This window comes from candidate division TA06 bacterium (genome assembly GCA_004376575.1).
In the GTDB taxonomy this organism is placed as follows: domain Bacteria; phylum Hydrothermota; class DG-26; order E44-bin18; family E44-bin18; genus E44-bin18.
Window position 1 is genome coordinate 1 of record SOJN01000023.1, and the last position, 48,631, is coordinate 48,631.

Sequence of the window (48,631 nt, forward strand, 5' to 3'; positions counted from 1 at the left end):
AAAACTAACATTTTCACTTAGTAATAAAAGCTATCATTTCGACATAGTAACCACAAATGAACGCCCCGGAGACGTTAGCCTCGAAAGGTCCTCAGAACCTTATCCGCTTCCTTCTTGGACACAATCCTTAGAATCAGCACCACCTGGTTCTGCATCCCATAGAAAATACGAAAGCTGTTTGATGGGGTGTTGACCCGAAGCCGGAACAGGGGATATTTCACCCCTTTAATCTTTTTCTTGATTTTGCCACGGGGGTATGGATTCTGCTCAAGGATCTTGGTTCTTCTTAAAATGATATCTCGCGTTTGTTCCGGTAGTTTCAACAGGTCTTTCCGTGCCCGTGAGATGAACTCAACACGGAACCTATCGGCCACGCCGTACTCCTTTTCCGAGAAGGGCAGCCCTGCTCCTTGTCTTTCCTTTTCTCAGCTCCTCTCGTGCTTTCTCGAACTCCTTCTCAAGTCCGTAATGCTTCGCCAGGATGAAATCCTCTATCTCGTCCTCGCTGATCTCCACGAGGAGATATCTAGGCTTTCCAAACTTGGTGATGATAACTGCATCATTCTTCTCAACCTCTTTGAGCAGTTGCGATGTGCCCAAACTCAATTCTCGAACTGTCGCGAACTTCATGTATGCCTCCTATGAACTGTAGGCTCAAGTGTTCATACAATAATACTACGCTGGGTCGAGTTTGTCAACCCGTCTTCGCCAGTCTACGCTCAGGTAGCTTCCCCACTTCGCCCTCCGTGGCTCCGTCGGGCACGGCCCTGGTGGTCCATCTGCGCCTTAGTGGCTCCGGTGGGCGGCTGCCTTGGCCTCCGAGACTGGTTGTTGGCATTGTGTGGTGGAGAGGCGTAGGGGGCTCCGGAGCGCAGGCATTTCAAACGCAAAAGACCCAGCTTCACGTGTGTCGACATAGTGAGCTGACGGCTGACAGCTTGTCAATTTCCCTTGACAACCCAATGCCTCCTAACTAGAATTCTAGCGTAGACGGGCCCGTAGCTCAGTCGGTTAGAGCAACTGACTCATAATCAGTCGGTCGTCCGTTCGAGTCGGACCGGGCCCACTACGAGGCGCACATCCATGTCAAGATTAGATGGAGTTTTTCCGTCAATAGATGCAGACCCGTATCTCACATGATTGCGGATCTCATCTGCAGCATTCTTGTGGAATTTGTGCACTTGCCAGCAGATTCCTAAAAGGGCCTAACAAAGGAGGCAGAAATGAGGAGCAAAATTGGAATGGTAGTTTTGGTCGTCTGGATTCTAGTCCTATCATCTGAGATTTCCGCTCAGGAGCGGTGGGTTTACAACTACCGTGGACCTGGTATCTGGTCTAACGGCGCCTACTCGGTTGTGATGGGGGCAGATGGTAATGTGTATGCGGCTGGATTCAGTTTCGGAACCGGACTCGATGATGATTTCACCGTTGTGAGCCTGACTTCCTGGGGAGGGGAGCGCTGGGTCTATCGTCATAACGGGCCTGGAAACGGCGATGACGGCGCCCGCTCGGTTGTGATGGGAGCAGACAGTAATCTCTATGCTGCGGGATATAGCAGGGGAATCGGAACTTATAGTGACTTCACTGTAGTGAGCATAACTTCCTGGGGAGGAGAGCGCTGGGTTTACAGGTACAACGGCCCTGCAAATGCCAGTGATATGGCTTACTCGATTCTGATGGGAACAGATGGAAACCTCTATGCGGCAGGAACGAGCGATGGAAGCGGGACGGACAAAGATTTTACATTAGTCAGCCTTGACACCGGAGGGGTAGAACGGTGGGTGTATCGATACGACGGCCCTGACGGTGACTATGATGTAGCTTACTCGATTGTGATGGGAACAGATGGCAACCTGTATGCTGCAGGTCTAAGCTCTGGAAGTGGAACCTCGTGGGATTTCACCGTTGTCAGCGTCACTCCGTCGGGCGGAGAGCGTTGGGTATACAGGAACAGCGGGCCCGGAGGCAACCAGGACAGGGCTTACTCGATTGTGGCCGGGGCTAATGGTGATCTTTATGCAGCAGGACATATCCAGACAAACGGTACTTTTTGGGATCTTAGCGTTATCAGCCTTGATTCTTTGGGGACTGAACGCTGGGTGTACCAGTACGACGGCCCTGGAAATGGCAGTGATGTGGCCTACTCGATTGTGGTGGGAACAGATGGAAACCTCTATGCAGCGGGAGGGAGTGCGGGAAGCGGGACCAACGCTGACTTCATTGTGGCGAGCCTTGATTCTTCTGGGACCGGGCGCTGGGTCTACCGATACAACGGGCCTGGAAACCGCGATGATGAGGCTAAGTCGATTGCTTTGGGCTCGGACGGTAACCTCTATGCCGCAGGATATAGTTATGGAAGCGGGACTGTTCGTGATTTCACGGTGGTGAGCCTGACTCCATCAGGAGACGAGCGCTGGGTACACAACTATGATGGTACCGCAAGCGAAAATGATGAGGCCAACTCGGTTGTAATGGGCACAGACGGCAATATCTATGCTGCAGGAAAGACCGACGGAATCATAGGTAATTGGGGTTTCACCGTCATCAGCCTCAATCCTGATGTGGGAGTTGTTGAGGCTGAGCTTAGACCGTCTCAATCCCCAAAGTTGAAACTATCAGTCTCTCCCGTCCCTGCTATGTCTGGGATGAAGATATACTATTCTCTTCCGAAACCCTATGAAGTCAGACTTTCTGTGTACGACGTCTCAGGAAAACTGGTCAAAGAGCTGGCCAACGCCAAGGAGGAAAGTGGTTCAAAGGTTCTGTTCTGGGAGGGTAAGAATGACACAGGCGAGAGGGTAGCCTCGGGGACATACTTCATCCAGCTCAAAGCAGGTAATTCCTACGCATCTGCAAAAATCATCGTGTTATAGAGCTCGACTACAAACACAGTTCAGTTGGTCGTCCGTTCGAGTCGGACCAGGCCCAACCTATATCTCAGATCTGAGAACTAAGATCTGAGATCGAAGAGACGAAATTACACAAGATTCCAAAACCCGAAAATCGAAGATCGAAGATCGAAAATCGAGAACGAAATAGGTTTGCGCAGTCTTCTGACGGCGTGAGGCATATTGCGTACAGGTGATTTGGGGGCTGAGAGCTGTGGTAGTGTGAACGGGGGGCGATTTAGCAATTTCGAAGGTGTTGGGAAGGGTTGGGAGGAATTTCGCAGTTTCGTGGGTGCAGGGTGGGCAGATGGGAATTTCGGCGGATGGGTGTGGAGTCGAGTGGAATTTGGAAGGCGCAGGGCGGGTAGGTGGGAATTTCGAAGGTGGGGGACGGGACGACGGGAATTTCGTGTTCTCAAGTCAGAGGTGACAGCCGTCTTGTGTCTGTGGAGAGGGATTTCTTGACTATCAGTCAGAGACGCGTTAGAATTCCACTGCAATTTGATCCCGAACAGCCATTTATTTATTGGAAGGAGTTAAGAGGATGTCCGAACTCTCTAAGCAAGTCAATGACCTTGTCAAGAGAATCTGCGAGAACAACAACTGGCGCCAGAACGAATGCATCAACCTCATCCCTTCTGAGACCACACCCAGTCTTCTGGTGAAGATGTGTGAGATCTCTGATCCCGCTGGCAGGTATGCTGAACACAGGACCATGAAAGGAAAGGAGATATATTTCTACCAGGGTGTCGACTTCATAACTGACGTGGAAGAAGAGGCCAGAAAAGAGATCTGTAATTACTTCGGCTGCAGCCGGGCCGAAATCAGAACGATCAGTGGACAGATGGCGAATGAGGTCGTGTTTAAAGGGGTGGTTAAGTTTGTGAATAGGGGCAGAGCAAAGGGGACTCCTTTGAGAAAGCTGCGAGCTGTGATGAACAATGCATTGACTGCCGGTGGACACCTCAGTTCACAGCCCATGGGCGCTCTCTTCAATTATGTGGAGGAAGATAAGGAAGCTGGCGGGGAAAAGGTCCATAACTTCCCGGTGCTAAAGCAGAATCCCTACAAAATTGATACGGACAGGCTGGGGGAGATGCTGGAAGACGTACGACCCGAGCTTGTCATCTTCGGCAAGAGCATGTTTCTATATCCGGAGCCAGTAGGTTTCGTTCATGACCTGATTAAGGATTGGGATGCGAAACCCGTGGTAATGTTCGACATGGCGCATGTCTTAGGCCTCTATGGAGTCTTTCAGGAGCCATTGAGTGAAGGGGCCGATATCATTACCGGAAGCACACACAAGACATTTTTCGGCCCACAACGCGGATTGGTGGTCAGCAATATGGACAAGAGTTCACCATATACGAAGCTCTGGATTGATATCAAGGGAAGAGCATTCCCCGGGTCAACGAGCAACCACCATCTGGGTACTCTTTTGGCTCTCTTGATGGCGGCCTATGAGATGAACCATTTCAGGAAGGACTACCAGGAGCAGGTGAGGAAGAACGCGAAGGCCTGGGCAAAGGCACTCCACGCAGACGGGATGAAGGTAGAAGGAGATGAGTCAGAGGGGTTTACTCAAACCCATCAAGTGCTCATCAGGGTCAAAGAGTATGGTCTGGGCACAGAAATCGCAAGACGACTGGAGGAAAGCAACATAGTCTGCAACTATCAAGCCCTTCCCGATGACGAGACTTTTCTTGAGCCGAGCGGAATCAGAACCGGTGTTCAGGAGATGACAAGATTTGGAATGAAGGAGAAGGCTTTTGAACCACTTGCCGCTCTGTTCGCTGACTGTGTCAGGGACAACAAAAATGTAAAAGGACAAGTCAAGAAACTAAGGGCAGACTTCCTTGAAATGAAATACTGCCTTCCAAAGGAAGAAGCAGTTCCACTGGCTGCAAAAGTCCTTGCCACCATGGTGCCCGGCTCTGAGTACGGGAAGTTCTTTGCAGATGCAATGAGCACGTTGTAAGCCGTACGCTGTAGGTTGAAGACAAAAACCTTTCTGGTGATGCACTTTGATCGCCTAGGCCTTTACACCGAGACTCACAAGGTCTAGCAGTGTTTTTGCGTTCTTCACAGCATACCCTTTCACGTCGTTATTGAAATAGATGTAGACGTCCTTTCCGTCCTTCAGCCATTTAAGTACGTTTTTTGTGTCTCTTCCAAGATGTTTCTTGGTGTAGTTGCCTTCATATAGACCAGAAGGGCCGTGTCTTCTCACGTACACGTAGTCCGCGGTAATGGGCTCGTGGATGTCTTGAGGCGCGTCTGCCAGACAGAGTGAAAAATTGTGTTTGAAGAGAATGTCGTACACCTCATCTGTGAACCATGACTCATTCCTGAACTCGAATGCCTGCCGTTTGCAAATGGTCTTTTCGGCCTGTCTGCAAAACTGATCAAACCTCTTGAGGTCAATCTTCATGCTCGGTGGAAGCTGCCAGAGAACGACAGAGCATTTCTCCTTCAAAAGCTTAAGTCTCTTGGCGAGAGTCTCCAGAGAGTCACCGAGATTGGCGAGCCTCTTGATGTGGGTTATGTATCTGCTCCCCTTTACCGCGAACCTGAATGCATCCGGAGTCTTTTCACACCAACCTGTGAAAACCTTCTCCTGAGGAAGTCTATAGAAGGTTACGTTCAATTCAACCGTTTGAAAGTGTTCAGAGTAGTATTCGAGCCATTTGCTCTTCGGAAGGCGAGGAGGGTAGAAGACACCATTTGACCAATGGTCATAGCTGTAGCCACTCGTGCCTATGAAAACCTCACTCACGTCCTCATTCTAACGACATGAATTCAAGGTGTCAACCAACTATCGCTTTGCGAGCCTACGGCGTACAGCAAGCTCAAGCTGACGTCTGACAGCTGACAGGTATCTTTGATTGTTGACACTCTACATATCATGTGTTACAAGACAGGATGAGGCATGGCGATGAGATACGGATTTCTTGGAATCATACTGGTCGCGGTCGTTGCTACGGGCTGCGGCAGGAAAGGCTATTTGTCAGGGGGCCAGGAACAGGTCTACCTGATTCTCGAAGACAGCACGAGAGCCACGGATGTATCATGGAACCCGGACGGCTCCAAGGTCGCCTACTCCACAGGGAACGAGATAAGGTACTTAACGCTCCCGTCCACGCAAGGCACAAAGGTTGCGGACACTCAGTCGGGCATTCTGACGACACCGAACTGGTCCCCCGTCGATCCGGCAAGAATAGCGTACGTCAAGATTGACTCTGTCGGTACGACCGCTACGATCATCGAATGCGATACCCTGGGACAAGGACTCGAGACCGTTTTCACCTACACCTCGGGTCAACTGGGTATAGGTTTCGTCAGTCCTGAGAGTCTGTGTCTAGATTTTGTCAGACCCAAGTATGGGACCAGGATCTATGTCAGCGCTGTAGGTAGTATTCCAGGGATATGGGCAATAGACACAATCTCGGGCACAATCTCATTTCTGCTGGAGGGCCGCTGGCCCGACGTGGAAGATTCAGAAACTTACCTTGCTTATGCGGCCAAGAATGGTGGAATAAGAATTCGTAACCTTGACTCACTCACCACGGACAGTATTTCTGCATCTGGACTCTATCCCAGTTGGTCTCCTGATGGAGAATACCTGGCTTACTCCCGCGATAATAGAGTTTATGTCTGGCCGCGAAGACAAGGTCAACTCCGGGGATTTCCTATGACCGAGAATATCTCAAATCTCTCCTGGCGAAACCCGCCTAACCAATACCACATTGCGGTCCGGTTCCCCTCCGATGGCACAGTCTGGATCCTGAGCACTCTGTCACCCGGATTTACAGGCAGAGCGTCAGCCAGACAGGTGCCTCTTGAATATACGAAGTAAGCCACACTTTTCTTTGATGTTTGGAAGAAGATATGAAAAAGAACAGAGATCTCCCGCGTCCATTCTATTTCCTGGTGGTTATCGCGATAGTCCTTCTTCTCCTCGGAATGGGGAAGAGGAGGAAGGCTCCCCCACAGCGTGAAGAACGGAAACCCACAGTAGAAAGAGTCATAGACGGTGACACGTTTGTCTTGACGACAGGCGAGAGGGTGCGGCTGATCGGAGTGGATGCTCCTGAGCTTCAAAGAGAAGACATGCCGGTGCAGTACTACGCCGAGGAGGCGCGCCGGTTCCTAAAAAGGATGGTTGAAGGAAAACAGGTCAGTCTCAAGTCTGACTGGCAGAGTAAGGATCAATATGAGAGGACCCTTGCCTATGTCTATCTCGAAGATACCATATTCGTCAATCTGGAGATCGTGAAGCAAGGATATGGATTCGTCTATACCAGATACCCCTTCGAATATATGGAGAGCTTCAGGAAATGTCAAAGGCAAGCCATGGCAGACTCCACAGGCCTGTGGGGAAGAAAGCTCTCACAAGATACGACCAGGACAATCGATCCCTCTGATGCCCATGGATATTACGGCGAAAAAGTCATTGTCGAGCGAAAGATCGTCAGAACTTACAATTCAGGCAAGGCCTGCTTCCTGAACTTCCACCAGGATTGGAAAAATCATCTGACTGCAGTCATCTTTGCCACAGATTTCGAAAACTTTCCGGACTCACCTGAAAAGCATTACCTGGGCAAACGAGTGAGAATCATAGGAAAGATAAAGAGATACAAAGGTGCGCCCGAGATTGTGCTGAACGACGCCACAGAGATTGAAATTCTCGAGTGACCATTACAACAATAGCTATCAGCGAATACATGAAACTACGAAATTCCCATCGCCCCGTCCCCCCGCCTTCGAAATTCCCGCCTACCCACCCTGCACCTTCGAAAATGGAAACGAAATAGGCCCAGCCCGCCTGTTGGCGGGATGAGGTATATTTCGTCGTGTTTAGTCTTTGTTAGAGGTCACAAGCGAAGCTCAGTGAGCTCGTTACAAAGAGTTAATCCTGAGGAGGCGGAAGCCGACGAAGGGCTTACTCGGATCGAAGATCACTGCCGAGCGATGGCGAAGGTTGAGTTTTAGAAAGTCTCGATCCCGAGCGTAGCCCCGAGTCTATCGAGGGGCGAAGTCTAGGGAAGTTAATCCTGCTTAGTCTCTCTTGCTGAGACGGAGTCGAAGCTTAGAGAGAATTAGTCCTGAGGCGGGGCCGAAGGGAGCCGCAGGCGAAGGGAGCGAAGCCGAGGGATCTGCTTTTCGCCGGGCCAACAACCCGACTTCTCATTGCACGTCGACAGGCTCCCTTCGGATAGCCTCAGGACAGGCGGGATAGACTCCCAGACCGCAGACTGGCAAAGTCCTCTCGGATTTCAATTTCGTAATTTCGTGTTTTGGGTGGGAAGGAATGGGCGGTAGAGGACTCGAACCTCCGACCTCCTGTATGTGAGACAGGCGCTCTAACCGACTGAGCTAACCGCCCAGATCGTGCAGGCAAGAACGAGCAAAGCGGATTCTACTCGACATCCAGACAGGTGTCAAGCCGAAAGCGGATTCCTCAAAGGCCCAAAATCGAACCACTAACCACAGATTACACAGATTTGTACAGATTCGAAACGCATCCTCATGGCTTGACCCGAGCCAGAACAAAATCTTGTGAAAATCCGTGCCAATCTGTGGTTACAGGGTTTGAGTCTGTGGGGCCTGTAAGCTCAAGGTGGGGGAGAGGCCTCTACATTGAAGATCGCAGATGTAAGATTGATGATTGCGGGTTGAGCAAGAGCTGGCAGAATGCTTCGCCCTGTCAATGGCAAGGCGAGTTTATGCCGCCTCTCCTGCTTGTCCCGAGAGAAGTCGAGGGGAGGGTACCCGAAGCGAGAGAATCGAGGCGCAACGAAATGTTTTGTTTTTGTACTTTGTAATGAGTACTCCGTACTTCGGGAGGAGTAGAGCGCTATCGTTGCGGTTCAATGATTATTTTTATGGAATCTTTTGCCTGCGCAACCAGCTGGAATCCGAGAGGAGCCTCCCCAAGGCCAAACCTGTGGGTAATCATGTCCACAACATTAACTCTTTTGGAGTGAATCAGTTCAATTGCTCTGGTAATGTCAATGGGGCTGCCAGCATAGGAATGGGTTATTGTCACTCCATCGCACCAGAGCTCCCAGATGGGGTAGGGGACAGTCACCCCAGGCTCAGTAGGAGCAAAGAGAAGGATCATACCGCCCCTGTCCACGCATTTGAAGGACTGCTCTATTGCTCTAGTGGCTGCCGTAGATACGATGACAAGGTCGGCACCGAGCCCATTGTTTACGTTTCTTACCCTTGCCGGGATGTCCTCTCTTGCATTGATTGCTGTGTCAGCACCAAACCTCTTCGCCGCATCCAACCTGTAGTCGACAATGTCGGTGGCAATGATTCTTCCTGCCCCGAGTGCTTTTGCCAGATTGATGTGCAGCAGACCTGAGATACCGCTGCCAGTTACGAGAACAGTCTGCCCCGGCTGAAGACCTGCAATTCTTTGCCCTCGAACAACACACGCCAGCGGTTCGATGAACGCGCCCTCTTCAAAAGACATGCTCTCTGGAAGGAGATAAGTACCCCGGTCAACGTTTATCTGGGGGACCCGGACATACTCTGAGAAACCTCCCGGGTCAAAGTTCGTGGATCTGAGTGTATCGCACACAGAAAAGTGACCATTCAAACAGTATTTGCACGTGTTACATGGCACATGGTGAGACACAAACACCCTGTCACCTTTTTTGAAGCGTTTCACTCCACTGCCCACTTCAGTAATCACTCCCGCAATCTCGTGGCCCAGTACGCGAGGAGCCTTCTTTGCCCGATACCACTCCATGACGTCGCTTCCACAGATGCCGCTGGCTTCTATCCTTACAAGAAGCTCACCGTTTCCTATTTTGGGAACCGGCACGTCCTCGATTCGAACATCCCGGTTGTTGTAGTACATTGCTACTCGCATTTTGAATCTACTTCCTGCGGGTCACGCTGAACTCTTCAGATCCATGAACATCTCGTATGCGCTCTCTACAGACGCGCTCTTATGCACAACCTCACGCACGGCCTGAATCATTGCAGTCGGATGTTCGGACTGGAAGATGTTTCTGCCCATGTCTACACCCACGGCGCCGTCCTTTATCGCATTGTACGCAAGTTGCAGTGCATCTTTTTCCGGAATCTTCTTACCCCCGGCCATGACAAGAGGAACTGGACAAGACTTCGCCATTTCTTCAAAGCCTTCGACATAATATGTCTTCACGAGGTGGGCGCCCAGTTCTGCAGCTATCCGGCAGCATAGGCCCAGATAGCGGGCATCTCTAGTCATTTCCTTCCCGACTGCCGTGACGGCAAGCACTGGGATGCCGTGTTTCTCGCCTTCATCTACGAGTTTCGTCAGGTTCAAAAGGGTCTGCTTCTCGTGCTCGGTTCCAACAAAAATAGAAAGCGCGACACCCGACACGTTAAGCCGAACCGCATCCTCCATAGCTACGGCCAAACCTTCATCAGAAAGTGTTCCCAGGATGCTTGTTCCACCTGAAACTCTGAGCACTATCGGTATGTCGGCCTTGGGTGTGACAGAGGTGCGTAGAACACCTCTTGTCAGCATTAGACTGTCAGCATAGGGGAGAAGGGGCTCAATCGTTTTTGATGGCTGTTCAAGGCCAGTAGTCGGTCCAAGAAAATATCCATGGTCCACTGCAAGCATGACAGTCCGGCCAGTGTCTGCCTTTATGATTCTCGAGATACGATTCTGCAATCCCCAGTCCATAAGCGGAACCTCCTCTTTTGGGTTGCGACTCCACTCGTTTCCAGCGGCGGATTCCATTCTAGGTTCGCAGGTAATACCTGTCAACCCCTAACTGGTGGCTGTACAGAGAGAGCGGAGCACCGCCTGCTTTCTGGGTCTCCGGCCCAACAACAACTTTGTCCTTGACTCTCGTGCCGAAGTTCTGCTAATATCGGGCTTCGCAACGGGCTGAGGCCCAACCTGAGGCTTCAAGTCCGTCGGCTATATTTATATGGTAAAGAAAAGAAGACATAGGCTTACCAGGCACGATCTCAAGACGGACAGGTTTGTGGAATCGACCATGGAGCTGGTTAGCACAGCCCGGCACCACGCTCCCACGCTCATCTTTTCTGTAATCGCCTTCATAGTACTCCTACTGGTAGTTACATATGTCGTAAACGGAAGGAAAAAAGCGAGAATCCAGGCTGACCGGTATCTTTCCTCAGCCACCGCCTCATTCATGAACGGTGACTTCGAAACCGCGCGAGACGGGCTTGAGGATATTAGCAGGAGATTCTGGGGTACCCGCGCAGCCCGTGAGGCTCTCTTCTACCTGGGGAACACATACTACGCGCTCAACGACTATGACAAGGCTGAGAGTAACTTCGAGCGGTTTCTGAGGGCAAGAGGTGGGTGGCCCCTTCTGAAAGCGTCTGCCGCCATGGGAATCGCAAACTGTCACGAACAGAAGCAACAGTTCCTGGTGGCAGCTGAGGGGTACGAGAGAGTCGCGGACAACTACGGAGATTCCCCTATTGCACCTGAAGCACTCATTTCGGCTGCTCGTTGCTACGAAATTATGGGCCAAGCAATGGCCGCCAGGCCCCTGTACGAAAGACTAAGACACAACTATCCCGAGTCCGAGCTGGCCGCTGTGGCTGACTTTCATCTCAAAATTATCTCTGGTATCGAGCAGGTCTCAAGGTAGGATCAGATTCTTTGGGCCAGTGGGAACTGTCCGAATAGATATGGAAAACTACAAGTACACTGCCATAGATATTGGCGAAGTCGATAGGGTTGAGGTGGATGAGGCCCGGCCTCTCGCCTGGCTCTCTTACCTCTCAATCCTCTTTCTCATCCCTCTGCTTGCAATGAGGGGCAACCGTTTCGCCCTGTTCCATGCGCGCCAAGGGATGATTCTCTTTGCCTACAAGGTTGGTCTGGGTAAGGTAAGTCTTATCCTTGCAGCAGCGGGGATCGGTATCATCACTCTGTTTGTAGGAGAGGCAATCCTCTTGGTCCTTTCTATCATAGGAATCGTGAAATCGGCCCAGGGTCAATTCTGGAGGTGTCCGCTCTGGGTTCATGAGCTTGCGCAAAAGGTGCCGATAGGTTGAGGTAGGAGTGATGTTGGTGAGGGTGGCGTATTTTGATTCGTTTGGGTAACGTCTGATAAGATATATTATGTTTACTTGGCAAAATAACACAACCACCGCCCTTAGCTACAACGAACCAACTATAGACAATATTGGTGATTACCAATAGACAATAAGTTGCTTGACTCTCCTCGACCACGGGGCTCCCTTGTCTGGGAGCCCCCTACGGTTTCATATGATAATATCAAATAGGGCCCGCCCTAGGCCACAATGCTCACAATTTTCCCTGGGACGACCACCACCCTCTTCGGGCGGCGACCGGAAAGGAGCTTTTTCACGTTCTCAGCGGCAAGTGCAGCCTCCTTCACCTCATCCGTTGAAGCCCCCGAAGGAACTTCTATTCTGGCTCTCACCTTCCCATTCACCTGCACAGGAATGGTCACGGTCTCCTCTTTCAGAACTGCTGCATCAACCTTTGGCCATAGGGTTTTGAAGACCGAATCCCTGGCGCCTGCCGCCTGCTCCCAGAGCTCCTCGCAGATGTGCGGAGCGAATGGACTGAGAAGCTTGATCACGCCCCTTGCAGCAATTGCATAGACTGGAGACGACCTGGGCTCAAAAGGCTGCATCTCGTTCATCAGCTCCATAATGGCAGCTATGGCTGTGTTGTGCCCATAATCGTGGATATCCTGCGTGACCCTCTCTATGCACCAGTTGTACTTGCGAAGAAGGCTTAGCTCATCTGGCCTAAGACATTCCACCGCAAGCTCTTGGGATGCCTTGAAGTCTGCCTGCCAGACAAGCCTCCATACCCTCTTAAGGAGTCTGTGAGCTCCTCGCGTACCGCGTTCAGACCAGGCGGACTCTTTGCCTGGGGGACCTATGAAGAGCATTGCTATCCTTCCTGTGTCCGCCCCCCACTTTTCCACAAATGGCCCGGCTGGAAGGGCGTTCCCCTTGGACTTAGACATGACATTTCCCTCGTCATCCGTCACCATACCGTGGTTGAACATGCGTATACAGGGCTCGTCAAAGGGAACAAGGCCCGCGTCGTGGAACACTTTTGTAATGAACCGAAAGTATATCAGGTGGCCGCAGGCATGCTCTATGCCCCCGATGTACTCATCTATGGGCAGCCACGACGCAGCCTCTTCCTGACCGAAGGGCCTCGTGTCGTTGTTGGGATCTGAGTACCTGAGGTGGTACCAGGAAGAGCATACAAACGTATCCATGGTATCTGGGTCCCGCTGAGCCTCTCCCCCACACTTCGGGCATGTAGTGTTCATGAAAGACGGCACGGAAGCGAGAGGAGATTTCCCTTTTGGGGTGAAATCTACGCCCTTCTTTGGGAGAAGAACAGGCAGGTCGGTCTCTGGTACCGGAACCACTCCACACGCCGCGCAGTGGATCATCGGAATTGGTGCTCCCCAGTATCTTTGCCTTGATATGAGCCAGTCCCTCAGCCTGTAGTTCGTTTTTCTTCTCCCTATACCCTTTTCTATGCAGTATTCTATGATGCTATCAATCGCCTCTTCAGAGTTGCGGCCATTGAAGACGTCAGAGTCCACCATGGTTCCCGGTTCTATGTAGGCCTCGTTCATGGTCTCAGGTTCCAACTTGTGATCAGGAGGACTTATCACGACCTTGATAGGGATTCCATACTTTCTGGCAAACTCGAAGTCGCGCTGGTCATGGGCAGGAACACCCATGACCATTCCAGTTCCATAGGATGCAAGAACATAATCCGCGACCCACAGTTGCACTTCTTCGCCGGAAAATGGATTGATGCAATTGGTGCCAGTGTAGACTCCATCCTTCTCTCTGACTGTAGAGGTTCTTTCTACTTCCGAGATTTTCATTGAATGGTCTACATAGTTCCTGACCTGGTCTTCTCTCCCACCGCGTTTGGCGAGTGCCATCGATAGTGGATTCTCGGGAGCGACTGCCATGAAAGTCACACCAAAGACGGTGTCAGGCCTTGTGGTAAAGACGCTGATGTTTCTTTCCATACCCTGGAGAGGAAAGTCTATTTCACATCCTTCACTTTTTCCGATCCAGTTTCTCTGTAGAGCTTTGACGGGTTCTGGCCACTCCTTCAGCCTGTCAATTCCCTCCAGAAGCCTTTCAGCGTAGTCTGTGATTCTAAGAAACCACTGCTCAAGATCGGCTTTTGTTACCTGCGTTTTGCATCTCTCACATATGCCGTCAACGACCTGTTCATTTGCAAGGACAGTGCGGCAACCCGGACACCAGTTGACATATGCTTTCTTCCTGTAGGCCAGGTTTCGCTTGTGGAGTAAGAGGAAGACCCACTGTGTCCACTTGTAGTAGTCAGGCATGCAGGTGGTAATCTCCCTGCCCCAGTCGTAGGATATCCCCATGAGTTTAATCGTATTCCTGGAGACCTCTATGTTGTCCATCGTCCATGTTTCGGGATCGATACCGCGTTTTATTGCAGCATTCTCTGCAGGCAGGCCGAATGCGTCCCACCCCATCGGATGGAGAACATCATACCCGTTCATCATTCTGTAGCGTGCGATTACATCACCAATGAGGTAGTTCCTGAACTGGCCCATGTGGAGGTCCCCGGATGGATACGGATACATCTCCAGGACGTAGTACTTCTTTCGGGCAATCTCGGGCACGCTGTAGATCTCTTTGTCGCTCCATATCTTTTGCCATTTCTTTTCTATTCTTCTAAAGTCATAATCTCTCATCCAAACTCCTCTTCCATCAATTGAATTCGATGCGTCTTTTGGTTTCTGAATTTCCTAATTTTCAGTTTCATCCCTTTCCTTCACAGCTCATTACCACCATCTATAAGAACGCCTCCGTCTTGCGGAGGCGCGAACTGGGAGAGTGAAGTGGTCATGCACCTCCGCCTTTAGATTCCTGCACCAACTCTGCTCCGCACTTCTCGCAGTACCAAGAGTCTAGCATGTTAGTAAAACCGCAGTTTGGACACTTCAACTCCTTTTCCTCTTTGGATTCGGATACCAACTTAGACCCAATCTCTTCTGACTCCGAGTCAAACAGGCTTACCTTTTGATCAGAAGCAAGCTCTTCCGTCTCCGGTTCCTTCATCTCTGCCTCTAGCTCGCCTGCTATGTCATTAAGGGGAGTCTGTGTGTGCGGTACTTCAGTTTCAGGTTTGGAGACCTGAGAAATGGCGGGCTCAGGAGCAATCGTAACTCCAGCCTCCACGTCAGGCGCAGCTCCTTCAGCCTCGACGTCAGGCGCAGCCCCTTCAGCCGTCACCCCGGCCGACTCTTCCCTGGGGCCGAGTGCTCCGTCTATCCTGGAGAGAATATCAGAAAGAAACCGGGAACTCTCCTCCAGCGTGGCTTTCTCCTTCCCCATTGTCTTGATAACGCTCATTTTCTCCTTGGAGAGTCTGTCATGGTCTTCCTGTGAATACTCCCCAAGTTCGTAGCGGAACTTGATCTCCTCTAGCTCATCCTGGAGAGCAGCGCTCTTGTCTTTCACCTTCGCTTCGCTGCGCCTTGTACGCTCAAACTCGCTCCTCAGGGCGTCTGACCTTTTCGCAAGTTTGTTGATAATCTTGTTCATTTTTGCTTCGTAGTCCGTTTTCACCTTCGTGTATATTTCCGGCTTCACAGCAGTCTTCTTCTGTTCCGCGAGCTCTATCCTGGAAGTGAGTTCATCCAGTTCCTCTCGAAGAGAAAGGACTTCCTCGATATCTAACCCCTGTTTCTTAGTATCAGCCTTGGTCATGCTGGTTGATGTCCTCCATGCACATCTCATAGATCAGGGATTCAAGCTCGAAGGTCTTCGCTGAATGTGAAGACTTCAGCCGCGCTTCTGTGAGTTGTATTAGTCTTATTCTTTTCCGCAGTACGGTTTCAGTGAACATGGCAGATTGCCTTAGATACCCGCCTAGATAATAAGGCATAAGATTGAATCTTCGACACATCTCCGCCTGACTCGCGTTCCTCTTCTTGAGACACTTCAGGCTAAGGAGAATTAACATGTGCCTCAGTATGAGGGCAAGTATGTGGGATGGCCGCTGTCCCCACGCAAGCAGATTGTTGACTAGAGCAATGCTCTGGTGGCAATCCAGTCTTCCGATAGCATCGGTGAGGTCAAAGATTGAGTTTGCTCTAGACTTTCCTGCCACTGCTGCAACATCTCCGGCCGTTATCTTTGTCTTCTCTCCTGCACATATTGTCAGTTTATCTATCTCATTTGCCAGATAGGATTGGTCGCTGCCGATCGAGTTATATAGCATTCTTGCACCTTCACTGTCAATTGACCACCCCAGCGAGGAAACACGCTCTCTTATCCAAACCACTGCATCCCTCTCATTTAGGTTGCTCAAACGTACTGGAGTAGTCCTCAACGTCAACTTCCTATAGAAACCTTTATTTGTCTTCACCTTCGGAGCAGTAACTATGAGGAGAGTGGTTGGTGCAGGGTGCTCTAGATAGTCGAGTAATATTCCCCTCATTTTTTCAGAGAGCTTATGAACACCGCTCAGCACAACAACCCTTTTGGCTGAGGCCATCGGCGGCGTCTCCACAGCATTCAGAATTCCTTCTGGCGTGATTTCGTCTCCGTGAAGAATGCTTCTGTCGAAAGAGACAAACTCTGGAGTCACAATCGCTGAAGTAATTGTCTGGACAAGCTCATCTATGAGGAACTGGTTATCCCCATAGAAAAAGTAGGCCGGATCAAACCTCCTCTTTTTAATCCTCCCTCTCAGCACTGTGTAAGTCACTGGCATCAATAATGCTACACTGACTCAGCCATTAAGTCAAGCAAAAAGCACCTCATTACAAGCAAATCACAATCACCAAGCACCAAATTACAGATAAATCACACTCCAGATGTAAGATGTAAGACATTGGCATCCCCATGGAACGGAGGCTCGTGAAATGAGACTGGTATGCAGGTTTGAAACGTTGTTCGTGTCTGGCACCTGTTTGGAGATTCGAATTTGGTGCTTGGGATTTATTTGGACATTGTGATTTGGAGATTGGGTTTCATTTGGTGCTTGGGATTTGCCTCTAGTTTGAGATTTGCAATTTGAGTCTGCTATCGATTCCGCCTACCTGTTACGTTTCTAGATATTCCCTCACCTTATCCGCGGTGCCCACTGCACTAAAGGCTTTGAAGAATAGCAAGGCTTCTGCATATGTTCTGGCTTCGAGCGCGTGTTTTGTCTCTTCAGAAAGGTCATCCATTCTGGTCTTGAATTCTTTTATTGCATACTTGCTGTACTTGCCAATGATTTCATTGTTTCTCGTTATGCCTTTTTGGGCCGCTTCATCTCTGTATTTGCCCAAAGTCCAATTGTGTATGTCTCCCAGCAATTCTGGCTCAAATACTGAAAACACCTCCCATGCCAGATTTTGCCATAGCGTGCCAACGTTTCCTTTTATGATTAAGCCCTTGGGGAATTGGGTGTTTATCAATCTAAGCGGTGTGCCTGTAATACCATGTTGTGCAATTCTTACCTTAAAAGGTTCAATCGCCTTGGCTACTTCTACAGTTCGTTCTATGTTTATTGAAACTTGCTCAATCAGGTTACCATGCTGGTCGTAGATATTTCCATGAGTCGACCCGTTGGCGATTGCCAATACCTGGGGGAAGACCTTCCTCTTCTGTAGCTGGTCAATAAATGTGGTCGCCTCCTCGACCGTTGTGAGAACTAATCCACCCTTATCCTTCTTCCCAATCTCCCCAACTTCAACTTCTAATCCGAACTCTCTTCCACCCATCTTCTCCTTGATGAAGTGTGCAAGTTCTGCTGTGACATCGATATTCTTCTGAAGTTGGCCTAATACTGTCGTGTCGCTCAAGTCAAAAAGAAAGGAAGCATCTATTGCAAAGGAGGTATACCCTGCGGAAATGTGGGCCTTCAGCAACTCCTTTATTCTCTTTACTTCATCTTCGGTTCCCTTCTTGACTGTTGTGTGGTCTGCGTGGAGAGCCCATTGACCAAAACCGACATCGTCGGCGATAGCGCGGACTGTCTTTGAGAACTCATGGGGAGTCAGGCCAGTATATCCGCCGTCCAAATCGCTCTCTGACATTGCGAGCTCGAAAATAACTGCTGCCCTCAGGTCCCTGGCAGCACTAAATATCCCTCTGGCAACACCAGGAAGGATTCTGGTGTTTACGGCCATTATGACGCCTTCTTCATTGTACAGTGCTTCGAACATTTTGTTTCCGGGGATCGGGTCAAATCTGCCCCACCCTTTCATGATATCACCGCCACTGTTTCTTGTCATCACAGTGCCCCCTCCAATTTCTTGATTAGATCCTTGTTTCCGACATATGTTGCAGTTCTTTGATCTATGTGCTCTGGTTCAATTTCTAGTATTGAATGCTTGCCATCAGTGGAAGCCCCTCCTGCCTGTCTCACTATGAATGCCATGGGGTTGCTTTCAAATAGTAATCTCAGCTTCCCATTTGGATTCGTCGTGAGTGCGGGATAGGCAAAGATCCCACCATAGTGAAGGACCTGATTGAAGTCTCCAACGAACGACCCGCCGTATCTTAGCTTGTAGCCTTGTTTTTCTAGTTCTTCAACATACTTCCTGAATGCTGGCAGCCAGTCTTTTCGCAGTCCTCCAATACCATACAATTTTCCTGGCTCAGGAAGTCTTATGTTCTCTTTTCTCAAAATGAACCCCTTCGTTGTCAGCAGAAATTCGTGGACACCGTTCTGTGCCGCATAGACCAAGGTTGTCACTGGACCATACAAAATGTACATAGCAGCTACCTGATTCTTTCCTTCTGTTGGCAGATCTTCCTTGTATATCCCCACAATTGTCCCGACTGAGTTGTTGCTCTCGATATTTGATGAACCATCTAATGGATCCAACGTGATGTTGAACATTCCTTTGTCGTTGAGTCTTACCAGATCAGGCTGTTCCTCTGATGCTACAGTTCTAACCATGCCCCATTTTCTGAATTCATCAATCAAGAACTCGTCTGCCCATTTGTCCATGACTAATTGAACCTCACCAAACACGTTTTTCGTTTTGGCCTTACCTCTTCTGAATTGAAATTGGCTATTTATCGTATTCACCAGGCGGCTTATTCTGAGTATGAGAGAGGCTACATCGCTGTTGATTCCTTTCAGATGTTCCTCTAGAGTCTTCTCCATCGTTCCCTCCCGATGTTGGCAGGTTGGATGTGTGTCTTTTAGTGCAGCTCCATGCTCGTCAGCCTCATCTCCCAGACCTGTCCTCTTACTTCAACTCTGGTCATCACCCTTCCCACGTTTTCCACGTACCAGTCAGTCGCCTTCATAACGAGGCTGTCATTTGGGATTCTTCTGTCCTCACAGTCGACCCGCAGCGCGTTCGCGAAGTTACCATAAGGCGTTTCCACGTTCTCCATTCCGCTGACATGAGCAGTTCTCAGCACGCCCCTTACCTGACGTACAGCCCACTCTCTGCCATCCCGAAGTGGGTAGTTGAGAACCGTATCTGCGCTAGGGTCAGCTAGATTGTTGTATATGAGGAGTAGGTTGGACTTCCACTGGAGATTTATCGAATCCTTGAAAGTCCTTTTTTTCTCGAGCCAGAACCTTTTCTGCGAGACTTTCCAGGCTGACTCTCCGGTAGGTCCAACCACCTTATCTTCGATCTCCCAGGCTATCGTATCTCCTTGGGACGGGACTACTCCTCCTACCCAGACCCAACGATTGCCTTCTGCCAGCGGAAAGTAATCTTCATTCGAGCCGGTTCCGATCTTACATCCAGAAAATGGAACAGCGAAAGATACGGCAATTAGCAGAATCACTTTCATGTTCACATGGCCTGTTTCTTTCTTATTTCTTCCCTTCGATAATCAGGCAGAAGAACCGGCGCCTTTCTGGATGGGTCTATTCCCGCTTCTTTCAGCTCCCGGTGGTAGTTTTTGACATGCTCGAGCGTAAGTCGGCCCGGAGTGACCGACTTCGCCTTCTCTCCAGCATTTCTTCCTGCTCTTCTTCCAAACACTACGACGTCTAGTAGCGAGTTACCCATCAGCCGGTTTCTCCCATGAATTCCACCACTCGCTTCCCCAGCCACATAGAGGTTCTCGATTTCCGTCTCGCATCTGTCGTTTATCACGAGTCCACCGTTCTGATAGTGCTGGGTGGGATAGATGAGTATCGGTTCTTTGGACATGTCCAGGTTGAATCTCTCATACTGCCTGTACATCGCAGGAAGGTTCTTCTTTATGGCCCCTTCTCCTTTGAGCGTCTCTATGAGCGGGGAGTCGAGCCATATCCCTTTCATGCCGCTCGGGGTCACCACTCCTTTTTCCCTTTTTGTGCACTCTCTTATGAGGGCCGCAGCCTCTACATCTCTTGTCTCCAGTTCATAGACGAATCTGTTCCCTTCTACATTGACCAGTTGCGCCCCGAGACTCCTCACCTTCTCAGTGACCAGCTGACCGAGGATCTGTTCAGGGAATGCTGCTCCTGTAGGGTGGTATTGTATGGTGTCCAGAAAGATAATTTTACATCCTGCTCTGTAGGCTATGACTGGCCCGTCACCTGTGGCCCCGTAGTGATTGGTGGTTGGAAACCCCTGGACGTGGAGTCTCCCACTTCCGCCAGTGGCAATGATTGTAGTCTTGGCCCTTACATTCACATATTCTTTCGTTTCCAGGTTGTAAAGAATCGCACCGGTGCATTTCTTTCCGTCGATCAAGAGTTCCACCATGGGCGAGAATTCGATTACGTCTATCGGTCGATTGTTCACTTCGTCCCTGAGGGTTTTCATTATCTCGCCGCCAGTGTAGTCCCTTGCCGAGTGCATCCTCTTTCTCGACGTGCCTCCTCCGTGAATGGTGATCATCGTTCCGTCCGGTTCCTTGTCATACATCACGCCCAATTGTTCAAGCCATGATAAAATCTCGGGCGCATCAATAACCAGAGCTCTGACCAATTCAGGGATGTTGAAAAGCCTTCCGCCGCCGATAACGTCAAGGTAGTGTTGGACCGGGGAATCATTGGGCTTGTCCGCCCCCTGTATTCCACCCTGGGCCATGTTGGTATTCGCATCCCCCAGTCTTAGCTTGCTTACCAGCAGAACTCGGGCACCAGCCTCCTGTGCTAGTATGGAAGCGGACGCACCTGCCCCTCCCCCACCTATTACCAGAACATCGGTCTCGTAGTCTATTTGGGAGAGGTCATACTTCTCCGGGTCAATAAGGCTATAAGCCTCAAACAGGTCGGCAAATTCATGCGGTGTCTTTTCTCCTTTGCTTGGTCCAACCTGGAGGGCTCTCATGGAGCCTTTCTTGAAGTCGGGGTGGAACTCCTCCAGAAGTTTCTGTCTCTCTTCCGCAGAGAGAAGTGGTATTTCCTGTTTCGTCCTCTCCGGGCGGGTGGCTTCAAGCTTCTTGATAGATTCCTTCATAGATTCAGTGTACACCTTGACCCCCTATCGAGGTTCCATATCTCTGTCTTTGTAAAGCTGCTTGAGCTTGTCCTGGTCTGCAGACATGAGTTCTCCGAGCTCGTCATCGAACTTGCTCGCTCCCACGGCAGCAACCATCTCTTGCAGGTGCTTTGCCTTCTTGGCAACGTACTTGCCGTAAAGCCTTCTGCACAGGACGGCAATATTGTACTGTACAATTTCAGCGGGACATCTTACGGCACATAACCCGCACATGATACAGTCGAAAGAAAGGTCTGCAACCCTTGCGATATCTCCCCTCAGCGCAGCCTGAACATAATCCATTACCTGAATATCCTGAGGACAAATCTTTGTACAGGTATTACATGCGACACATCTGGCTAGCTCTGGATATTCCTTGAGTACCTGTTCGCCAGTAGGCTTCATCTTCTCTATGTCGTAGACCGCCTTGTTGGCAGGGAAGAACGGTATCTGAGTAAGATACATCCCATCCTCCACCATCGCCTGACAGGCAAGACCGACCTTTATCTTGTAATCGTCTGTAGTTCTGTACACCGTTCCGCATGCACCACAGAATCCACCTCTGCAACCGCATCCTCTCACCAGCATGTAGCCAGCGTATTCCATTGCCTTCATGATGGTCAAGCTCTTGGGCACACTGTATTTCTTGCCCATTATGTAGATGTCAATATTCTCTTCGGCCATACTTCACCTCCCCTCAACGCGGCTCCAGCTCATCTTCCCGAAAGGTAGCAAGAGGAAGCTCCTCGTCAAATGCTCTTCCCGGAACATATTCGAAAACCTTCTGGACTTCATTGCCCACCGTCTTGAAAACCTTGAGGAGTTCAACACCATTGGGGCACGCCTCCTCGCAAGATCCGCATCCAACACAAGATGAGGACATATGATTCAGCCGGCCAAGGTGAAAAAGTAGTGTGTCAGAAGGCATTCTGAGAGCACCCTTCTTCTGTGCCCTGCTCAGATACTTCCCAGGCTCAGCCTCGAAGGTGGCGGAGTCAAAAAAGCACTCTTTGCAATAGCATATGGGACAGGCTCTCATACAGTTATGGCAGTTGACGCAGTTAGCCAGAAGACTGAGAAGGTTATCCAGTCCAGCCACGTTTTCTGCCACATCCTGAAACATCTTCTTTTTCGCTTCTTCCCTCTTTTCAGTTACCTCAACAACGGTCTTTTCGTGGGCCTCGAAGGATGAAACAGATTCCAGTCCAAGTTCACCAAGTATCTTCTCGCCCTTTTCGGTGTTCGCTTCCAGGACCAGCTCGCCAGACAGATCAGAGCCCATGAAGCAGATGATCACATCAGAACTGCTCACTGTAGGATGCTCACACACAAGACATGCTGACCTCATCTCTTCATCAAAGTCGCCAGATCTCACCTTGTCATAAGCCTGCTTCGACTCAACACCTTGTCGCCTCTCGTCAGTGTAGGTCTTTGCCGGAAGGGCCCCATAGCAGTCGCTGGTGAAGATGATTGTCCCGTTCAGGTTTATCTGCTTGAGCTTGGTGAGCTCTACCGAGGCTCTCCACTCACATGGTCTAAGTACGGCAGCTATTGGGACTGGTTCTGTCTCAGCGTCTTCACCCTCTGGCAGGGGCCGGGCCAATCTGGTCACATCAGAAAGGAGACTCGCGGCATTCAACGGCATTACCGGAGCGAGGATATCAATAGATTCGGTCTCAGAGGGAGCAGAAACGAGAGCGTACAACACGGAGGTTCCATTCGCTGAAACCTTTGGCGCAAGTATTGACTTAACCATGCCTTTTTCCAGCAGGGACTTTAGAAGACGGTTGATAGCTCCTGACACGTTCTCATTTTCGATTTTCAGCTTGAAGAACTTTCCCATAGCATTTTCTCCTTGCTATACTGACCATTGTGTAGCCAGGGGGTTTCGACCCGAGGTTTTTATCTCATCTACAAGTTCCTGCACCGTCTCCGCGAACTTCCTTCCTTCACTCGCGCTAATCCACCTCACCCAGAACCTCTCATCACCGAGCCCCAGTGTCTTAAGCACGGTCTTCATGATGGTTGCCCTTCTTCTGGCTTTGTAGTTCCCGGATACATAATGACAGTCACCCGGGTGGCAACCGCCCAGGAGGACAGCATCTGCTCCTTCCAAGAAAGCTTTCAATATATAGCTGGAATCAACCGAACCACTGCACATCACTCTTATTGGCCTTATGTTTGTGGGATATTGAATGCGGGACGTGCCTGCCAGGTCTGCAGCGTTAGAAGTGCACCAGTTGCAGAGAAATCCCACTATCTTGGGTTCATAGTCAGCCATATAATCCTCCGGTTTTCTATCTCATCGTTTGGCGATTCGTCAAGTCAAAACCTCGAGCATGGCAAAGATGTCCTTCTCTTCGTATCTTCTCAGTGTTGACGCACCATTCGGGCAGACCGCCGTGCATGTACCACAGCCCTGACATATGTGTTCTCTCACTTGGGCGATCATCTCATCGTAATCCATGTATCTTGCTTCGAAAGGACAGGCGGTTATGCACAGCTCACACGCAGAACACCTTCTCTTGTTCACTTCAGCGACTCCTGAACGCGCGGGCAGGTAGTCCTTTGACAAAAGAGTGCCTGCGCGGGCCGCTGCGGCATGTGCCGATGTTATCGCTTCGGATATGGACATGGGTGAATGAGCCGTGCCGCAAACATACATCCCATCTTTAGGAAGGTCCACTGGTCTGAACTTGACGTTTGCCTCCTCCAGGAAGAGGTCCTCAGTGATGCGCAGGTTCAGCGTCTTGGCTATTGCCACAGCAGGAGAAGGATCCATGCCAAAAGCCAGAACCAGGTAGTCTGGTCTGAGACAAAAAGCCTCGTTCAGTAGAGGATCTCTTACGGTTATCTTCGGTCTTGAATCCACGACCTCCACCTTCGGATAAGTTTCCAGATCATATCTAACAAATATCACACCTGCATCTCGTGCCTTCGTGTAAAGCTCTTCGTTGAACCCATACGTCATTATGTCTCTGTACAGGACAAAGACGTCGGAATCAGGATTTATCTCCTTCACCTTCAGAGCGTTCAGCAGCGCGTCCGAGCAGCATACCCTGCTACAAAACGGTCTTTCTTCTGTCCTTGAGCCTACGCACAGGATAAATACGAAGCTCTTCCCTTTTGCGACTAGAGAATCGGGCTTGAACAGGTCTTTTTCGAAGTCTGAGAGGGCAATGATCCTTTCTGAGGTCTCATGGCCTGTCCGTTCTTCCTGAGCACCCACTGCGATTATTATGGCACCTGCGGCTATCGTTTCCTCTTTCCCCTTGGCTGCCACAGTCACCTGGAAATCGCCGGCACAGCCTTCGACCTGCTTGATTTCAGAGTTGAACCTTACATGGATTTTCTTACTATCCCTGACGGCCTTCATCTTCTTATTCAGAAGAGAAGACAGATCTTCTGCTTCATAACTGACACGCTTATCCAACACCCTGCCACCAAGGCTTTCAGTTTTCTCTATGAGCTCCACCTGCAACCCGCTGTCTGCAAGGTCAATGGCCGCTGTGATGCCTGCGATTCCACCTCCTATGACTACGGCTCGCTTCACCACTTTTTGTCTCAGGGTCGGATAGGATCTAACTACTGCAGCCTTTTCCACTGCTCCTTCTATGAGAGCTTTGGCTTTCTCAGTGGCTGCAACAGATTTCTCATGCACCCACGAGAGCTGTTCCCTTATGTTCACGACAGTCAGCATTTCAGGGTCGATTCCCGCTGCATCTGCTGCCTTGCGGAAGAGCATCTCATATGGGTGTATGCTGCAAGCTGCCACCACTACTCTGTTGAGGTCTTGCTCCTTTATCGCGTCAGTCAGTTTCATCAGCCCCTCAGTAACGCAGAGAAAATTGACATCACTGACAGTCTTCACATACGGTAGGTTCTTAATCTCTTCGGCAATCCTGGGCAGATCAACCACATTCGAAACGTCCTCTCCGCAGCTACACAGAAACACACCTATGACAGGCTCGGCTACTGCTTCTTCTTGGTCAGAGACGGCTGCAGTTCCAGGAGATTCAGGAAGAAACTTAAGTGCTTCGCACGCAGCAGCGCTTGCCCTGACCACTGTGTCGGGTATGTCCGCAGGCGAAGAGAAAGATCCACAGACGAAGATGCCGTCTCTGCTCGTTGCGACCTGATCAAAGGGAAGCCCTCCGCAGAAACCGTAGGGGTTTAACTCGATGCCCAACTTCTTGGCAAGGTCTATTGTTGAGGCCGGCTCTGTCTGGCCAACAGAAAGGACCACCATGTCGAACTTGTCATCGATCAACTTACCGGATTCATCCTCATAGGAAACGATGAGTTCCTTTGAATCGGTTACACCCTCAACAGCGGGGACTCTCGAACGGACGAACTTCACGCCACGTTTCGCAGCATCCTGGTAGTATCTGTGATACCCCTTGCCAAACGCCCTCATGTCCATGAAGAATATTGTCGGTTCAGAGTCGGGAAACTTGTCTTTCACCAGATTCGCCTCTTTTATCGCATACATACAACACGCTGAGGAGCAGTATGGTCTTTTCTCATCTCTTGAGCCGACACATTGGAAAAAAGCAACCTTCTTTGGAATCTTCTCCAGCTCTTTCGGTGAAGTGCCGCTGAGCATTCTCTCAAACTCGGTGCTTGTCACGACGTTGGGATATCTGCTATGGCCAAATTCGTCTAGTTCATCAGCAGCAAAGGTCTTAAACCCGGGGTCTGCAACAATAGCCCCTACTGAGAGGACCAGAGTCTCTTCTTTTGCATCCAGATTTATCGCGTCGGTCGGACAAACTTCAACACACTTTCCGCACTTATCGCAGGCATCTACATCTATGCAATAGTTATTGGGAACGGCATTGGGATGGGAGAGGTATATGGCCTTTCTCTTTATGAGACCTTCGTTGAAATCATCCTCAGCCTCTATTGGACAAATCTCTATACACTTGTTGCACCCCACACACTTTGATTTATCAACCATCCGGGGTCTCCGTACCACTGTCACCTCAAAGGCCCCGGCTTCGCCATCCACCTTCGCGAGTTCAGAAGATGTGAGTATTTCAATATTGGGGTGAATAAGAGTTCTTCTTAAACAGAACTCACCCGCTCCCCTCGTATAGAAGGGCGGGAGTAACTTGCAGAGGGAGCAGTCGTCTGTTGGGAACCACTTGTCGAGTTGAGATGCCGTGCCCCCAACCTTGGGACTCCTGTCTAGCAGATAGACTTTGCGCCCGGACTCGGCAATGTCCAGGGCTGCTCTCATGCCGCCGACGCCCGCGCCGATGACGAGTGCTGCAGGTTCAGGCGTTCCTTTCTTCTTCGATTTTCTCTTTTTGGATTTTTTCTTCTTGCTGGTCTTCCGCTCTGCCATCTTCCCCCCTAGAAGTCCTCGGTCGCAACATGAACCATGTCCAAAACCTGTTTTCTGGTGAAGTTCCTATGCTGTATCGCACCTGACGGACAGGTTGCCGCACACCCACCGCAGCCTTCGCAGAGGACCTCATTCACCACGGCCACATTTCTCTTGGGGTCCAGCTGAATCGCGTCATAGGCGCACGCATTTACACAGTATCCACATCCTGCGCAGAGTTCTTCATCCACCTCTGAGACTGTTGGATCGTGCTCCAGCTCGTCACTTGAGAAAAGGGAAATAACCTTCGCAGCAGCCCCGGAAGCCTGAGCAACCGTCTCCGGTATGTCCCTTGGCGCCTGGGCGGTGCCTGCCAGATAGATCCCCGTGGTCAAACTCTCAACAGGTCTCAGCTTCGGGTGAGCTTCTGAAAGAAATCCATGCTCATCTGTACTGATCTTCAGCTTCTTAGCAACTTCGCCGGCACCTACAGATGGCAAGATGGCTGTGGCCAGAACCACCATGTCGGCATATATCTCTATTTTCTTTCCGGTCAGGGTATCGGCGCCCCAGACCACAACTCGCCCATCTTCTTGGAATATCTTGGAAACCTTTCCTCTGAAATAAAGGACCCCGTCCTCGTCCGTGGCTCTCTGAACGAACTCTTCATATCCTTTTCCGCCTGAGCGGATGTCTATGTAGAAGATGTATGGCTGCCCATCGTGGACTCTGTGTTTGTAGAGCATTGCATGTTTGACAGTGTACATGCAGCATATCTTTGAACAGTACGGCTGGTACCTTTCAGGCTCCCTTGAACCCGCGCACTGAACAAAAACAACCTCTTTCGGCACTTTGCCGTCCGATGGTCTCTTCACCTCTCCTCCCGTTGGTCCGGAGGCTGAAAGCAATCTCTCGAACTGGAGGCCAGTTATGACATCCGGGCAAGAGTCGTAATTGTACTCCTCGATAACCTCCTTGTTCATCACGTCGTAACCGGTGGCCACCACAATTGCGCCCACATCTTCCTCAACGATGGTGTCTTCCTCATCATAGACAATCGCCTTGGGCTGGCATACGGTTTCACATACTTTGCAGTTTCCCGTTTTGAAATACATGCAATTCTCTCTGTCTATGACTGGCGTGTTGGGGACCGCTTGGGGGAATGGAATGTAGATACATGGCCTCGTTTCAAGGCCTTCATTGAATTCAGAGAGTAGCGGGTTCACCGTTCTCTCTGAAATCTCCTCAACAGTGATCGCCCCGGTGGGACATGAATAGGCACATGCTCCGCAGGTCGTGCACACTTCCGAAAACTCCTTGTACGGTGGGGTAACCTCCATTTTTGCTCCACGGTTGGCAAAGCCAATGGCACCCACCCTCATCACCTCGTTGCATACCCTTACACACAAACCGCATAGCACGCACTTCTCTTCTTCATCCTTTGTTTTGAATCTCGGGGCCTCAATACCCACCTTCTTCGCCAAATCCTGTATCACCTCAGAGCCGGGCGCCCTGGCCAATAGTAACTCCACAGTCACCTTACGAGCGTTCATGGCTTTCTCTGAATCAGTTTTCACTTCCATGCCTTCTGCTACCATCTGGCCGCATGACGCAACCAGCTTGGATCGACCATTTTGAATCACCTCTACCAGACAAACCCGACAAGCCTGATAGGGCTCGAGAGCAGGATGATAGCAGAGGGTCGGTATCTCAATACCCAGTTCCTTCGCGGCCTTCAAGATGGTCGTTCCTTCTTCGACTTCGACCTTCTGACCGTCAATGGTTAGATTTACCATGCTTACTCTCTTCTAGAAATTTCTTGGCATCTTCTGTTCCCAGATCACACCGGAGACAGCGTCTTGCTTCCTTTATTGCGATCTCCTCAGTGAATCCAAGGGTCACTTCTTTGAAATTCTTCATTCTCTCCTCGGCAGATAGAGCAGGCATTTCAGGACGTTGGGCCTGTTCTATCTCTTCGTCAGTCAGCTTAACCGATTCAACATACATTGATGGTCTGGTCACTTCATACTCTCGGGCCAGACTTTGTCCTCTTAGAAACTTATTTATTGATTCAGCAGCCGTTTTTCCTGCGCTAATAGCCTCCACAACCGTGCCAGGCCCGGTCACCACATCTCCACCAGCAAAGACCCCCGCTCGACTTGTCGTCAGTGTTTCTTCATCGACCACGACGGTATCCCACTTCGAGGTCTTGAGTTGGTCTTTCTCTGTCATGAAGGAAATATCCGGTCGTTCGCTGATGGCGGGTATCAAAGTATCTAACTCAACCGTAAACTCTGAACCTTTAATCGGAACAGGTCTTCTTCTTCCACTCTTATCTATGTCTCCCAACTTCATCCTGATACACTCAATCCCTGTCACTTTGCCGTCTTTTGTCAGTACTTTGACAGGAGCGGCAAGGAACTGTATGTCTATCCCTTCTTCAATTCCCTCATCAACCTCTTCCTTGAAAGCAGGCATCTCTGCTCTCGTCCTTCTGTAGACAATAGTAACCTTTTCACAGTCTGGCAAACGGTTAGCAACTCTGGCTGCGTCCACCGCAGCATTTCCGCCGCCAATTATGCCCACCTTCTTTCCTATCTTGACTTCCTTGCCCAGATTAACAGCCTTCAAAAACTCTATTGAGTCAAGCACGCCCTCTGCGTCTTCGTTGGGGATATTAAGCTTCAGGCTTTTGTGAGCTCCGATGGCAATAAATATTGCCTTAAACCCTTCTTCAAGCAAACCATCGATGGATATGTCCTCGCCCAATGCAGTATTCGTTTCTATCTTGACTCCTGCATTCTTGATTGACTCTACATCAAAACTGAGAACCTCTCTTGGTAGACGGTGGTGTGGTATTGCTATGGCCAGCATCCCTCCGACTTCGGGGAGAGCTTCGAAGACCGTAGTACCATATCCGTTGAGAGTGAGATAGTAGGCGCAGGTAAGGCCGGCTGGACCAGATCCTATAACAGCGACTCTTTCCTCTTTGGAACGTTCAGGTTTGGCAACGCTTTCTATATTCGATTCCATCGCGAAATCAGTAAGAAATCGCTTTATCGTCCTGATCGCAATTGGATCCCCTCCTTCGCTTGCCTTGCATCTGTATTCACAAGGGTGATGGCAAACACGTCCACAGACACTTGGGAGGGGATTGTCCTTTCGGACTACGTCAAAAGCTTCCTTAAACTTCCCCTGGGCGGCTAGAGCTATATAGACAGCCGCTTCTGTGTCTATGGGGCAAGTGTGTTGACAGGGGGAGGACACTATTTCCGTACACACTGCTGCGGAACATCTTTTTTGTCTTATGTGTGCTTCGTATTCGTTTCTGAAATACCGAATGGTGCTCAGCACTGGATTGGGAGCAGTACTGCCAAGGCCGCAAAGGGAGCCATCAACTATGGCGTGTCCTAATTCTTCAAGTAGGTCGACGTCACCGTTCTTGCCTCGTCCCTCGCATATCTCAGTCAATATGTCCAACATTCTCTCAATACCTTCCCGACAAGGGGTGCATTGCCCGCAAGACTCGTCCAGGGTGAAGGTAAGAAAATACCTGGCTACGTCAACCATGCAGGTGGTTTCATCCATCACTACCATTCCGCCTGAACCCATTATGGATCCTATTTTCGCCAGCTCTTCATAGTCCACTTGTAGGTCTAACAGGTCCGAAGGAATGCAGCCTCCAGATGGCCCGCCTGTCTGCACAGCCTTAAACTTCTTGTTGTCCGGAATTCCACCACCAATATCGTAAATGATCTCACGAAGAGGTATGCCCATGGGAACTTCCACCAGCCCTGTATTGTTTATCTTCCCCACCAAAGAGAAAACCTTCGTTCCCTTACTGGTCTCAGTGCCGATATCTGAGAACCATTTGGCTTTCCTGAGAATTATGGGGGGAACATTTGCCCAGGTCTCCACATTATTGATGTTGGTGGGCTTGCCCCAGAGCCCCTTCTCTGCCGGATAAGGCGGACGAGGACGAGGACGACCCGCCCTACCCTCAATCGATGCCATGAGTGCCGTCTCCTCACCGCAAACAAATGCTCCGGCGCCTCTATGGATACTGACTTCGAAATCGAAATCGGTGCCAAGCATATTCTTCCCCAAGAGGCCGTAGTCCCTTGCCTGCTCAACTGCCCTGGTCAGCCTTTCCAATGCCAGAGGATACTCATTTCTTATGTATACGAAACCATGAGAAGAGCCAATAGCCTTGGCCCCAATTGTCATGCCCTCCAAGACGGAGTGTGGATCAGATTCAATAATACAGCGATCCATATATGCACCTGGATCACCCTCATCCGCGTTGCAGATTATGTATTTCTCGTCTCCAGGAGAACTTCTGGCCAGTTCCCATTTTCTCCCAGTTGGAAAACCAGCTCCTCCTCTTCCCCGCAAGCCGGAATCCTTGACCTCTTGTACTATCTCCTCCGGGCTCATCGAAGTGAGGGCTTTAGCCAGGGCCCTATATCCGTCTCGAGCAATATATTCTTCGATGTTCTCGGGATCTATCAATCCCCGGTTTCGCAAAACAATCAATCTCTGCTTTGCGAAGAAACCAATGTCACTCATCTTCGGAATCGGCATCTCCCACTCCGAAGGAGTGTACATCAACCTTTTTACAGGTCTACCCTTGAGCAGATGCTCTTCCACCAAGTGAGGGATATCCTCCTTGGTAAACAACTGGTAGAATATGCCATCAGGCTGTACTATCATAATGGGGCCTTGCGCACACACACCCATACAACCAATGGAGGCAACCAGAACCTCATCTTCCAGGTCAAATCGTCTGATCTCGTTCTCCAGAGCCCCCCTCACATCGAAACCCGCATTGGAGGCGCACCCAGAGCCCGAACAAACCATGACATGAGTCCTATATCTTTCCATTTACGACACTCGCTCGCTTCCTATGGCTATTGCATGCTCTGTAACTATCTTCCCCCCGATTACATGCTCAGAAAAAATCTTCTGAATCTTCTCCTCTGTCAAATCAACATACTTCACAGGCGCTTCGCCCTTTAGTTCAACTGTAGCCATGGGCTCCCTACTGCACAGCCCAGCACAGCCAGATGTGGTAAGAATGATGTCCTTTGCATCACTCTCTTCAAGCAGTGCCATCAAGGTGCTCATTATCTTCCTCGCCCCAGCAGCTATCCCGCAGGTCCCCATGTGAACTGTAATCTTTGCCTTGCCTGCCCCCTCACGCAGCATGGTCATCTTCCTCATTCTCTCTCTAATCTTTTCCAAATCTTCGGGTCTCAGCTTAGGCATCAATGCTCACTCGTTTTTGCTATCTTCGATTTTCTCGTACTTGTATACGAACTCAATGTCAGGATTGCCGGCCCTCAAGATCCTCATAGTCTCAGGAATATCGCCCAGAGGCTTGCGATCAGGGTGGCTGTGCTGGAACGTAGCCTTGACTCTGGTCCCTATGCCGACCTTTGACTCTATCTCAATATCTCCACCGCTCTGTCTTGCCGCTTGGGCTAGAAGGGGAAGTCCCAGTCCCACTTTTCTAACGCTCTTGGTAGTGAAGAATGGATCTAGCACTTTCTCGAGCCTCTCTTCGCTCATACCCTGGCCATTGTCTTTAATCTCAACCAAAAGCAGGTCTTTCTCCATGTCTTCGACAACCGTTATTTCAACCCTACTTGCAGAAACAGCGATTGAATTCTCCACAATGTCAAGAATATGCAAGGATATGTCCTCCACAAGTTAGTGGGTCACCGCCTTTCTCCCGTCTCTGTTCAGCAAGGCCTTGCTTAACTCATCAACGCTAAGATTTTCAGTAAAGAAAGAAGTATACGTTTCTCCTATGTCTTCCAAATAGTGCGCATCAGAGAACCTAACTATCGGAAAATCATTCACCTGAGGTAACCTTGCTTTCACCTCTTTCACGGGATTCCGCGGCGACACTTCCAGAGCGTCTATGTTCAACCCGTCAGGGATGAATCCAAGCTGGCCGATGATGCTGAAGGCTTCGCGGTCAACATGCGATGCAATTGCTATGCCGCCGGATTTGTGGACGATATCGACAATCTGTTCAATCAGAAGTGTGGTCGCCCCGATCAATAGCCTATCATTGATGCCCATTATACTGTCATTTTCATCTACGACCAGCTGTTCTCCAAAGTAGTCTTGATCATTTACTCCAGATAAATGTTTGTAGACTATATCTTGAACACGGAGTAAATCTGCATCGTTTTCGAACAGAGCTAATACATGTACCTCTTCTTGCGACGTTATTTCAATTCCACCAATGACTACAACGCCTACCCTTTCCCCTGCTTTCTTCACTGCCGGAACATTCTCCGCTGAATTATGATCACAGATAGCGATCACATCCAGGTTCTTTTTCTTGGCTTGTCCGACTATCAGAGTGGGTAGCATATTGTTGTCACCACAAGGAGAAAGGCACGTATGAATGTGTAGATCCCCCTTAAACTGATCCACCATCACCGACCCCGCGAACACCAAGATCATGCAGCCTACCAATAATCTCAAAGGCAGGCAGCTTACTCACCAGGATCGGGATGCCTTCGGTTTCAGCCTTCCTAATAGTTTCTTCCTCCGGATGCCTTCCGTTGACCAACAAAATTCCAGACACACGATTCAAGGAGGCGACGGCAACTATGTTCAGATGAATCTGAAGGGTAACCCAGATATTTCCCTCTCTACTATTGGCAATGACATCGCTCAGAAGATCGCTCGCATATCCTCCCCTTACTTCATTGTCGAGTTTGCTCGATCCGCACATGACTTCCAGATTCAGCTTATCGACTATCTCATTCAGTTTCATGTCTCAATCCTTACGGTGTATGTTGATAGTGACCTTCAGACGCGTCCCCTTACCTACGGTTGAAGTAAGGTCCATGACATCGGCACATTTCTTGATATTGCTTAGCCCCATGCCTGCCCCAAATCCCATTTCTCTGATCCATTCAGTTGCAGTTGAGTAGCCGGGTTGCATAGCTTTCTCAACATCGGGAATGCCGGGACCCGAATCTATAGCTTCGATCTGTATTCGATGTGGTTCTATGTTGACCAGAATCTCCCCACCTTCGCCATAGATGACCATGTTCATCTCTGCTTCGTAGGTAGCAACTGCCGCCCTGCGTATGATTCGAGGATGGACATTGAGGTGCTTTAAAGCCCTTTTGAGTCCGCTTGCGCTTGCACCGGCATTCTGGAAATCCCGGCCCGCTATGCGGAACTCCAACACAAGGCTAACCTTATTGGCAACTATCTCCTCAAAGATGCGACTCACTGAGTGATTCTGATCCTCCTCTTCGCGCCGAATAATGGCCAGCTTTTCCAGTAACCCTTGCACAATTGTACCTTTGGTGATGATCCCTATTACTCTTCTATCTTTGCGTGTAATCACCGGGAATCGGCCAAATCCGTGTTTCTCAAACTTCTCAACAGCACTAACAAGCGAATCATCTACGTACACGCCTTCCACATCGCTGGTCATCCTCTGCGCAACCGAAGTGTCTGGCTGCCCTTCAGCTAACCAATCGATGAAGTCTTGAAGGCTAATGATCCCAACTAACTCATCTCCGTCTACAACGGGCGCTCCTGAAATATGACCGGACCGGAGTATGTCTCTGAGTTCGCTCATTTTCGTCTCTACCGGAATCGAAATCACAACATGCTTCATCACATCGCTCACGGTCAGTTCATACAGTAACTCTTGAACCTTCGTGACTCTCTTCTCTTCAGCCAACTAGAAACCTTTCTCAAAGTCGGAGCAGCCGGGCAACCCAGCCTTATACAACCTCCCGCAGGACTCATACATGAGAAGGTCGGTTGAGAGCAGCACAATCTTCTTTTCCTCAGCTAACCTTTTCGTATCCTCAGGGGGTTTCTTGCCTCTTGCGAAGCAGATTGCTATTATGCCGGCCACCTCTGCCGTGCGAACGCACTGAGGATTTACCAATCCAGTTAGGAGTATCGAGTCCGATTTGATGAAGGCCAGTACGTCACTCATCAGATCAGAGCCGCATGCCATCTTCACTTCCTTCTGAAGGTCTTCCGCTCCGACAATCACCTTTGCTTCAAGAATCTGTTTTATCTTCTCTAATCTCATTCGGATGCTCCTCCTGCCTATGACACCTGCTCGCTTCCTATGGCTAAGGCGTGTTCAGTGACTATCTTCCCCCCAATTACGTGCTCAGAAAAAATCTTCCGAATCTTCTCCTCTGTCAAATCAATATACTTCACAGGCGCTTCGCCCTTTAGTTCAACTGTAGCCATGGGCTCCCTACTGCACAGCCCAGCACAGCCAGATGTGGTAAGAATGATGTCCTTTGCATCACTCTCTTCAAGCAGTGCCATCAAGGTGCTCATTATCTTCCTCGCCCCAGCAGCTATCCCGCAGGTCCCCATGTGAACTGTAATCTTTGCCTTGCCTGCCCCCTCACGCAGCATGGTCATCTTCCTCATTCTCTCTCTAATCTTCTCCAGGTCTTCAGGTTTCAGCTTCGGCATCGATAGTTACCCGCCTTTGTACTTTTTCAGTATTGTGGGAATCTTTACCTGTCTTACCTTACCGTACAAGTCGTCTCCAACTGTGACCACTGGTGCCAGGCCGCAGCAACCAAGACAGCGAACAGTCTCCAAGCTGAAATTCATGTCTTCTGTAGTCTGGCCTGCTTCAATGTTCAAGTCCTCCTCGACTCTCTCCAGCAATCTAGCTCCCCCCTGTACGTGGCAGGCAGTGCCGAGACAGACATTTATTGTGTATTTTCCCCTCGGCTCTAAGCTGAAAGCGTTGTAGAACGTAGCTATTTCGTACAGCTTGGACACAGGTATATCCAGCCTCTCGGCCACATAGAGAAGGGTTTCTTTGGGTAGGTAGTTGAACTCAGAGTTTATGTCCTCGAGAATGGGTATTTCGACCCCTTCTCCACCTTCGTATTTTCCTATTATCTCATCTAGCCTTGCCAGCAACTCTTTCTCTATGGCTGGAGCAATCGAAGGGACTTCAGGAATCTCAGGCCTGTTCCTCACAAGACAGTTGGTCCAGCAGTCTCCGCAGCCTGTGCACTTCTCCATATCTACTGATCTCGCCTTTTTCTTAATCTTCGCCTTGAAATTGCCCACATAGCCTGAGATCTCCTCGAGTTCAGAGTACGTATGCAGTTTGATCAAGGGATTCTGGGCCACCTCGACCATCTTTGGGGTCATTATGCATTGAGAGCAGTCAAGGGTGGGAAATGTCTCTGAGAGCTGAGCCATGTGCCCGCCAATTGAAGGGTCCTTTTCAACGAGCAGGGTTTCATAGCCGCTGTTGGCGATGTCTAGTGCAGCCTGCATCCCAGCGATGCCGGCCCCGACTACAAGGGCTTTCTTGGTAACAGGGACCTTCACCGGTATCAAAGGTATATTCCTGCTCGCCTTCTCCACCATGGCCTGTATCAACTTGATCGCCTTGGCAGTCGCTTTCTCTCTGTCGTCATGGACCCAGCTGCACTGCTCTCTTATGTTAGCTTCTTCTAGGAGATATGGATTCAGCCCCGCGGACTGGGCAGCGCGCCGAAAAGTCGTCAGGTGGAGGTTAGGCGAACATGCCGCCACAACTACAGCGTCAAGCTCGTCATCTTCAATCGATTTTTTGATGAGGTTCTGTCCGGGATCCGAACACATGTATTGGTAGTGCTCGGCCCTCACAACTCCCGGATACTCGGCCAACTGTCGAGCTGCATGCGCAACATCAACGTTGGTCGCGATATTTATCCCGCAGTGGCATACAAAAACACCAATTTTCTTCAATTCCGAGGTCCTTTTCCGTTACTACACAGTGTCCGGCTTCTGTTCGCTGTGTTGCGGAACACCACAGCGAATCAGGACATTTTACGATAATAGGCAATCCAGTCAAGGCTATTCTTTTTGGAAATGTAGGAATTTTGGGCATTTAGCCCATCTGCCCTGTACGCTATACGATAGCTATCAGCCCCCACGAAGTCCGAAGGTCGAAAATCGGGGCCTCTTTTTAGGCCCCCTACACTTCTCCGTCAACCAATCTCAACAGCTAAGTTCACGGGTCAGGGCGGGAGCGCATCAGTGCCACCCGGGGCGGAGATGGGCCACCCCGGCGCGAGCGCCCTGAAGGTATGTAATAGCAAAGGGCGCAGCAATCTCGGATTTCAATTTCGCAATTTCGTGTTCTTGGCTCGATTTTCGGCCGACCGGGGGGTGATGACGCCCTACTCACCACACGATAAAGAAGCGTGTCATTGCGAGGAGCGTTAGCGACGAAGCAATCTGGCACAAGCAGATCCTTCGGCTCCGTCCTTCGGACTCCGCTCCCTTCGGCGTTGCCTCAGGACTAATTCTTTCTAAAACTCGACCTTCGCCGACACTCGGTCTCGTTAAGAAAGACTAAGCACGACGAAATATGCCTCACTCCGTCCAAGGACGGATTGGCCCTATTTCGTTTTCGATTTTCGATGTACAGGGGGTGTTACAGGAGATGCTTTTCCGCAAGCAGTGATCGGGGATCCACGTAATGGAGCTCGAAATTGCAGGGCTCCTCACCAAGGCCCAGGGCAATGCAGAGCAACTGGGTGAAATAGAAAACTGGAATTGGCTTGAAGTCGCCGTACCTCTTCCCCACCTCTTTCTGTCTTCTGTCCAGGTTGAAGTGGCACAGAGGACACGTGGTGGATATTGCATCGGCTCCACGTTTGACCGCGGAGGAAAGAATCCTGTAGGCGTGTTCGACGACCAGGTCTACATCCACCACCGTGTGATAGGTGCCACAGCACTCAGTCTTGTATGGGTCGTCAACCACCTGGGCTCCCGTAGCGCTTAACAGCTCCTCCATTATCGTGGGATTCTCCTGACTGTCGAGTGCTATCTCTTTCGGCCTCAGAAGAAGGCACCCATAGTAGGGAGCTATTTTCAAAGAGGAAAGAGGCTTGGATATTTTCTCGGCCATATTACCGAACCCAACCTCATCTCTTATCGCCTCCAGAAGGTGGAGAACCGCCACGTCCCCTTCATAGTCAGGTTCCTCATACATGAAGCTGTTTATCTTGCCCTTCTTCTCTTCATCATTCCTGATTATGTTGTTGACCGACTTTTGAGTATTGTAACAGATCGAACAGAGAGTCACAAAACGGTCGTACCCACTCTCCTTTGCTCTTATGAGGTTTCTCACTGCGGCCAGGTTGTTGATTATGTTATCGTTTGCCAGAGAGTGGACTGTACCGCAGCAGTTCCATCTCTCGAGTTCGACGAGTTCCAGACCAAGGGCTTTTGCTGCTGCTATGGCCGACATTTCAAGCCCTGTGCCTGTAGTCTTGAGAGTGCATCCGGGGTAGTATGCGATTTTGATACTTGATTGTTTAGCTTCTGTCTCCTGCTGGGGAGTCTGAAGTGTTGATTCCGGGCTCATGGCTTATCCTGTGAACTTTCTAAGGCAGCTCACTATTCCGGCCTGTGGAAGGCCCTCAAAGGTCTTCTCATCAATCTCATACGGTTTCACCTTGTCCACGTTCGCCCTGAGGATTATCTGCCTGGCTGCCTCCATCACTTTTGCAACATCAATCCCCTTGGGACACCTCGACTCGCAAGTGAAACAACTGTCACACACCCAGATGGTCCTGCTGGCAAGGACTTCATCCTTCTCGCCTATCTGGAGAAGCCTTATTATCTGGTTCGGCAGTATGTCCATCGAATCGACACTGGGGCAACCCGCTGAGCACTTTCCACACTGGAAGCACTTAGAAATCTGCTCACCACTGATTTCTTCAATCCTGGCTATGACTTCATCTCTCAGCTTTTTGCGTGATATCCTTACTCTCATAGTCTTTCGGTCCTGCCCGCATCCCTGTAGACCAAGGTCACCTACATGGCATGGTCTAGAACAACGATCTGGCTCTCGTCTTCCAGGTGCGCAAACTCCATTTCCGGGGAACCCTGTCTCTTCACCCCTTCTTTCCCCTCGAGAAACTTCTCCACACCGTCGATGTCAAAACCAAGCTTCTCAGTCTTGTAGTGCATGGGTATCACGAGCTTCGGCTGAAGGGCTTTGACGACCGTGGTTGCTTGCTCGGCATCTATCGTATAGAGGCCACCCACAGGAACGAACAGAATATCGACTTTCCCGATATCTGCGATCTCTTCCTCTGAGAGCGTGTGGCCCAGATCCCCAAGATGGCAGACTGTCAGGCCATCTGCTTCGAAGAGGAAAATGGTGTTGTCCCCTCTTTCTCTGCCCCGACATTCGTCGTGATACGTGGCAACGCCCTTGAACTTGAATCCTTTTGCCTCATTGTCTCCTGCGCCCTTCAGAACCACAGGATCGCCGGGCAGGGAACTCACGTCGTTGTGATCCTCGTGGTCATGGCTGATGAGCACAATGTCTGCATGTTCATGTATTTTCTTGTAGCGCACGGCGCCGCCGTATGAACCGGATTTGTACGGATCTGTCAGAATTTTGTGTCCCGACTTTGGCGTAATCAGGAACGAGGCATGTCCGAGCCACTTTATCTTCATCGCCCCCCCCTATAGATCTGACAGTACAGAGACCCTCTTTCTCTTTCTATCCATTCGCCCGTACTGGACGTATCCATCTATTTTGGCAAACAGCGTGTCGTCGCCGCCCTTACCTACGTTTGTCCCTGGATGAATTCTTGTTCCCCTCTGTCTCACCAGGATAGAACCGGCCGTAACAAACTCGCCGCCATAGGCCTTAACACCCAGCATCTTTGCATTGCTGTCCCGGCCATTTCTGCTGGACCCCATTCCTTTTTTGTGTGCCATGTGACTATCACTCCTTTTCTTTTTTTCTTCTCAGCCGACCGATTACCCGTCTTGTCGTCTTCTTCTTCGCTTTGGTAGCCGGCTTAGCAGCCACCTTCCTGCGAGACCGTACCTTCTTTGCAACCTTCTTTTTCCTCACAGGTTTTGCTCTTGCCGTGGCAGGCTTGGTTTTCTCAGCCGCAACTGCTGCTATCTTTTTTCTTGTTACTTTCTTCTTAGGAGCCTTCTTCTTCTCCACCTTGGGTACAGTCTTTTCTTTCAGGACCTTTGGTGCAGCTTCTTCTTTTAAGATCTTTGGCGCAAGGATTTCCGTGATGAGTAATTCCGAATAGTCCTGCCTGTGACCTCTTTTCCTCCTGTAATTCTTTCTTCTCTTGAATTTATAGACTATGATCTTTTCGTGTTTGGCATGAATCAACAGCTTGGCCTTTACCTGAGCCTCCTTCACATAAGGTGAACCTACGTGAAAGTTGCCTCCGTCACTCAAGGCCAGAACTTTGTCCAGACGGACCTCAGATCCAGGCTCGGCATCCAGCTTCGGGATACGGATGCGCGAGTCCTTCTCGACCTTGAACTGCATACCTCCTGATTCCACAATAGCATACACTGTTATTCTCCGGTTGATTCTGGTTCTTCTTGTATGGGCTCAAGGGGCACCAGTCCCTCCTCAGCAGGGGCAAAGGGACCTCTTTGCATTTCTCCTTCCACTGCGCTGCGTGGAGCCCTCCTGGACGCGGATATCAAAGTAAGAGACAAAGAAGTCAGCATAAACAAGACTGCGAACACGACAGTCGCCTTGGCAAGCACGGGTGTTGCACCTCTGCCCCCGAACACCGACTGCGAACCTCCGCCTCCAAATACGCCGGAGAGGCCTCCACCTTTTCCGCGCTGCAGTAGAGTGACTATGACCAGACATGCGGACACCAGAATATGGATTGGAAGCACGATAGAAAACACTATGCAATGACCTCCAACGACTTCTCGATTATTTCAAGAAATGACTCGGCCTCAAGGCTTGCTCCTCCAACGAGAAAACCATCTATATCGGCCTCTTTCATCAGGATAGAGGCATTGTCTCGTTTCACGCTCCCACCGTATTGGATTCTCAGCAATTGTGATATCTCCTCATCATAGAGTTCCTTGAGAAGAGACCTTATGAACGAATGAACCTCCTGGGCCTGTCCAGGTGTTGCCGTCTTCCCGGTCCCGATTGCCCAAACAGGTTCATAAGCAACCACTACAGACCTTACTTCACTGGTGGAGATCCCAACCATACATTCTCTGATTTGCCCTCCCACCACAGCTTCCATCTTCCCCGCTTCTCTCTGCTTGAGAAGTTCACCGACACAGAGAATCGTCTTCAACCCGACTGAGAGAGAACTCTTTAGCTTTTTGTTTACGGTGTGGTTGGTCTCTCCGAAGTATTGTCTCCTTTCGGAGTGCCCGATTATAGCATAGTCGCAACCACTGTCAACAGCAAACTTCGGCGAAATCTCGCCTGTGAAGGCACCTTCCATCTCCCAGTAAACATTCTGTGCGGCAAGATGAATAGAGCTGCCTTTGATGGAGTCTCTGACTGCAGTGAGAGATGTGAAAGGAGGTGCCACGCCGATCTCTATTCTGTCAGTGGCTATTTTCCTGGCAATTGAACCAGCCAGCTCTCTTGCCTCGCCAATAGTCTTGTTCATCTTCCAGTTGCCAAATATGATGGGTGTTCTCATTACACATCCTTCTCCGTGCCGTGATTCATAATAGCCATAATTGCGAATATGTCAAGACCTTACACGGCTGTAACATGGCTGTCAGCTCTCAGCTTAAGCATTGAAACCACAAGATTTCTGACACAAAATACGAAACTACGAAACTGCGAAATTGAAATCCAAGAGGACTTTGCCAGTCTTCGGTCTGGGAGTTTATGCCCAGCCTGTCGACGTGCAAAGAGAAGTCGGGTTGTTGGCCCGGCGATAAGCAGATCCTTCGGCTTCGCTCCCTTCGCCTGCGGCTCCCTTCGGCCCCGCCTCAGGACTAATTCTCTCTAAGCTTCGACTCCGTCTCAGCAAGAGAGACTAAGCAGGATTAACTTCCCTAGACTTCGCCCCTCGATAGACTCGGGGCTACGCTCGGGATCGAGACTTTCTAAAACTCAACCTTCGCCATCGCTCGGCAGTGATCTTCGATCCGAGTAAGCCCTTCGTCGGCTTCCGCCTCCTCAGGATTAACTCTTTGTAACGAGCTCACTGAGCTTCGCTTGTGACCTCTAACAAAGACTAAACACGACGAAATATGCCTCATCCCGCCAACAGGCGGGGGGGGCCTATTTCGTTTCTATTTTCGAAGGTGGGTGGAAGGGTTGAGCGGAATTTCGAGGGTGCGCGCTGGGAAGATGGAAATTTCTGAGGTGGGGGGACGGGTCGATGGGAATTTCGTAGTTGCATCTATTAGCTGACAGCTGGACGCTGATAGCTGTCACATGGCGTGCTAGGTCCAGAATTCCGGCTTCTGTTCTCTCGACATCAAAGCGTCGATCGCGTCGAGCGGAGACTTCGAGTTGTATAGAACTTGATAGATCTGCTCGGTTATGGGCATCTCGACGGAGTAGTCCTCGGAGAGTCTTCTCACACACTCCGTTGTATTTACTCCTTCTGCCACCATGACCATCTCGTCAAGAGCCGTCTGAAGAGTCTTGCCCTTACCAATCTCTTCGCCCACGTGTCTGTTCCTGGAGTGCTCACTGAAACAGGTGGTTATCATGTCCCCCATTCCAGAAAGGCCCCAGACAGTGAGCGGATCTGCTCCCATAGCAACTGCCAGACGGGCTATCTCCGCTGCACCTCTCGTAAGAAGCGCACCTTTAGAATTGGTACCCAGCCCGAGACCGTCGCAAATCCCCGCCGCTATGGCCACCACGTTCTTGAGTGCTCCTCCAAGCTCAACGCCCAACATGTCTTCAGAGGTGTAGACGCGGAGTCTGCGCGTTCCGAGGATTTTCTGCACTATTTCTGCGACTGACCTCGGCCCGGCTGCAACGACGGATGTGGGAACCCCCTTTGCCACTTCATTTGCTATGCACGGCCCTGAGACTGCGACAATTTTCTCTCTGAGTTCATCCGGCAATTCCTCTCGGAGGACTTCAGACACCCTGCTCAGGGATTCCTTGTCCAGACCTTTCATCATCGTTACGACAGCTTTGGCAGAGCTCAGGTGTTTTCCGGCAGCCTGAGCGAACTTTCTAACCAGATGTGAGGGATGGACAAAGATGACCATCTCAGGCTTGACCAGGCACTTCTCAATGTCCGAATCCACGAATATCGATCTGGGGATTTTGTAGCCTCGCAGAAATTCTTTGTTCTCTCTCGTTTCTTTCATCCTCTCTGCCCTAGCGGGGATCGGTTCCCACAGTTTTACACTGTGCCCCTCTTCGGAAAGGATAAGCGCAAGAACAGTACCCCAGTTGCCTGCAGTAAGAATGGATATTTCCATGTTTAACCTCTGTCTTGCTGGAGTTTCTTTTCCCAGGAGAACTTGGGCTCCTTGCCCCTGCAGAGTCTTTTGATGTTGGCTGAATGCCTCATGATGACGACGAGAGTGGCTACCAATGCAAAAACCAGCAGACCTGGAGAGAACTCGGAGAAAGCCAAGCTTCGTGAAATATAAAGAAACACTGGCAAGGATATTGCTCCGGCAACTGAGGCGAGCGAAACCCACCGAAAGCTCAGGAAAACAATGAGCCACACCCCAAAAGCCACAGCTGAAGCGATTGGCGCCAGACCGATGAAGACCCCGAGGCTCGTTGCAACCCCCTTTCCTCCCTTGAACTTGAGGATTGGCGTGAACATGTGTCCTGCAATTGCACCAACACCAGCAGCGATCCCTGCGTTCGTGTTGAACAGCAGTTTGAAAATGAGTGCCGGCAAAAGCCCTTTCATGACATCAAAGAAAAACACAAAAATCCCGGGGCCTTTACCCACAACTCTTATTACGTTGGTGGCACCTATGTTTCCGGAACCGTGCTCCCTGATGTCAGTCCGCCGCAGCAGTTTGACCACGATAAAACCGAAGGGTATGGAGCCGGGAATGAATCCTGCTATGAAGGCGATGATGTATATCACTTTTTCCTCGCTACCGACAATCTGATGGGCGTTCCCACAAACCCAAAGTCATGTCTGATGTTCTTCTCGAGGTATCTAAGGTAACCTTTTGAAATGCCTGCTGGCAGATTTGAGAAGAGGAGAAATCTGGGAGGAGAGACGCCCTTCTGTTCGCATCCGGTTATTCTCACCCACTTCCCACCATAAGCCGGTGGCTTGGACCTCTCGACGGCCCGCTCAATAGTTTCCGCCAGCCTTTTCTTCTTCACCCTGGCACTACTCTCTACGGCCGCTTCAATTGCAGCCTCAAGCACCCTCTCCAGTCCGGATCCAAGTAAGGCCGACGTGGGAATCACTGACGCATATGGGACAAAAGAAAATCCGTTGTGATAGGCTTTCGACAGGTCCCTTTTTTTTGCACTCTTAAGAAGATCAATCTTGTTGGCGACAACGACCAGACATTTGCCGTAGTGCCTTGAACTGACTGCTATCCTCTTGTCCTGTTTGGTGGGGCCTTCACTCGCATCTGTTATCAGAACCGTCACGTCGCTCTCCTGTATGGACCTGAGAGTTCTTATGGTACAGAAGTATTCCAAGGACTCCTTGACTTTGGTCCTTTTCCTCAGACCGGCTGTGTCAACCAAGACCAGTTTCTTCCCGTCAAAATAGAGAGAGGTGTCGATGCTGTCCCTTGTGGTCCCTGGTTTTTCATCCACTATTAGTCTCTCCTCCTGCACGAGGTGATTGACAAAGGATGACTTGCCAACGTTCGGCCTCCCGACGACTGCGATCCTTATTCCAGCCACAACTGGCCCTACTTCTCTCCTGGGAATTTTGGAGACGAGGATATCGAGAAAGTCCCCAACTCCCAGGCCATGGGCAGCACTGACAGGGATGGGATCTGATAGACCAAGCTGATAGAACTCATCCACCAGTCTCGTGTCCTGCATCCTGTCAACTTTGTTCACCACCAGAAGACAGGGTTTGTCCGACTTTCTCAGGCTGGTTGCTATCTCCTTCTCTATGGGATTCGCACCTTCACGACCATCTGTTAGAAAGACGACCAGGTCTGACTCACCTATCGCCAGTTCAACCTGACGTTTGACCCTGGCCTCCATGCCCGTGACACTGCTGGGTATGAAACCTCCTGTATCTGCAACCAGGAATCTTGTTCCCGCCCAATCGGCCTCAGCGTACTTTCTGTCTCTTGTCACACCGGGGAGATCGTCCACAACCGCCTCTCGCTTCTTCACAATTCGATTGAAGAGCGTGGACTTCCCCACATTAGGCCTGCCCACAATAGCCACTACTGGAAGACTCATCTTCAGGGTTCACCCCCGGGGACAATTTTACCGGGCACTAAATAGGATCCTATCTCTTATTTTCGGCGGTTTAGGCGGACCATCTTTATGGTCCTGGCTTCTTTGCCTGAAGAAGGTTTGCAGAAATAGATCCCGCTTGAGACCATTCGGCCACTTCTATCAGTTCCATCCCAGACCAATCTCGCAACAGCGCCTCCACCACTCCCATTGGGTTCAGACAATTCAGCCACCAGGCGACCAGAGAGGTCATACACCTTCAGTATCGTCTTCTCGCCGGGGCTTATGCCAATGGCACTAATCGTGGTCTCCGTGTAGAATGGGTTTGGGCGATTCTGAAGAATACGAAAACGGTCACCGGCACTAGATGGCCTCTCCACAGAGATGCCAACTTCTGGTTCTCCCCCTGACAGTGCCAAAATCATCCCCTCTCTTGTGCCTATTAGCACGTCGTCATATCCATTTTGGTCGATAGAAGGGATGGGCCAGCCGGTCTCCACCGCACTCGCAGAAGGTTTCGTCCACAAAGTATCCCCGGTTACGCCGTCAAGACAGAAGATGGTGTTCACGCTGAAGCCAGACCCGGCTATGCAATCGCTGATCAGATCTCCTGTCACATCACCCATGGGGACATTGACGAAAGCCATGTGCCCGCTGGGAGTAAGCCAGATCGTGTTCCCGCTATCACCCTGCAGACAATACATGGCTCCCATCAGCCCACCAGGGAGCACGTCGTCGTATCCATCTCCGTCAACATCTTCTGTGACCCAGACATGTTCGACAATGCCTCCTACCGATTTTCGCCACAGCTCTGCCCCAGATACACCATCCAGAGCATAGACCGTGCCATCCATTGCCCCTGCTATAACATCACCGATGCTGTCACCGTTTATGTCTTCTATGGGACAGACAGACCACATGGCGTCACCTGTATTGTTGTACCAGATAGTGTCTCCTGTCAGACCATCCAGGCAATATACACCTTTGACAGAAGGACTTGTGTTTCCTGTTCCGCAGGCAACATCCGGGATCAAGTCTCCGTTTACGTCGTCTATCTCTCTTATGCCGAAAACCGCGGCACCTACATGTTGCTCCCATATTTTTGTTCCGTCAACACCACTCAACGCGAATGCTCTTTCCGGCCCGGTGTGACCTCCATCATCTCCTGCTCCTGCAAGTATGTCCACCACATCGTCACCATCTAGGTCGACTACGGCTGAGACCTCGTACACCCATCCCCCACCGCCGTACTCGTGTGTGTCGTATCTCCAGATTGAATCGCCGTCAGCTCCTGATATCGCTCTGACAGACCTGTCACCTCCTGCTGTCCCAATCACCACGTCGGGAACTGAATCGCCATCTATATCGGGGACAACTATCATCGCTCTGTCACTGTACACGTATGACACCTCGTAGATCCACAAGACGTCACCTGTCCCTGAACCGTTGCCGTGAATGCAATAAAGCGTGTCGTTCTCTGAGACGGCTATCACATCAGCAACAGAGTCTCCGTTAATGTCAGGTATCCACCTAATGGACCTTACATGTCTGAATATGTCCCCGGGTGCTTCATAGTGCCAGAACTCTCTTCCACCTGGATAGGGCGATGGATCCCCTGTCCCCTGAAGAACTATGGGAATGGCGGACTCGTCAGGATCATCAGAATAAACGGTGAGTGAACCAGCATACGTCGTCCCACCTTGCGGTGAAAACCAGACTGGGATGAATGCCGAGTCTGTCGAATCGACAACTATCGGGAACATTTCCTCCCACAGGAAGAAGTTTGAATCAGTAAATGAGAGACTATCCAGGGTGAGTGGGGCCGCTCCCTGGTTTACTACTGGTAGAAACCACCTCGTGCTCGCGCGAACCCTTATGTCTCCCCAGTTGTGAAGCGTATTAGCGATGTCTATCTCTGCATCAGCATAAACGCCAAAGCCTACAAGATACACAGACTGCACGGGATTTATTGGATCTGAATGATAAACATAGAGACTCCCGGAAGTTGAGCCATAAACTGTTGGATCGAAGTCGACATCCACAGTGTATGTGGAACCCGGAAGAATGGTTTCGGGATAGACGCCACTAAACCCAAATACATTGTTATCAACTGAGAGGCTATCTACAACCAGGTCGGCAGTTCCCACATTGCCTATGATCAACTGCCAGGAGTCGCCGACACCGATGATCGTGTGTCTATAGTCGTGAGAGTGGGCTGAGAGATTGATGATCGGATAGCCGGCTCCCCCGGGATCTATCTTATATATATACTGAGGTGGGCTCGGCCCACCAGGCCCCCTGGAGACTATCCAGAGATACTGGCCATCCCAGGCAAGACCCCTTGGCCTCTTGTCTGAGAATGTATCTGGTACAGGAAATGATAGAAGCGTCTCTCCTGTCATCGCATTGAACTTCCATATCAGTTCCGGGTCACCGTCATTGTTGTCCATGCAGTTCCAGAGGTAGGGCCCTGTTGGATCCCATGCCAACCCCTGCGGTTGTTCGCCTTGAGGTCGGATGGAATCGAGAATCGTTCCATCCAGTGTGTCAACCTTGTATATTTGGGCTGGATGGCTGAAGTAGATCGATACCCACAGGTATGAACCGTCCCATGTCAATCCACCAGGATAAGGAGAAGTTCCTCTCTTGGGACATAGTATGGAATCGACAACGACGCCCGCTGTGGTTATCCTGTGTATGTACTTCGACTCAACCGAGCTTGTGGCGACCCAGAGACAGGTTCCATCCCACGCAAGGGCGTGGTTATCGTCCGTGGGCCCAGGGATAGATTCAATCACTGCCCCGCTCGCCGTGTCCACCCTGTATATCTTTCCATCGAGAAGCTCTCCGCACCAGAGATCAGTTCCATCAAACGTCAGACCGTATGCATAATAACCGCCAGGAGCAGGGAAACTCTTGACAACCTCTTCGCCAAAAGAACTGGTGGCAGCTATTGCCGCCACCAAAACAAGTATACAAAATCTCATTTGTCTACCTCACAATTATGATCTTAGCATCAACACGCCCACCTCGCGAATGGCCGCTGACGATGTAGACACCTGTTGGAAGCAGTCTGCCATCATCGTCCGTCCCGTCCCAAACAAAACTCCGCAAGGCAATTCCATCTGAGTGGAGATCAAAACCCCTAACCTTCCTTCCTGTACAGTCGTAGACTTTCAACTCTTCCAGAGAGCTCACCTGTTCTGAATTTGAGCTGAACACGATTGTTGTCCTCGTCGAAAACGGATTGGGCATGGCGGACAAGGACCAGGACTTCACTCTTTTTGCTGGTTTTTCATTCTCATAGATCCCTATGAGACCAGCCAACTGACACCTGAAGTTGTTGTAGTCGACCCAGTTCGGAGACTCAACTCTGGGAAGAGAGCCGTCGTCATTCACATTGGTGATGTGATAGGTGTGCTGGTTCCACACCCTTCTTGCTTCCACCCAGGGTATACCACCCTCGTCCAACCCATATGCAAAAAGCCCGTTGTAGGACTTGTCACCATAAGGGCTGCTTACAGTGAGGAGTTCAGCATGACCGTCTTTGTCAATGTCTGCAATCACCGGAAATTCCATAGCAGTATGCGTTGAGTGTTCTTTCGACCACAGAAGAATCCCACTTAAGGCATCGAATATCCTTATTGAATCCTGATCACAGTGGATCACTTCAGGAAATCCATCGCCGTACAGGTCGAAAACTGTAGAACCTGATACGCCTGAGGACGACTCGTTAATGGGATAGGACCAGAGGATGGATCCGTCGCCCTCGAAAACAACATACTGCTCGCGGCTGGCGACTCCTATT

General features: G+C 50.4%; 44 protein-coding genes and 2 tRNA genes. 7 read left to right on the forward strand and 39 right to left on the reverse strand.

The features are described from left to right. Positions 1–74 precede the first annotated feature (74 nt). Together E3J62_01660 and E3J62_01665 are read right to left on the reverse strand one after the other, a co-directional pair. Positions 75–401: a hypothetical protein gene (locus E3J62_01660; GenBank protein ID TET47318.1), complete on the reverse strand. Its 327-nt coding sequence runs from the start codon at positions 399–401 to the stop codon at positions 75–77. Next, the gene (locus E3J62_01665; GenBank protein TET47319.1) at positions 364–630 is read right to left on the reverse strand and encodes a hypothetical protein; all 267 of its coding nucleotides are present in this window, start codon (positions 628–630) and stop codon (positions 364–366) included. The genes E3J62_01660 and E3J62_01665 overlap by 38 nt, the downstream gene beginning before the upstream one ends. A 362-nt stretch (positions 631–992) precedes the next feature. On the opposite strand from E3J62_01665, the gene E3J62_01670 reads away from it, so the two are divergent. The 3 genes from E3J62_01670 to E3J62_01680 all read left to right on the forward strand — a co-directional run bounded on the left by E3J62_01670 (position 993) and on the right by E3J62_01680 (position 4,866). Beyond that, positions 993–1,069: transfer RNA gene (locus E3J62_01670), tRNA-Met, on the forward strand. A gap of 154 nt (positions 1,070–1,223) precedes the next feature. Further along, positions 1,224–2,873, forward strand: a complete 1,650-nt coding sequence (locus E3J62_01675) for a T9SS type A sorting domain-containing protein (protein TET47320.1) — start codon at positions 1,224–1,226, stop codon at positions 2,871–2,873. Positions 2,874–3,432: 559 nt separating this feature from the next. After that, positions 3,433–4,866: a hypothetical protein gene (locus tag E3J62_01680; GenBank protein ID TET47321.1), complete on the forward strand. Its 1,434-nt coding sequence runs from the start codon at positions 3,433–3,435 to the stop codon at positions 4,864–4,866. A 54-nt stretch (positions 4,867–4,920) separates the two neighbouring features. Here E3J62_01680 and E3J62_01685 read toward each other — a convergent pair whose 3' ends face one another. Next, positions 4,921–5,664, reverse strand: coding sequence for a DUF72 domain-containing protein (locus E3J62_01685; protein TET47322.1), 744 nt, complete (start codon positions 5,662–5,664; stop codon positions 4,921–4,923). A 153-nt stretch (positions 5,665–5,817) separates the two neighbouring features. Between E3J62_01685 and E3J62_01690 the strand changes: the two genes are divergently transcribed. Both E3J62_01690 and E3J62_01695 read left to right on the forward strand, forming a co-directional pair. Continuing rightward, positions 5,818–6,744: a hypothetical protein gene (locus E3J62_01690; protein TET47323.1), complete on the forward strand. Its 927-nt coding sequence runs from the start codon at positions 5,818–5,820 to the stop codon at positions 6,742–6,744. 32 nt (positions 6,745–6,776) lie between these two features. Then, a complete protein-coding gene (locus tag E3J62_01695) occupies positions 6,777–7,583 on the forward strand; it encodes a hypothetical protein (protein TET47324.1) in 807 nt (268 codons plus the stop codon). A gap of 617 nt (positions 7,584–8,200) precedes the next feature. On the opposite strand, the gene E3J62_01700 is transcribed toward E3J62_01695, so the two are convergent. From E3J62_01700 to lsrF, 3 genes are all read right to left on the reverse strand, one after another. Next, positions 8,201–8,274, reverse strand: a tRNA-Val gene (locus E3J62_01700). A 471-nt stretch (positions 8,275–8,745) separates the two neighbouring features. Then, positions 8,746–9,771, reverse strand: a complete 1,026-nt coding sequence (locus E3J62_01705) for an alcohol dehydrogenase (GenBank protein ID TET47325.1) — start codon at positions 9,769–9,771, stop codon at positions 8,746–8,748. A gap of 21 nt (positions 9,772–9,792) precedes the next feature. Then, the gene (lsrF, locus tag E3J62_01710) at positions 9,793–10,578 is read right to left on the reverse strand and encodes a 3-hydroxy-5-phosphonooxypentane-2,4-dione thiolase (GenBank protein TET47326.1); all 786 of its coding nucleotides are present in this window, start codon (positions 10,576–10,578) and stop codon (positions 9,793–9,795) included. 250 nt (positions 10,579–10,828) lie between these two features. Here lsrF and E3J62_01715 point away from each other — a divergent pair, with 250 nt between their 5' ends. After that, positions 10,829–11,524 (forward strand): tetratricopeptide repeat protein, encoded by a 696-nt coding sequence (locus E3J62_01715; protein TET47327.1) that lies wholly within the window; start codon positions 10,829–10,831, stop codon positions 11,522–11,524. A gap of 40 nt (positions 11,525–11,564) precedes the next feature. Next, on the forward strand, positions 11,565–11,933 hold the full coding sequence (locus E3J62_01720) for a hypothetical protein (GenBank protein TET47328.1): 369 nt from the start codon (positions 11,565–11,567) through the stop codon (positions 11,931–11,933). Positions 11,934–12,172: 239 nt separating this feature from the next. Here the strand turns inward: E3J62_01720 and E3J62_01725 are convergent, their stop codons facing one another. From E3J62_01725 to E3J62_01885, 33 genes are all read right to left on the reverse strand, one after another. Then, the gene (locus tag E3J62_01725) at positions 12,173–14,629 is read right to left on the reverse strand and encodes a leucine--tRNA ligase (protein ID TET47329.1); all 2,457 of its coding nucleotides are present in this window, start codon (positions 14,627–14,629) and stop codon (positions 12,173–12,175) included. A gap of 151 nt (positions 14,630–14,780) precedes the next feature. Further along, positions 14,781–15,647, reverse strand: a complete 867-nt coding sequence (locus E3J62_01730) for a hypothetical protein (protein ID TET47330.1) — start codon at positions 15,645–15,647, stop codon at positions 14,781–14,783. Beyond that, on the reverse strand, positions 15,634–16,656 hold the full coding sequence (gene holA / locus E3J62_01735; protein TET47331.1) for a DNA polymerase III subunit delta: 1,023 nt from the start codon (positions 16,654–16,656) through the stop codon (positions 15,634–15,636). The genes E3J62_01730 and holA overlap by 14 nt, the downstream gene beginning before the upstream one ends. Before the next feature lie 331 nt (positions 16,657–16,987). After that, the gene (locus tag E3J62_01740; GenBank protein TET47360.1) at positions 16,988–18,139 is read right to left on the reverse strand and encodes a class II fructose-bisphosphate aldolase; all 1,152 of its coding nucleotides are present in this window, start codon (positions 18,137–18,139) and stop codon (positions 16,988–16,990) included. A gap of 26 nt (positions 18,140–18,165) precedes the next feature. Then, on the reverse strand, positions 18,166–19,047 hold the full coding sequence (locus E3J62_01745) for a fructose-1,6-bisphosphatase (protein ID TET47332.1): 882 nt from the start codon (positions 19,045–19,047) through the stop codon (positions 18,166–18,168). 38 nt (positions 19,048–19,085) lie between these two features. After that, the gene (locus E3J62_01750) at positions 19,086–19,694 is read right to left on the reverse strand and encodes a hypothetical protein (GenBank protein ID TET47333.1); all 609 of its coding nucleotides are present in this window, start codon (positions 19,692–19,694) and stop codon (positions 19,086–19,088) included. A 2-nt stretch (positions 19,695–19,696) separates the two neighbouring features. Beyond that, entirely contained in the window at positions 19,697–21,313 is a 1,617-nt protein-coding gene (locus E3J62_01755) for an FAD-binding protein (protein TET47334.1), read from the reverse strand. 9 nt (positions 21,314–21,322) lie between these two features. Beyond that, entirely contained in the window at positions 21,323–22,003 is a 681-nt protein-coding gene (locus E3J62_01760; protein TET47335.1) for a 4Fe-4S dicluster domain-containing protein, read from the reverse strand. A 13-nt stretch (positions 22,004–22,016) separates the two neighbouring features. Then, complete coding sequence (locus E3J62_01765) at positions 22,017–23,162, reverse strand: hypothetical protein (protein TET47336.1); 1,146 nt, start codon at positions 23,160–23,162, stop codon at positions 22,017–22,019. 15 nt (positions 23,163–23,177) lie between these two features. Then, positions 23,178–23,600 (reverse strand): hydrogenase iron-sulfur subunit, encoded by a 423-nt coding sequence (locus E3J62_01770; protein TET47337.1) that lies wholly within the window; start codon positions 23,598–23,600, stop codon positions 23,178–23,180. Positions 23,601–23,639: 39 nt separating this feature from the next. After that, on the reverse strand, positions 23,640–26,669 hold the full coding sequence (locus tag E3J62_01775; GenBank protein TET47338.1) for a CoB--CoM heterodisulfide reductase iron-sulfur subunit A family protein: 3,030 nt from the start codon (positions 26,667–26,669) through the stop codon (positions 23,640–23,642). Between the two features lie 8 nt (positions 26,670–26,677). Then, positions 26,678–28,444, reverse strand: coding sequence for a 4Fe-4S dicluster domain-containing protein (locus E3J62_01780; GenBank protein TET47339.1), 1,767 nt, complete (start codon positions 28,442–28,444; stop codon positions 26,678–26,680). Next, complete coding sequence (gene nuoF / locus E3J62_01785) at positions 28,425–31,532, reverse strand: NADH-quinone oxidoreductase subunit NuoF (GenBank protein ID TET47340.1); 3,108 nt, start codon at positions 31,530–31,532, stop codon at positions 28,425–28,427. Before nuoF ends, E3J62_01780 begins: the two co-directional genes overlap by 20 nt. Continuing rightward, a complete protein-coding gene (locus tag E3J62_01790) occupies positions 31,533–31,916 on the reverse strand; it encodes a (2Fe-2S) ferredoxin domain-containing protein (protein ID TET47341.1) in 384 nt (127 codons plus the stop codon). A 6-nt stretch (positions 31,917–31,922) separates the two neighbouring features. Continuing rightward, complete coding sequence (locus E3J62_01795; protein TET47342.1) at positions 31,923–32,357, reverse strand: ATP-binding protein; 435 nt, start codon at positions 32,355–32,357, stop codon at positions 31,923–31,925. A 3-nt stretch (positions 32,358–32,360) separates the two neighbouring features. Beyond that, positions 32,361–33,128 carry a PHP domain-containing protein gene (locus E3J62_01800; GenBank protein TET47343.1) on the reverse strand — a complete coding sequence of 256 codons (768 nt, stop codon included), beginning with the start codon at positions 33,126–33,128 and terminating at the stop codon, positions 32,361–32,363. After that, positions 33,085–33,444: a serine kinase gene (locus E3J62_01805; protein ID TET47344.1), complete on the reverse strand. Its 360-nt coding sequence runs from the start codon at positions 33,442–33,444 to the stop codon at positions 33,085–33,087. The genes E3J62_01800 and E3J62_01805 overlap by 44 nt, the downstream gene beginning before the upstream one ends. A 3-nt stretch (positions 33,445–33,447) precedes the next feature. Next, entirely contained in the window at positions 33,448–34,371 is a 924-nt protein-coding gene (locus E3J62_01810; GenBank protein TET47345.1) for a CBS domain-containing protein, read from the reverse strand. After that, complete coding sequence (locus tag E3J62_01815; protein ID TET47346.1) at positions 34,372–34,734, reverse strand: hypothetical protein; 363 nt, start codon at positions 34,732–34,734, stop codon at positions 34,372–34,374. A 17-nt stretch (positions 34,735–34,751) separates the two neighbouring features. Continuing rightward, entirely contained in the window at positions 34,752–35,135 is a 384-nt protein-coding gene (locus E3J62_01820; GenBank protein ID TET47347.1) for a (2Fe-2S) ferredoxin domain-containing protein, read from the reverse strand. A 6-nt stretch (positions 35,136–35,141) separates the two neighbouring features. Next, complete coding sequence (locus tag E3J62_01825) at positions 35,142–36,419, reverse strand: FAD-binding protein (GenBank protein TET47348.1); 1,278 nt, start codon at positions 36,417–36,419, stop codon at positions 35,142–35,144. A 691-nt stretch (positions 36,420–37,110) separates the two neighbouring features. Next, positions 37,111–37,986: a heterodisulfide reductase, subunit B gene (locus E3J62_01830; GenBank protein TET47361.1), complete on the reverse strand. Its 876-nt coding sequence runs from the start codon at positions 37,984–37,986 to the stop codon at positions 37,111–37,113. A gap of 63 nt (positions 37,987–38,049) precedes the next feature. Beyond that, positions 38,050–38,457, reverse strand: coding sequence for a 4Fe-4S dicluster domain-containing protein (locus E3J62_01835; GenBank protein ID TET47349.1), 408 nt, complete (start codon positions 38,455–38,457; stop codon positions 38,050–38,052). 41 nt (positions 38,458–38,498) lie between these two features. Beyond that, complete coding sequence (locus E3J62_01840; GenBank protein TET47350.1) at positions 38,499–39,149, reverse strand: MBL fold metallo-hydrolase; 651 nt, start codon at positions 39,147–39,149, stop codon at positions 38,499–38,501. A gap of 9 nt (positions 39,150–39,158) precedes the next feature. Continuing rightward, the gene (locus E3J62_01845) at positions 39,159–39,416 is read right to left on the reverse strand and encodes a 50S ribosomal protein L27 (protein TET47351.1); all 258 of its coding nucleotides are present in this window, start codon (positions 39,414–39,416) and stop codon (positions 39,159–39,161) included. Positions 39,417–39,423: 7 nt separating this feature from the next. Further along, positions 39,424–39,996, reverse strand: a complete 573-nt coding sequence (gene rplU / locus E3J62_01850) for a 50S ribosomal protein L21 (protein TET47352.1) — start codon at positions 39,994–39,996, stop codon at positions 39,424–39,426. A 29-nt stretch (positions 39,997–40,025) separates the two neighbouring features. Then, entirely contained in the window at positions 40,026–40,376 is a 351-nt protein-coding gene (gene secG, locus E3J62_01855) for a preprotein translocase subunit SecG (GenBank protein ID TET47353.1), read from the reverse strand. Then, the gene (locus tag E3J62_01860) at positions 40,373–41,137 is read right to left on the reverse strand and encodes a triose-phosphate isomerase (GenBank protein TET47354.1); all 765 of its coding nucleotides are present in this window, start codon (positions 41,135–41,137) and stop codon (positions 40,373–40,375) included. Before E3J62_01860 ends, secG begins: the two co-directional genes overlap by 4 nt. Before the next feature lie 757 nt (positions 41,138–41,894). Continuing rightward, a complete protein-coding gene (locus tag E3J62_01865) occupies positions 41,895–42,896 on the reverse strand; it encodes an NAD(P)-dependent glycerol-3-phosphate dehydrogenase (GenBank protein ID TET47355.1) in 1,002 nt (333 codons plus the stop codon). Positions 42,897–42,898: 2 nt separating this feature from the next. Then, complete coding sequence (plsY, locus tag E3J62_01870) at positions 42,899–43,546, reverse strand: glycerol-3-phosphate 1-O-acyltransferase PlsY (GenBank protein TET47356.1); 648 nt, start codon at positions 43,544–43,546, stop codon at positions 42,899–42,901. Beyond that, complete coding sequence (der, locus tag E3J62_01875; protein TET47357.1) at positions 43,522–44,826, reverse strand: ribosome biogenesis GTPase Der; 1,305 nt, start codon at positions 44,824–44,826, stop codon at positions 43,522–43,524. The genes plsY and der overlap by 25 nt, the downstream gene beginning before the upstream one ends. Positions 44,827–44,882: 56 nt before the next feature. Continuing rightward, entirely contained in the window at positions 44,883–47,810 is a 2,928-nt protein-coding gene (locus E3J62_01880) for a choice-of-anchor D domain-containing protein (protein TET47358.1), read from the reverse strand. 4 nt (positions 47,811–47,814) lie between these two features. Further along, positions 47,815–48,631: hypothetical protein (locus E3J62_01885; protein ID TET47359.1), on the reverse strand; the 817-nt coding region annotated here is incomplete at its 5' end.

Bases quoted from the DNA above. Each gene is read 5' to 3' on its own strand.
- E3J62_01845 (TET47351.1), bottom strand. From the start codon at position 39,416: ATGGCACACAAAAAAGGAATGGGGTCCAGCAGAAATGGCCGGGACAGC.
- E3J62_01840 (TET47350.1), bottom strand. From the start codon at position 39,149: ATGAAGATAAAGTGGCTCGGACATGCCTCGTTCCTGATTACGCCAAAG.
- rplU (TET47352.1), bottom strand. From the start codon at position 39,996: ATGCAGTTCAAGGTCGAGAAGGACTCGCGCATCCGTATCCCGAAGCTG.
- E3J62_01680 (TET47321.1), top strand. From the start codon at position 3,433: ATGTCCGAACTCTCTAAGCAAGTCAATGACCTTGTCAAGAGAATCTGC.
- E3J62_01750 (TET47333.1), bottom strand. From the start codon at position 19,694: ATGAAAGTGATTCTGCTAATTGCCGTATCTTTCGCTGTTCCATTTTCT.
- E3J62_01775 (TET47338.1), bottom strand. From the start codon at position 26,669: ATGGCAGAGCGGAAGACCAGCAAGAAGAAAAAATCCAAAAAGAGAAAA.
- E3J62_01835 (TET47349.1), bottom strand. From the start codon at position 38,457: ATGAGAGTAAGGATATCACGCAAAAAGCTGAGAGATGAAGTCATAGCC.
- E3J62_01745 (TET47332.1), bottom strand. From the start codon at position 19,047: ATGGAGAAGACTCTAGAGGAACATCTGAAAGGAATCAACAGCGATGTA.
- E3J62_01665 (TET47319.1), bottom strand. From the start codon at position 630: ATGAAGTTCGCGACAGTTCGAGAATTGAGTTTGGGCACATCGCAACTG.
- nuoF (TET47340.1), bottom strand. From the start codon at position 31,532: ATGGAAAGATATAGGACTCATGTCATGGTTTGTTCGGGCTCTGGGTGC.
- E3J62_01805 (TET47344.1), bottom strand. From the start codon at position 33,444: ATGAAACTGAATGAGATAGTCGATAAGCTGAATCTGGAAGTCATGTGC.
- E3J62_01865 (TET47355.1), bottom strand. From the start codon at position 42,896: ATGGAAATATCCATTCTTACTGCAGGCAACTGGGGTACTGTTCTTGCG.
- E3J62_01730 (TET47330.1), bottom strand. From the start codon at position 15,647: ATGACCAAGGCTGATACTAAGAAACAGGGGTTAGATATCGAGGAAGTC.
- E3J62_01770 (TET47337.1), bottom strand. From the start codon at position 23,600: ATGGCTGACTATGAACCCAAGATAGTGGGATTTCTCTGCAACTGGTGC.
- E3J62_01720 (TET47328.1), top strand. From the start codon at position 11,565: ATGGAAAACTACAAGTACACTGCCATAGATATTGGCGAAGTCGATAGG.
- E3J62_01820 (TET47347.1), bottom strand. From the start codon at position 35,135: ATGCCGAAGCTGAAACCTGAAGACCTGGAGAAGATTAGAGAGAGAATG.
- E3J62_01780 (TET47339.1), bottom strand. From the start codon at position 28,444: ATGGTAAATCTAACCATTGACGGTCAGAAGGTCGAAGTCGAAGAAGGA.
- E3J62_01725 (TET47329.1), bottom strand. From the start codon at position 14,629: ATGAGAGATTATGACTTTAGAAGAATAGAAAAGAAATGGCAAAAGATA.
- E3J62_01695 (TET47324.1), top strand. From the start codon at position 6,777: ATGAAAAAGAACAGAGATCTCCCGCGTCCATTCTATTTCCTGGTGGTT.
- E3J62_01675 (TET47320.1), top strand. From the start codon at position 1,224: ATGAGGAGCAAAATTGGAATGGTAGTTTTGGTCGTCTGGATTCTAGTC.
- E3J62_01765 (TET47336.1), bottom strand. From the start codon at position 23,162: ATGGGAAAGTTCTTCAAGCTGAAAATCGAAAATGAGAACGTGTCAGGA.
- E3J62_01790 (TET47341.1), bottom strand. From the start codon at position 31,916: ATGCCTAAGCTGAGACCCGAAGATTTGGAAAAGATTAGAGAGAGAATG.
- holA (TET47331.1), bottom strand. From the start codon at position 16,656: ATGCCAGTGACTTACACAGTGCTGAGAGGGAGGATTAAAAAGAGGAGG.
- E3J62_01715 (TET47327.1), top strand. From the start codon at position 10,829: ATGGTAAAGAAAAGAAGACATAGGCTTACCAGGCACGATCTCAAGACG.
- der (TET47357.1), bottom strand. From the start codon at position 44,826: ATGAGTCTTCCAGTAGTGGCTATTGTGGGCAGGCCTAATGTGGGGAAG.
- E3J62_01690 (TET47323.1), top strand. From the start codon at position 5,818: ATGGCGATGAGATACGGATTTCTTGGAATCATACTGGTCGCGGTCGTT.
- lsrF (TET47326.1), bottom strand. From the start codon at position 10,578: ATGGACTGGGGATTGCAGAATCGTATCTCGAGAATCATAAAGGCAGAC.
- E3J62_01740 (TET47360.1), bottom strand. From the start codon at position 18,139: ATGAAAGGGTGGGGCAGATTTGACCCGATCCCCGGAAACAAAATGTTC.
- E3J62_01880 (TET47358.1), bottom strand. From the start codon at position 47,810: ATGAGATTTTGTATACTTGTTTTGGTGGCGGCAATAGCTGCCACCAGT.
- E3J62_01815 (TET47346.1), bottom strand. From the start codon at position 34,734: ATGAGATTAGAGAAGATAAAACAGATTCTTGAAGCAAAGGTGATTGTC.
- E3J62_01705 (TET47325.1), bottom strand. From the start codon at position 9,771: ATGCGAGTAGCAATGTACTACAACAACCGGGATGTTCGAATCGAGGAC.
- E3J62_01760 (TET47335.1), bottom strand. From the start codon at position 22,003: ATGGCCGAAGAGAATATTGACATCTACATAATGGGCAAGAAATACAGT.
- E3J62_01860 (TET47354.1), bottom strand. From the start codon at position 41,137: ATGAGAACACCCATCATATTTGGCAACTGGAAGATGAACAAGACTATT.
- E3J62_01800 (TET47343.1), bottom strand. From the start codon at position 33,128: ATGATCTTGGTGTTCGCGGGGTCGGTGATGGTGGATCAGTTTAAGGGG.